At 66.8% G+C, this 56,090-nt stretch carries 51 protein-coding genes and 2 pseudogenes (1 of these 53 running past the window's edge); 33 read left to right on the top strand and 20 right to left on the bottom strand.

Annotation, left to right across the window (positions count from 1 at the left end; translation table 11 throughout):
* On the top strand, positions 1–48 hold the final stretch of the coding sequence (locus CYJ10_RS14545; protein ID WP_101682207.1) for a dipeptidase. Its footprint begins 1,689 nt before the window's first position; only the last 48 of its 1,737 coding nucleotides appear in the window; the start codon falls outside the window, past its left edge; the stop codon is at positions 46–48.
* 76 nt (positions 49–124) lie between these two features.
* Here CYJ10_RS14545 and CYJ10_RS14540 read toward each other — a convergent pair whose 3' ends face one another.
* The 3 genes from CYJ10_RS14540 to CYJ10_RS14530 all read right to left on the bottom strand — a co-directional run bounded on the left by CYJ10_RS14540 (position 125) and on the right by CYJ10_RS14530 (position 2,442).
* Positions 125–604: a nuclear transport factor 2 family protein gene (locus CYJ10_RS14540; RefSeq protein WP_101682206.1), complete on the bottom strand. Its 480-nt coding sequence runs from the start codon at positions 602–604 to the stop codon at positions 125–127.
* Positions 605–768: 164 nt separating this feature from the next.
* The gene (locus CYJ10_RS14535) at positions 769–1,845 is read right to left on the bottom strand and encodes an alpha/beta fold hydrolase (protein ID WP_101682205.1); all 1,077 of its coding nucleotides are present in this window, start codon (positions 1,843–1,845) and stop codon (positions 769–771) included.
* Positions 1,846–2,139: 294 nt separating this feature from the next.
* Positions 2,140–2,442 carry a hypothetical protein gene (locus tag CYJ10_RS14530; protein WP_146002040.1) on the bottom strand — a complete coding sequence of 101 codons (303 nt, stop codon included), beginning with the start codon at positions 2,440–2,442 and terminating at the stop codon, positions 2,140–2,142.
* Positions 2,443–2,882: 440 nt separating this feature from the next.
* Here CYJ10_RS14530 and CYJ10_RS14525 point away from each other — a divergent pair, with 440 nt between their 5' ends.
* Positions 2,883–3,860, top strand: a complete 978-nt coding sequence (locus CYJ10_RS14525; protein ID WP_101682203.1) for a hypothetical protein — start codon at positions 2,883–2,885, stop codon at positions 3,858–3,860.
* A gap of 108 nt (positions 3,861–3,968) precedes the next feature.
* Here CYJ10_RS14525 and CYJ10_RS14520 read toward each other — a convergent pair whose 3' ends face one another.
* Together CYJ10_RS14520 and CYJ10_RS14515 are read right to left on the bottom strand one after the other, a co-directional pair.
* The gene (locus CYJ10_RS14520) at positions 3,969–4,961 is read right to left on the bottom strand and encodes a tripartite tricarboxylate transporter substrate binding protein (RefSeq protein ID WP_101682202.1); all 993 of its coding nucleotides are present in this window, start codon (positions 4,959–4,961) and stop codon (positions 3,969–3,971) included.
* A gap of 175 nt (positions 4,962–5,136) precedes the next feature.
* Positions 5,137–6,891, bottom strand: a complete 1,755-nt coding sequence (locus CYJ10_RS14515; RefSeq protein WP_101682201.1) for an FAD-dependent oxidoreductase — start codon at positions 6,889–6,891, stop codon at positions 5,137–5,139.
* A gap of 427 nt (positions 6,892–7,318) precedes the next feature.
* Here CYJ10_RS14515 and CYJ10_RS14510 point away from each other — a divergent pair, with 427 nt between their 5' ends.
* The gene (locus CYJ10_RS14510) at positions 7,319–8,845 is read left to right on the top strand and encodes an acetyl-CoA hydrolase/transferase family protein (RefSeq protein WP_101682200.1); all 1,527 of its coding nucleotides are present in this window, start codon (positions 7,319–7,321) and stop codon (positions 8,843–8,845) included.
* 6 nt (positions 8,846–8,851) lie between these two features.
* Here the strand turns inward: CYJ10_RS14510 and CYJ10_RS14505 are convergent, their stop codons facing one another.
* Entirely contained in the window at positions 8,852–9,601 is a 750-nt protein-coding gene (locus tag CYJ10_RS14505) for an AAA family ATPase (protein ID WP_101682199.1), read from the bottom strand.
* Between the two features lie 296 nt (positions 9,602–9,897).
* Here CYJ10_RS14505 and CYJ10_RS34740 point away from each other — a divergent pair.
* The 7 genes and pseudogenes from CYJ10_RS34740 (at position 9,898) to CYJ10_RS14470 (ending at position 15,242) form a co-directional block, all read left to right on the top strand.
* Positions 9,898–10,170: pseudogene (locus CYJ10_RS34740) on the top strand (hypothetical protein).
* Between the two features lie 9 nt (positions 10,171–10,179).
* The gene (locus CYJ10_RS14495; protein WP_101682198.1) at positions 10,180–10,704 is read left to right on the top strand and encodes a helix-turn-helix transcriptional regulator; all 525 of its coding nucleotides are present in this window, start codon (positions 10,180–10,182) and stop codon (positions 10,702–10,704) included.
* 112 nt (positions 10,705–10,816) lie between these two features.
* A complete protein-coding gene (locus CYJ10_RS14490) occupies positions 10,817–11,776 on the top strand; it encodes a patatin-like phospholipase family protein (protein WP_101682197.1) in 960 nt (319 codons plus the stop codon).
* On the top strand, positions 11,760–12,599 hold the full coding sequence (locus CYJ10_RS14485; RefSeq protein WP_374703270.1) for an AraC family transcriptional regulator: 840 nt from the start codon (positions 11,760–11,762) through the stop codon (positions 12,597–12,599). The genes CYJ10_RS14490 and CYJ10_RS14485 overlap by 17 nt, the downstream gene beginning before the upstream one ends.
* An 82-nt stretch (positions 12,600–12,681) precedes the next feature.
* A complete protein-coding gene (locus CYJ10_RS14480; protein ID WP_101682195.1) occupies positions 12,682–13,086 on the top strand; it encodes a cupin domain-containing protein in 405 nt (134 codons plus the stop codon).
* 224 nt (positions 13,087–13,310) lie between these two features.
* Positions 13,311–13,682 carry a hypothetical protein gene (locus CYJ10_RS14475; RefSeq protein ID WP_101682194.1) on the top strand — a complete coding sequence of 124 codons (372 nt, stop codon included), beginning with the start codon at positions 13,311–13,313 and terminating at the stop codon, positions 13,680–13,682.
* Positions 13,683–13,904: 222 nt separating this feature from the next.
* Positions 13,905–15,242 (top strand): BON domain-containing protein, encoded by a 1,338-nt coding sequence (locus CYJ10_RS14470; RefSeq protein ID WP_257993337.1) that lies wholly within the window; start codon positions 13,905–13,907, stop codon positions 15,240–15,242.
* A 115-nt stretch (positions 15,243–15,357) separates the two neighbouring features.
* Here the strand turns inward: CYJ10_RS14470 and CYJ10_RS14465 are convergent, their stop codons facing one another.
* Together CYJ10_RS14465 and CYJ10_RS14460 are read right to left on the bottom strand one after the other, a co-directional pair.
* Complete coding sequence (locus CYJ10_RS14465; RefSeq protein ID WP_101682438.1) at positions 15,358–17,268, bottom strand: methyl-accepting chemotaxis protein; 1,911 nt, start codon at positions 17,266–17,268, stop codon at positions 15,358–15,360.
* Between the two features lie 251 nt (positions 17,269–17,519).
* Complete coding sequence (locus tag CYJ10_RS14460) at positions 17,520–18,284, bottom strand: SDR family NAD(P)-dependent oxidoreductase (protein WP_101682193.1); 765 nt, start codon at positions 18,282–18,284, stop codon at positions 17,520–17,522.
* Between the two features lie 185 nt (positions 18,285–18,469).
* On the opposite strand from CYJ10_RS14460, the gene CYJ10_RS14455 reads away from it, so the two are divergent.
* A complete protein-coding gene (locus tag CYJ10_RS14455) occupies positions 18,470–19,096 on the top strand; it encodes a TetR/AcrR family transcriptional regulator (RefSeq protein WP_101682192.1) in 627 nt (208 codons plus the stop codon).
* Between the two features lie 81 nt (positions 19,097–19,177).
* Positions 19,178–20,476: an MFS transporter gene (locus tag CYJ10_RS14450; protein ID WP_101682191.1), complete on the top strand. Its 1,299-nt coding sequence runs from the start codon at positions 19,178–19,180 to the stop codon at positions 20,474–20,476.
* Between the two features lie 19 nt (positions 20,477–20,495).
* Here the strand turns inward: CYJ10_RS14450 and CYJ10_RS14445 are convergent, their stop codons facing one another.
* Complete coding sequence (locus tag CYJ10_RS14445) at positions 20,496–21,362, bottom strand: LysR family transcriptional regulator (RefSeq protein ID WP_101682190.1); 867 nt, start codon at positions 21,360–21,362, stop codon at positions 20,496–20,498.
* Positions 21,363–21,484: 122 nt separating this feature from the next.
* Here CYJ10_RS14445 and CYJ10_RS14440 point away from each other — a divergent pair, with 122 nt between their 5' ends.
* The 4 genes from CYJ10_RS14440 to CYJ10_RS14425 all read left to right on the top strand — a co-directional run bounded on the left by CYJ10_RS14440 (position 21,485) and on the right by CYJ10_RS14425 (position 24,514).
* Positions 21,485–21,907, top strand: coding sequence for a VOC family protein (locus CYJ10_RS14440; RefSeq protein ID WP_101682189.1), 423 nt, complete (start codon positions 21,485–21,487; stop codon positions 21,905–21,907).
* 45 nt (positions 21,908–21,952) lie between these two features.
* Entirely contained in the window at positions 21,953–22,648 is a 696-nt protein-coding gene (locus tag CYJ10_RS14435) for a fumarylacetoacetate hydrolase family protein (protein ID WP_101682188.1), read from the top strand.
* 397 nt (positions 22,649–23,045) lie between these two features.
* Complete coding sequence (locus tag CYJ10_RS14430; RefSeq protein ID WP_101682187.1) at positions 23,046–23,678, top strand: copper resistance protein CopQ; 633 nt, start codon at positions 23,046–23,048, stop codon at positions 23,676–23,678.
* Between the two features lie 230 nt (positions 23,679–23,908).
* Positions 23,909–24,514 (top strand): TetR/AcrR family transcriptional regulator, encoded by a 606-nt coding sequence (locus CYJ10_RS14425; protein ID WP_101682186.1) that lies wholly within the window; start codon positions 23,909–23,911, stop codon positions 24,512–24,514.
* 117 nt (positions 24,515–24,631) lie between these two features.
* Here the strand turns inward: CYJ10_RS14425 and xth are convergent, their stop codons facing one another.
* On the bottom strand, positions 24,632–25,531 hold the full coding sequence (xth, locus tag CYJ10_RS14420; RefSeq protein WP_101682185.1) for an exodeoxyribonuclease III: 900 nt from the start codon (positions 25,529–25,531) through the stop codon (positions 24,632–24,634).
* A gap of 117 nt (positions 25,532–25,648) precedes the next feature.
* Here xth and CYJ10_RS14415 point away from each other — a divergent pair, with 117 nt between their 5' ends.
* From CYJ10_RS14415 to CYJ10_RS14405, 3 genes are all read left to right on the top strand, one after another.
* A complete protein-coding gene (locus tag CYJ10_RS14415; RefSeq protein WP_257993334.1) occupies positions 25,649–27,982 on the top strand; it encodes an ATP-dependent DNA helicase in 2,334 nt (777 codons plus the stop codon).
* Positions 27,983–28,059: 77 nt separating this feature from the next.
* The gene (locus tag CYJ10_RS14410) at positions 28,060–28,386 is read left to right on the top strand and encodes a thioredoxin family protein (protein ID WP_101682183.1); all 327 of its coding nucleotides are present in this window, start codon (positions 28,060–28,062) and stop codon (positions 28,384–28,386) included.
* 176 nt (positions 28,387–28,562) lie between these two features.
* Positions 28,563–29,513, top strand: a complete 951-nt coding sequence (locus CYJ10_RS14405; RefSeq protein ID WP_219621467.1) for an MBL fold metallo-hydrolase — start codon at positions 28,563–28,565, stop codon at positions 29,511–29,513.
* A gap of 63 nt (positions 29,514–29,576) precedes the next feature.
* Here the strand turns inward: CYJ10_RS14405 and CYJ10_RS14400 are convergent, their stop codons facing one another.
* Complete coding sequence (locus CYJ10_RS14400; RefSeq protein ID WP_101682182.1) at positions 29,577–30,050, bottom strand: Lrp/AsnC family transcriptional regulator; 474 nt, start codon at positions 30,048–30,050, stop codon at positions 29,577–29,579.
* A 205-nt stretch (positions 30,051–30,255) separates the two neighbouring features.
* Here CYJ10_RS14400 and hppD point away from each other — a divergent pair, with 205 nt between their 5' ends.
* The 3 genes from hppD (at position 30,256) to CYJ10_RS14385 (ending at position 34,175) form a co-directional block, all read left to right on the top strand.
* Positions 30,256–31,329 (top strand): 4-hydroxyphenylpyruvate dioxygenase, encoded by a 1,074-nt coding sequence (gene hppD / locus CYJ10_RS14395; protein ID WP_101682181.1) that lies wholly within the window; start codon positions 30,256–30,258, stop codon positions 31,327–31,329.
* Positions 31,330–31,523: 194 nt separating this feature from the next.
* Positions 31,524–32,912: an amino acid permease gene (locus tag CYJ10_RS14390; RefSeq protein ID WP_101682180.1), complete on the top strand. Its 1,389-nt coding sequence runs from the start codon at positions 31,524–31,526 to the stop codon at positions 32,910–32,912.
* Positions 32,913–32,978: 66 nt separating this feature from the next.
* Complete coding sequence (locus tag CYJ10_RS14385) at positions 32,979–34,175, top strand: amino acid aminotransferase (RefSeq protein ID WP_101682179.1); 1,197 nt, start codon at positions 32,979–32,981, stop codon at positions 34,173–34,175.
* A gap of 97 nt (positions 34,176–34,272) precedes the next feature.
* Here CYJ10_RS14385 and CYJ10_RS14380 read toward each other — a convergent pair whose 3' ends face one another.
* Positions 34,273–35,028 carry an SDR family NAD(P)-dependent oxidoreductase gene (locus tag CYJ10_RS14380; RefSeq protein WP_101682178.1) on the bottom strand — a complete coding sequence of 252 codons (756 nt, stop codon included), beginning with the start codon at positions 35,026–35,028 and terminating at the stop codon, positions 34,273–34,275.
* 159 nt (positions 35,029–35,187) lie between these two features.
* Between CYJ10_RS14380 and CYJ10_RS14375 the strand changes: the two genes are divergently transcribed.
* Positions 35,188–36,108 (top strand): LysR family transcriptional regulator, encoded by a 921-nt coding sequence (locus tag CYJ10_RS14375; protein ID WP_101682177.1) that lies wholly within the window; start codon positions 35,188–35,190, stop codon positions 36,106–36,108.
* On the opposite strand, the gene CYJ10_RS14370 is transcribed toward CYJ10_RS14375, so the two are convergent.
* Positions 36,105–37,340 carry an MFS transporter gene (locus CYJ10_RS14370; RefSeq protein ID WP_180862936.1) on the bottom strand — a complete coding sequence of 412 codons (1,236 nt, stop codon included), beginning with the start codon at positions 37,338–37,340 and terminating at the stop codon, positions 36,105–36,107. The two genes, CYJ10_RS14375 and CYJ10_RS14370, sit on opposite strands and share 4 nt — an antisense overlap.
* A 237-nt stretch (positions 37,341–37,577) precedes the next feature.
* On the opposite strand from CYJ10_RS14370, the gene CYJ10_RS14365 reads away from it, so the two are divergent.
* Positions 37,578–38,489, top strand: coding sequence for a LysR family transcriptional regulator (locus tag CYJ10_RS14365; RefSeq protein WP_101682175.1), 912 nt, complete (start codon positions 37,578–37,580; stop codon positions 38,487–38,489).
* On the opposite strand, the gene CYJ10_RS34735 is transcribed toward CYJ10_RS14365, so the two are convergent.
* Together CYJ10_RS34735 and CYJ10_RS34730 are read right to left on the bottom strand one after the other, a co-directional pair.
* Positions 38,486–39,013, bottom strand: coding sequence for a hypothetical protein (locus CYJ10_RS34735; RefSeq protein WP_257993360.1), 528 nt, complete (start codon positions 39,011–39,013; stop codon positions 38,486–38,488). The genes CYJ10_RS14365 and CYJ10_RS34735 overlap by 4 nt on opposite strands.
* Before the next feature lie 259 nt (positions 39,014–39,272).
* Positions 39,273–39,608 (bottom strand): annotated as a pseudogene (locus CYJ10_RS34730) (Gfo/Idh/MocA family protein); the annotation flags it as partial.
* A gap of 207 nt (positions 39,609–39,815) precedes the next feature.
* Here CYJ10_RS34730 and CYJ10_RS14355 point away from each other — a divergent pair.
* Both CYJ10_RS14355 and CYJ10_RS14350 read left to right on the top strand, forming a co-directional pair.
* The gene (locus tag CYJ10_RS14355; protein ID WP_101682174.1) at positions 39,816–40,922 is read left to right on the top strand and encodes an alkene reductase; all 1,107 of its coding nucleotides are present in this window, start codon (positions 39,816–39,818) and stop codon (positions 40,920–40,922) included.
* A gap of 107 nt (positions 40,923–41,029) precedes the next feature.
* A complete protein-coding gene (locus CYJ10_RS14350; protein WP_101682436.1) occupies positions 41,030–41,788 on the top strand; it encodes a hypothetical protein in 759 nt (252 codons plus the stop codon).
* A 55-nt stretch (positions 41,789–41,843) separates the two neighbouring features.
* Here CYJ10_RS14350 and nfsB read toward each other — a convergent pair whose 3' ends face one another.
* Positions 41,844–42,497 (bottom strand): oxygen-insensitive NAD(P)H nitroreductase, encoded by a 654-nt coding sequence (nfsB, locus tag CYJ10_RS14345; RefSeq protein WP_101682173.1) that lies wholly within the window; start codon positions 42,495–42,497, stop codon positions 41,844–41,846.
* Between the two features lie 111 nt (positions 42,498–42,608).
* On the opposite strand from nfsB, the gene CYJ10_RS14340 reads away from it, so the two are divergent.
* A complete protein-coding gene (locus CYJ10_RS14340) occupies positions 42,609–43,541 on the top strand; it encodes a LysR family transcriptional regulator (protein ID WP_101682172.1) in 933 nt (310 codons plus the stop codon).
* A 14-nt stretch (positions 43,542–43,555) separates the two neighbouring features.
* Here CYJ10_RS14340 and CYJ10_RS14335 read toward each other — a convergent pair whose 3' ends face one another.
* Positions 43,556–45,004, bottom strand: a complete 1,449-nt coding sequence (locus CYJ10_RS14335) for a heavy metal sensor histidine kinase (RefSeq protein WP_257993333.1) — start codon at positions 45,002–45,004, stop codon at positions 43,556–43,558.
* A complete protein-coding gene (locus CYJ10_RS14330) occupies positions 45,001–45,675 on the bottom strand; it encodes a heavy metal response regulator transcription factor (RefSeq protein WP_101682171.1) in 675 nt (224 codons plus the stop codon). The genes CYJ10_RS14335 and CYJ10_RS14330 overlap by 4 nt, the downstream gene beginning before the upstream one ends.
* Positions 45,676–45,860: 185 nt before the next feature.
* Between CYJ10_RS14330 and CYJ10_RS14325 the strand changes: the two genes are divergently transcribed.
* From CYJ10_RS14325 to CYJ10_RS14315, 3 genes are read left to right on the top strand one after another with little or no spacing between them, the layout of a single operon-like run.
* Positions 45,861–49,103, top strand: a complete 3,243-nt coding sequence (locus tag CYJ10_RS14325; RefSeq protein ID WP_101682170.1) for an efflux RND transporter permease subunit — start codon at positions 45,861–45,863, stop codon at positions 49,101–49,103.
* The gene (locus CYJ10_RS14320; protein WP_101682169.1) at positions 49,100–50,344 is read left to right on the top strand and encodes an efflux RND transporter periplasmic adaptor subunit; all 1,245 of its coding nucleotides are present in this window, start codon (positions 49,100–49,102) and stop codon (positions 50,342–50,344) included. Before CYJ10_RS14325 ends, CYJ10_RS14320 begins: the two co-directional genes overlap by 4 nt.
* Complete coding sequence (locus CYJ10_RS14315; protein ID WP_257993332.1) at positions 50,341–51,876, top strand: efflux transporter outer membrane subunit; 1,536 nt, start codon at positions 50,341–50,343, stop codon at positions 51,874–51,876. Before CYJ10_RS14320 ends, CYJ10_RS14315 begins: the two co-directional genes overlap by 4 nt.
* Before the next feature lie 56 nt (positions 51,877–51,932).
* On the opposite strand, the gene CYJ10_RS14310 is transcribed toward CYJ10_RS14315, so the two are convergent.
* A complete protein-coding gene (locus tag CYJ10_RS14310) occupies positions 51,933–52,586 on the bottom strand; it encodes a response regulator transcription factor (protein ID WP_101682168.1) in 654 nt (217 codons plus the stop codon).
* A complete protein-coding gene (locus tag CYJ10_RS14305; protein ID WP_101682167.1) occupies positions 52,583–52,999 on the bottom strand; it encodes a response regulator transcription factor in 417 nt (138 codons plus the stop codon). Before CYJ10_RS14305 ends, CYJ10_RS14310 begins: the two co-directional genes overlap by 4 nt.
* A 279-nt stretch (positions 53,000–53,278) precedes the next feature.
* Between CYJ10_RS14305 and CYJ10_RS14300 the strand changes: the two genes are divergently transcribed.
* From CYJ10_RS14300 to CYJ10_RS14290, 3 genes are read left to right on the top strand one after another with little or no spacing between them, the layout of a single operon-like run.
* Positions 53,279–54,100, top strand: coding sequence for an alpha/beta fold hydrolase (locus CYJ10_RS14300; RefSeq protein ID WP_101682166.1), 822 nt, complete (start codon positions 53,279–53,281; stop codon positions 54,098–54,100).
* A 29-nt stretch (positions 54,101–54,129) separates the two neighbouring features.
* Positions 54,130–54,339, top strand: a complete 210-nt coding sequence (locus CYJ10_RS14295; RefSeq protein WP_101682165.1) for a hypothetical protein — start codon at positions 54,130–54,132, stop codon at positions 54,337–54,339.
* Positions 54,321–55,832, top strand: a complete 1,512-nt coding sequence (locus CYJ10_RS14290) for an MFS transporter (protein ID WP_101682164.1) — start codon at positions 54,321–54,323, stop codon at positions 55,830–55,832. Before CYJ10_RS14295 ends, CYJ10_RS14290 begins: the two co-directional genes overlap by 19 nt.
* Positions 55,833–56,090: the final 258 nt, after the last annotated feature.

The following is a 56,090-nucleotide window of genomic DNA, read 5'->3' as shown; positions in this document are numbered from 1 at the left end:
TTCACGGAGATGCTGGTGCGCGTGGGCAACCTGCAGAAGATGCAGTGATGCAGGGCGCCTGATATCCCGCCGGCCAACTCCCCTCTCCCGCCTGCGTGAAAGGGGGGCGGCCAGCGGCGATGCCTCAGAACCCCAAATCGCTCAGGCCCGGATGGTCATCGGGCCGGCGACCCAGCGGCCAGTGGTACTTGCGGTCCGCCTCGCGGATCGGCGCGTCGTTGATGCACGCGAAACGGCGGCGCATCAGGCCGTTTTCGTCGAATTCCCAGTTTTCGTTACCGTACGACCGGAACCAGTTGCCCGAGTCGTCGTGCCACTCGTACGCAAACCGCACCGCGATGCGGTTGCCGTCGTGCGCCCACAGCTCCTTGATCAGCCGATAGTCGAGTTCCTTCTGCCATTTGCGCGTCAGGAAGGCCACGATGTCGTCGCGTCCGTTCACGAATTCGGCGCGGTTGCGCCAGGCACTGTCCACCGTATAGGCCAGCGCCACGCGGTGGGGGTCGCGCGTATTCCAGCCGTCTTCGGCGGCGCGCACCTTGGCAGCGGCGGTCTCCAGCGTGAACGGGGGCAGCGGCGGGCGAACTTCGGGTTGGCTCGACATGGGAGGCTCCTTGGGAAGCGGAAAAACCTGGAAATCAATGGGAAATCGGTGACGGCATTCGCCAGATCCACATGTAGACAGATCTGTCTCATAGTGTTGAGTAGACAGATCTGTATGTCAAGCGGAAATTCAGTGCCACAGGCTGATTGCGCCCCCGTGGCGCCCTACACGCGCTGCCGGTCAAACCCCGACTCGCGCGCCAGGACAATCGCCTGCGAGCGATTCTCGACCTCGAGTTTCGAGAAGATGCTGGTGATGTGGTTGCGCACGGTCTTCTCGCACAGGCCCAGGTGGGCGGCGATCTGCGCGTTATCGCGCCCCTGGGCGATCAGCACGACGATGTCGCGTTCGCGCCGCGTCAGGGCGCCAAAGGCGGGGTCGGTGGACGGCGCCGGGGCGGGCAGGAAGGCGCGCACCTCCTCGATCCAGCGGTCCCATGCCGGTTCGGTTTCCAGCAGCAGGTGGTTGCCGCTGTCCAGCGGCACAAAGCGGGCATTGGGAATCATGCTGGCGATCAGCCGCCCTTCGTCGAACGGCACGCGCGCATCGCGCACCGCATGCATCACCAGCGTCGGGCAGGTGACCAGCGGCAGCAGATCCACCACATCAATCTCGTTGAAGATGCGCATGAAGCGCGCCGCATTGACTGGCGACGTGGACACCCGCTCCAGCTCGTTGAACCAGCGGTGCTGCTCCGCCGTACCGCCCGGGATGAACTGCGTGGTGAAGAACTGGCGGAAGGCCGGATTCTCCTGACCCCAGCCGATCTCGGCCAGCCGGATCATCAACTCGGCCTCGTCGCGCATGACGTCGCCCTGGTTGCGCTTGAGCCGCCCCCGCGCGTAGCCGCCGTGCAGCACCAGATGGCTGACGCGCTCGGGATGCGCCACCGCATAGGCCACGGCAATCGATGCCCCCTGCGAGATGCCCAGAAGCGCAAATGGCTCCACGGCCATGGCGTCGACGATGGTTTCCAGGTCGCTCAGCCAGGCATCGAACGAGAGGTCTTCCACGTGGCGGTCGGACAGCCCGCAACCGCGTTCGTCGTAGCGGATCAGCGTGTGCTGCTCGGACAGCGCACACAGCATATGGCTCCAGACCGGGCTGCCGACGTCGAACTCCAGGTGGCTCATCCAGTTGGCGGCCTTCACCAGCGGCGGCCCGCTACCCGTGACGGCATAGGCCAGGCGTACGCGGTCCGGGCTGGTGCATAGGCGAATCTGCTGCTTGAGCATCGGCATGGGTGGGTCGCGCACGGGGCAGGATACGGGCGACGCGGTGTGCCGCCGTGCAACGTCCGGCAATGGCTCACCGCGTCCGGCGGGGCCGGGCGACTCACCTATCTTAGACAACGATCCCCAGCGCGCCGACATCAACACCGACTGCCGGCCCCGCAATGTGCGGAAGGCCAGACGCGGTGCGTAGGGGGTGCGCCGGATGATGTACACCAAGGGCGGTGCCTTGCGACGGAAGTTGAAAAGCCCGGGCGTGCGGCAGGTGGTCTGCCGCGGCCGGGCCAGGTGCGCCAGATGACGTCAGGCCGCGCGCATCGCGCAGTCCCCCTGGGCGCCGACGCTGCGCGCGCCGTCGGTGTACGCGTCGCGCGGACCGATGTGGTTGCCGCCATCGCTAAATGCATCGCGCGGCCCGATGCGGGCGCCGTCCGAATAGGAATCGAAGGTGCCACGCAGGCACGATGACTTGCTCACGTGAAGCGTCGATCCATTCGACGGAACGAATACTTCGCTCCACGCGGCGTGGGCGGTCTGGGCAATGCCGATGGTCAATGCGGAAACGGCTGAAACGGCAAGCAGGGTCTTTGCAACTTTGGTACACATCTCGACGACTCCAACTTTTTGAACTCCAATCAGAAGGCAAACACGGATCAGCCGTTGGCCAGGATGGCATCGGCCGATCCGTGGAGTCATTGTCGGAAATCGTTTGCAACCGCGTACGTGACAGGTGTCCCGGTTTTTGCCCGCATCGCGGGAAAACCCGGTGCCAATGCGTAGGACTTCGGTCCTGTGCAGGCGAAAGGACCGGGCCAGTGGTGTGCAACGCGTGCCCGCAGGCCACGCCCAGCATGGCATTGCAGGTAGTCCTATCGTAATTCCCCGAGTAAACCCGCGCCAAGGACGCACGTCCCGCTTTCCGGTGCCGATTCCGATGAAAACGATTCCAGTCGGGACACCAGCCTCACGCGCGATACCCCCGAAACGTCCGAGTATCCGGCCCACGTCCTCCATGGGACGGATTTCACGTATCAAGGAGTTTCGCAATGCACGCTGTATCCCTTTCCGCCGACACACAACGCTACGCCCGCTGCATCGCCGCTTCACGCCGCATCCGCTGGGACATCGACCAGGACGTGATTCGCGGCCGCACGTTCGACCTTTCGCACAAGTTCATGCCCGACGGCCTGTCGCTCGTCGACGAACTGCCCTTCCTGAGCGCCTCGGAACAGCGCTTCCTGAGCCAGGTGCAAGGCCGTACCTACGCCAACATGTTCGGGCTGGTGGAACGCTTTGTCAGCGCCAAGGTGCTGGAGTTGACCGGGCAACACGCGCTGGGCGACCAGGTCGCGCTGGAGGCCCTGATCCGCTTTTCCGACGAGGAACTGAAGCACCAGGAACTGTTTCGCCGCATCGAACGGCTGGCCGCGCAGGGCATGCCCGATGGCTATCGCTTCGACGCCCAGCCCAACGACGTGGCCGCGTTCGTGCTGGGCAAGCGCACGTGGGCCGTGCTGGGCGTGATCTGCCAGCTGGAACTGTTCACGCAGGCGCACTATCGCGCCAGCATCGGCACCGCACCGGACCTTTCCGAGCTGTTCAAGGACGTGTTCCTGTACCACTGGCGCGAGGAATCGCAGCACGCGATCCTGGACGAGCTGGAGTGGATCCGCGAGAACGCCCGCGCGAGCGACGCCGAGCGCGATGCGGCCATCGACGACATGCTGGCGATCGTGGGTGGCTTTGACGCGATCATCCAGGCGCAGGCCCAGGCCGATACGGCCTACTTCATGCGCGTGATCCGTGGCGCGCAGGACGCCCCGCATGCACCCGAGGTGGAAGCGGTGGTGCGCAAGGCGTACCGCTGGACGTACATCGTGTCCGGCATGTTCGAGCCGCGCTTCTGCAAGCTGCTGGAGGAGATGACCACCGAGGCGCAGCGGGCACGCATCCAAGCCGGAGCGGCCCCGCTGATGTACGCGGTACCCGCCACCGGCGCGCCGGAACCCGCGATGGCAGCCTGAACCAGGCGCCGGGCCGCCAGTCTGGAGATTCGACGATCTGGCGGCCCGGCAATCTGGCAATCTGCCCACCCGACGACCGGACGGACCGGGCGGCTGGCCCGGACTTCGTTACTCGGGGGTGATCCCGGCCTGCTTGATCTGTGCCGCCCAGCGAACCATTTCCTTGCGCAGCATGGCATCGGCCTGGGCCGGGCTCATCGTCAGCGGCTCGAAACCTTCCTTGAGCAGCCGCGCCTTGAGTTCGGGCTGGGCCAGCGCCGCGTTGAGCGTCTGGTTCAGCTTCGCCAGCACGTCCTTGGGCGTACCGGTGGGCGCGCTGACGATGAACCACGTCTCGAACGCGTAGTTCGGCAGGCCGGCTTCGGCCATGGTGGGCACGTCAGGCATCAGCGGCGAACGCTTCGGCCCGGTCACGGCCAGCGCGCGCAGCTTGCCCGCCTGCACGTGAGGCAGCGCCGCGGACAGCACCGGAAAGCTCATCTGCACCTGGCCGGCAATCGTATCGACCAGGGCCGGGCCGCCGCCTTTGTACGGCACATGCAGGATGTCGGCGCCAGACTCGGTCTTGAACAGTTCGGCCGCCATATGGAACGTGCTGCCCGATCCGGCCGAGCCGAAGCTCAGCTTGCCCGGCTGCGCCTTGGCCATGGCCACCAGTTCCTTCACGTTCTTCACCGGCAGCGCGTTGTTGACCACCAGCACGTGCTGCGACGTCCCCATGGTGCCGACCGACGCAAAATCCTTGGCCGTATCGAATGGCAGTTTGGCGAACAGCGACGGATTGACCGCCAGCGCCACGTTGTTGATGGCCAGCGTGTAGCCGTCGGGCCGGGCCTTGGCCAGTTGGTCCATGCCGATATTGCCCGATGCCCCGGCGCGGTTGTCGGCCACGATCGGCTGCCCCAGTTGCTTGCCCCAGGCTTCGGTGATCAGCCGGCCGGCAATGTCGACGCTGCCGCCGGGCGCGAAGGGCACGATCAGGCGGACCGGACGGTTGGGGAAGCTATCTGCGGCAAGGGAAGGTACGGCGGCAAGCGTGGCAGCCATCGCCGCAATGGCAATGCCCGCACGCTTCGCGAGGATGGCGAAGGGGATACCCATGGTTCTGTCTCCTGGTTGGTGCGCCGGGCTTGAGCCCGGTCGAATACCTGAATGGCCCTGTCCGGCACGACTCCGGACAGGGCGCAGGCAGTGTAACCATGAAACAAAGCGCAGGGATATCCTCTTCAGAACGACATTGATGCCCTCAACTCACGAATCAACACCCATCGAAAGGTCAGACCCGGGCATGTTCCAGCGTGGCCAGGTAGTGATGGATCTGCGCCACCACGGCCGCGCCCTCGCCCACTGCGGCAGCCACGCGCTTGGTGGACCCCGAGCGGACATCGCCAATCGCGAACACGCCGGGCACGCTGGTTTCGAGCGTGTAGTCGGCCCGCTCGGTGCAGGAATGATGCGCGTCGTAGCCAGTCAGGATGAAGCCCTTGTTGTCGGTTTCCACGTGGCACGACCGCAGCCATTCGGTATTGGGCGCGGCGCCGATGAACAGGAACACGTGGCGCATCGACACCGCCACGCATTCCGGCCCCTGCGCCCGTTCCTTGTACCGGACGGTGGAAAGCCAGCCATCGCCCTCCATCGCCGTGATCTGCGAATGGGTATGCAGATGCACGTTCGGCAGGCCCTTGAGCCGGTCGATCAGATAGCGCGACATGGTGGCCTCCAGCCCCTCGCCGCGCACCAGCATGTGCACCTCGGCCGCGTGCGACGCCAGGTACACCGCCGCCTGGCCCGCCGAATTGCCGCCACCCACCAGCATCGCGTGTTCGTCCTTGCACAGCTTGGCTTCCACCGGCGACGCCCAGTAGTAGACGCCGCGCCCCTCGTAGCGGTCCAGCGAATCGATCTCGGCACGCCGGTATTGCGCGCCGCTGGCAATCACCACGGTCCGCGTGGGAATGCGGCGACCGTCGGCCAGTTCGAGTTCGATCGGATTTTCGCCACAATGCAACGCCTTGGCTTCTAGCGGAATGGCGACGTGGGCACCGAACTTGAGCGCCTGCACGAACGCGCGGCCGGCCAGCGCCTGGCCGGAAATGCCGGTCGGAAAGCCCAGGTAGTTCTCGATGCGCGCGCTGGCGCCGGCCTGGCCGCCGGGCGACCGGCAATCGAGCACGGCCACCGACAGCCCTTCGGACGCCGCGTACACGGCCGTTGCCAGCCCGGCCGGACCGGCCCCGACCACGATCACGTCATAGACGTGGTCCGGGTCGAATTCAGGCACCAGCCCCAGGCAACTGGCGAGCTGGCCTTCGTCCGGCGCGCGCAGCACGCTGCCGTCGGGGCAGATCACCATCGGAAAATCGCTCTGGGGCGCCTTGCTGATATCGAGCAGGCACGTGGAATCGGTGTCGGTCTCGATGTCGATCACCCGGTGCGGATGCCCGTTGCGGCGCAGGAATGCCTGCAACGCCAGCAGCAGCGGCTCGGTGCCCTTGCCTACCAGCACCGGCCCGCCCCCCTGCTCGATAAGTCCCACCCGGCGCAGGATCAGCGCCCGCATGATCCGCTCGCCCAGGTCGGCCTCGGCCACCAGCAGCGCGCGCAGGCTCGGCGGCGGAATCACCAGGATCGTCACATCCTCAAGGGCCACGGCATCCACCAGCGCGGGCTTGCCGGTCAACTGCCCCACCTCGGCCAGGAATTGGCCCGGCCCTTCCTCGGTGATCGGGGTGCGGTGGCCAAACCCGTCGCGACGATCGATCCGGACGCGCCCGGTCAGCACCACGTGCATGCCGCGCCCCGCATCGCCCACCTGGAAAATCAGCTCGCCGGCCTGCCATGCGCGCACCTGGCCAAAACGCCGGATGCGGTCGACTTCCGCGTGCGTCAACGTGGGGAACATCTGGTGCCGGCGCGTTTCCAGGTTCGAGAACGGCGCCTCCAGCTCGGTCAGCGTCGGCTGCGCCGCCTGTGCGTCATCGGTGTCAGGATTGGCGTCGAGTTCCGACGTCGCCTGGGTCATCTCCATGCTTTCCCCCGTTGCTGTGAAGCGGCCGGCCACGCCGGCGCGTGATGCATCGATCGAAGACTGCGAAGACTGCCTGGCCGGTCATGCCGGCCGCGCTGGAAAGGATAGTAGCCCCGCCAGCGCCGAAACACATCCCGGAGTTTGCAGGCCACCGACAAGCGCCCTGCCTGCACCACCATTGCGCAGGATCATGAAGCGCCGGCGAGCCTGCATGTATGGTTCTCGCCGCAACGCCTTGCCGCACGTTACGACCTTGGCGTGCCATCTTCATGACTATGAAAAATCCGACTGATCTTCAGAGCTTTAAATCATGGTGAGAATATTAAGCGGTCGCTACACTGTGCTACGCGCCTCCAAGACGCACCGTCCGTCACGGACCCACGAGGCCCCTGGCGGCAGATCAGACAGCCCCCAGCAAGGAGACTAGATGTACCGCGATCGCATTCGCCTGGCCGCCCTCCAGGACAGGATCATGTCGGCCGATGAAGCCGCAGGCCTGATCCGCGACGGCATGACTGTCGGCATGAGCGGATTCACGCGTGCCGGCGACTGCAAGGCCGTTCCCGTCGCGCTGGCGCGCCGCGCCGCCACCGATCCGCTCCAGATCACGCTGATCACCGGCGCCTCGCTGGGACACGACACCGACAAGATCCTGGCCGAAAGCAATGTGCTGGCGCGCCGCCTGCCCTTCCAGTCCGACGCCACGCTGCGCCGCAAGATCAACGGCGGCGAGGTCATGTTCATCGACCAGCATCTGGGCGAAACCGCCGAACTGCTGCGCAGCGGCCAGATCGGTCCGGTCGACATCGCGGTCATCGAGGCCACCGCCATTACCGAGACGGGCGGCATCGTCCCCACCACCTCGGTCGGCAACTCCGCCAGCTTCGCCAAGATGGCAAAACAGGTCATCATCGAACTGAACCTGAACATGCCGAGCGGGCTGGAAGGCCTGCACGACATCGCCTTCCCGGTGCAGCGGCCGTATCGCCAGCCGATTCCGCTGATTGCCGTGGAGCAGCGCATCGGCCTGCCCTACATCCCCATCGACCCGTCGCGCATCGCGGCCATCGTCATCACGCAACGCGACGACAGCCCGTCCAACGCGCTGCCGCCCGACGCCGAGACAAACCAGATTGCCGGCCACCTGAACGCCCTGCTGGAACGCGAAGTGCGCGCGGGCCGCCTGTCGCCGACCCTGCAGCCACTGCAGGCCGGCATCGGCACCATCGCCAATGCCGTGCTGCACGGCCTGGCCGATTCGCCATTCCACGATCTGACGATGTATTCCGAGGTGCTGCAGGACAGCACCATCGCACTGATCGACGCCGGCAAGATGCGCTTTGCCTCGGCGGCGTCGATGACGCTGTCCGCGCCCGTGTATCGCCGCGTGCTGGACAACATCGAGCACTACAAGAGCAAGCTCGTATTGCGTCCGCAGGAGATCAGCAACCACCCCGAGGTGCTGCGCCGCCTGGGCCTGATCACCATCAACACCGCGCTGGAATGCGACATCTACGGCAACGTCAACTCCACGCACGTGGGTGGCACGCACATGATGAACGGCATCGGCGGCTCGGGCGACTTCGCGCGCAATGCCTACCTGTCGGTGTTCGTCACGAAGTCGGTGGCAAAGGACGGCAAGATTTCCAGCATCGTGCCGATGGTGACGCACGTCGACAACAGCGAACACGACGTGGACATCCTCGTCACCGAGCACGGCCTGGCCGACCTGCGCGGCCTGGCGCCACGCGAGCGGGCGCTGCAGGTCATCAACAACTGCACCGACCCGGCCTATCGCGACAGCCTGCTCGACTACTACCGCCGGGCCTGCCTGCGCGGTGGGCAGACGCCCCATGTCCTGGAGGAGGCGTTCGCCTGGCACACCCACTATCGCGATCACGGCACCATGCTGACGCCAGCCGGCAAGCCGGCCAACGAACCGCTGGCAGCCTGACCCGCGCTAATCCTCCATCAGGACCCGCAGCATGCGTTGCGGGTCCACCAGGAAATCCCGCGTGATCTGGTAGTGCTCGGTCTCTTCGTAGGCAATGCGCTCCACGCCGTTCGCCGAGCACTGGTAGATCCATGCCTCCGGATAAGCCATCAGGATTGGCGAATGGGTCGCGATCAGGAACTGCGACCCCTCTCGTACCAGGTCATGCAGCCGCGAGATCACGGCGAGTTGCCGGGCCGGCGACAGCGCCGCCTCGGGTTCGTCGAGGATATATAGCCCCTGCCCCTGGAACCGCTCGGTCAGCAGGGTCAGGAACGCCTCGCCGTGCGACTGCTCGTGCAGCGACTTGCCGCCGTAGGATTCGATCACGGGCGGGCCTAGCCCGGGCGCCTCGTCCAGCCGCTCGATTTCCGTAGCCACATTGAAAAAGCTCTCCGCTCGCAGGAAGTAGCCACTGCGCGGCCGGCGCACGCCCTTGGCGATGCGCAGGTATTCGTGGAGTTCGGAATGCGAGGCCCGAGTGGCGAAATTGAAGTTTCGACTACCTCCCTCCGCATTGAAGCCCAGCGCCACGGCGATGGCTTCCAGCAGCGTCGATTTACCCGATCCGTTCTCGCCTACGAAGAAAGTCACCCGGGGGTGCAGATCGATATGGTCGAGCGTGCGCACCGCCGGCAGGCCGAACGGGTAACGGTCGAAATCGGGCACCTTGTCCCGTAGCAAGGTGATACGGCTGGCGAACTGGGAGGAAAGCATGGGTTCGGCTGGTTCGGCTGTCCGGGGGAATGGACTGAATGCTCACATGGACGGCGCGCCCGCGCCAGCGTCGCACACCGGCCGTTGCGGCAATGTGTCCGACGTTCGCCGGTTTGACTTCACCCCCCTCCGACAATCGCTCGCCGACACATGTTCGTGCGCGTTTGTGTCTTTTGTGTCCAAAACGCCATTTTTTCCCGGCGTCCTGATAGCGTCTCTGCTCAATGCTTTTCGTCAACCGCCTCGTGAATTGTCAGTTGACAACTCGCAAGCAGCCGCATATCGTGGGAGGCCTGATGGGTCGGGAAAAACATCCAAAAAAGGAAATCGAAGCCGCAGTCCAGTACGCGGAAGGTGAATTCTGGCGCTGCAAGCTGGGCGGGGCACGTGCCTGGGGCAAGCTGTATTGCCCCTATCACTGCGCCGCCTGCCGCTGCTGAGAATTCTGCATCGTGTCGATCTGGAGCACGCCGCGCAACGCGGAACTGCATGCGCGGTTCCTGCGTCGCGTGGTTGACCACTGCGCCATCCATCAGAGCCGTAAAGCGCCCCCTGGTGTCTCGCACTGACAGGACAACATGGAATACAACTTCACCCTCAAATACCAGCTGTCCGACTCGAACAACGACCACGACGACGTGGTAGAGCGCCTTGGCGCCAGTGGCTGTGACGACGCGCTGGTCGGCATCGGCATCCCGGGGCGCATTGCGCTAATGTTTGCCCGGGAAGCCGACACGGCACATGGCGCCATCGTCAGCGCGCTGGCCGATGTGCGCCGCGCCGTCCCCGACGCGCGGCTGATCGAGGCGACGCCAGACTTCGTCGGCCTGACCGATGTGGCCGAAGCCGTCGGGGTGTCGCGGCAGAACATGCGCAAGCTGATGACCAGCTACCCCGCGTCGTTTCCGCTGCCGGTACACGAAGGGTCAGCGTCTGTCTGGCACCTGGCGGACGTGCTCCGCTGGCTGGCCCAGCGCGGCAGCTATGACCTGGACCCCGCGCTGATCGATGTGGCGGAAGTCACGATGCAGGTGAATCTGACGCGCAGCGCGACGCGGCTGGTGCCGGAAATCCGGCACCAGCTGGAGTTGCTGGTCGCCTGACTGGTCATTTCCACCATCCCGGCCCTTTTTGCCGGACGGGAAGTGGCCTATCCTCTCCACACGACAACCTGTTCAAGACCCGACGGGCGATGCTGCCCCGACCACAACGACCATGGAAAAGACCGCATTCGTGTTCGCCGGCGGCGGCAGCCTGGGCGCCATTGAAGTTGGCATGCTCCGCGAGCTGGTGAACTGGGGCATCACGCCTGATCTGGTAATCGGCGCTTCGGCCGGCGCCATCAACAGCGCCTACTTTGCTACCAATCCGCACGCGGAGGGCACGGCGAAGCTGGAAGGATTGTGGCGCAGCATCACCCGGGCCGAGGTGCTGCCATGGTCTTGGCGCAGCATGCTGGGCATGATCATGGGCAATCGGGGCCATCTGGTGGAGTCGATGGCACTGAAACGGCTGCTGAAACGCCATTTTGGCGAGGCGCGCATAGAGGACGCGGTTCTGCCGCTGCACATCGTCGCCACCGACATGCATAGCGGCGCCGAAGTCCTGCTGTCGTCGGGCAATATGGTCCAGGCCGTGCTGGCCAGCGCGGCCATTCCCGGCGTGTTCCCGCCGGTGGAAATCAACGGCCAGAAGCTGATCGACGGTGGCGTGGCCAACAATACGCCCGTGTCGACAGCCATCCGGCTTGGCGCCACCCGCATCATCGTGCTGCCAGCCGGCTTCGCCTGTGCCGAGCGGCGTCCGCCCAAGGGCGCGATCGAGCACGCGTTCAATGCGCTGTCGCTACTGGTGGCGCGGCAGCTGGTGCACGATCTGGAACGCTGGGGCGACCAAGCCCACATTGCCGTGGTACCCCCGCTCTGCCCGCTCGATGTTTCGCCGTACGACTACAGCCGTTGTGGCGAGCTGATCGATCGCGCCGCGGCGGCGACGCTGGCCTGGCTGCGCGCCGATGGGCTGTCCAGCCGCCGGGTGCCTGGCGCGCTCGAGCCCCACGAGCACGATGCCGAAAACCCAAGTTGCAGCGCCGACATTAGCCTGCCTGCCGCCGGCGCCCCGCATGTCCACCACCACGCACACGACCACTCGACCACGCATGGCGGCGTCCACTGACATGGGCATTGTGCTGCCGGGCAAGCGCGACTGGGTGCAACGCGACGCGTCCGCGCGCCAGATGGAGCGCATCGAGGCGTTTTTCGGGGGCCATGGCTACGACATGCACCGCCATGACACCTATGCCATCGGCCGCACGCTGGCCGGCGTCCAGAGTTTTTCCTATCGACGAGGCGTCGTTCATAGCCAGCCAGGTGGCACCATCGTGCTGCATCCGGACGAGCCGCACGATGGCCATGCCGGCACCGACGCAGGATTCCACTACCGGATGCTCTACATCGAGCCCGCGTTGATCCAGCGCGTGCTGGGCGGCAGGCCGCTGCCATTCGTGGCCGGTGGGCGGTCCGACGATCCGCGGCTGTTCGCGGCGGCCGGCACCTTGCTTCAGGCCATGGACAGTGCCATGGATCCCCTGGAGGAGGATGACGCCATCTTCGACCTCGCGCACGCGCTGGCCGCAGCGGCCGGGGTGGCGCGCGGACGCCAGGCGGTGGACTATCGCGCCGCCGAACTGGCCCGGACCTGCCTGCGGGACAATCTGGATCGTCCGGTGACGCTCGACGAGCTGGAGCAGGCCACTGGCCGCGACCGCTGGAGCCTGTCGCGCGACTTCCGGGTGCTCTATGGCACCAGTCCGCATCGCTATCTGGTGATGCGCCGACTGGACCTGGTCAGGCGCCTGGCGGCGGCGGGGCAGTCGCTGGCCGATGCCGCCGCGTGCGCCGGGTTCACCGACCAGAGCCACATGACCCGCCATTTCACGCGCGCGTTCGGACATTCACCCGGCCGCTGGCTGCGCGCCCTGCGCGGCGCCGCGACCTGAGCCTGCACGATCGTACAAGACCGTACGCCGCCGAGCGGCGCAGACTTGGCCGCCTGTCCATTGCGCCACAAGGAGCCCTGTCATGCAGCCATCGCCAGTCGCCGCACCCACCCACCGCGCCGCCAACGCCAACGCCATCAATTTCGCCCAGAAGCTGAGCCTGTTCACCGATCGCTGGCAGCCGCGCGTCATTGCCGAGATGAACGACTACCAGTTCAAGATCGTCAGGATCGAGGGCGAGTTCATCTGGCACCAGCATGCCGATACCGATGAGACGTTCATCGTGCTCGATGGCCAGTTGCGCATCGAGTTTCGGGACGGGCATGTGATCGTGAACGCCGGCGAAATGTACGTCGTGCCCAAAGGGGTCGAACACCGGCCAGTGGCCGCCGCCGAAGTCCGCATGCTGCTGATCGAGCCACGCGGTGTGGTCAACACTGGCGACCAGGGCGGCGACCGGACGGCGCAGAACGACGTCTGGCTCTAACCAAGGTAGTTGGCATCGAGGTAGTTGGCATTTGCCCAACGCATCCCAACCAAGGTGTTGGGAAGAAATAGCAATTCGTCCAGTTTTATCCTCCAGATGTGACGGGCGCCACGCGCCCGGTTCGCCTATCCCGATGGCATGTTCCCTGCAATCAGACGTATCGAGCGCGGCGCCGCGTCTCGACCCTGATCCGGAGCGATTTGCTCCTTTCCCGGAGAACTGCCATGTTGATTCCGCCACTGTTGCGGCCGGGCGTCGTCGCGCTGCCTCGCCCGAGCCAAGCCCGCGTCATCCGCTACCGGATTCGCGGCTTCATCCTGCTGCTGCGCGTGCTGCTGCTCTGCTTCCATACCGCCGCCCATGCCGACAAGGCGCTGCCCGCGCCGGCCGCACCGCGCCCGGCTCCCAATTTTCTGGAAGCCGTGGCCACCGACTACGCGAACAGCCACGTGTTCTACGCGGTAGAGGGCATCGTGCCGGTCCGGGAGCCCCGTGCCGCACCGGCCGAACCGGCGCCCGCTCCCCAGACACCAGCCTCGGCCGCCGCAATTGTTTCGCCGGCTGCCGCGAACATCCGCCGAGTGAACGCGCGGTGATCCGCTGCGCACCCGGACCCGGCGTGCAGTCTTTACATGCAGCCTCGCAACGCTTGCATGGGAACGGCACCGCCCACAGCGGGTGCTGACGCCCGCCACGCCAGCCTGCACAAGGCTCACGGGCGACGGTACGAAACTTGCCAGACTCCTGGAATGGCCAGCGGCGCGACGCGGCATGCCGCATTGCACGCATGGCGATCCCGCAACTTTCAGGAGCGCAAGATGGGCGACTACTACAGCGAGCGCAATCGCCGGAACACCCCCTGGCGAGCCGACCGCGCCGACGACAACAGACGCGATGACGACCTTGGCGATCCCTGGGACGATGAGCGCGGCTCACGCATGCAAGATCAGGACTGGCAGCCCGAGTCGTTCGGTGACAGTTGGGACGACGCGCGGCGCCGCCAGCGGCTGACGCCGGGTCAGTTGAGCGAGGGCGGGCCCGCGCCATCGGGCTATCGCGGCAGCGACGATCAGGGCAGCGACCTGCAATACGGGCTGAACGGCGGCTATGGCACGTCTCCGGACGACGATCAGGACTGGCGCCAGAGAGAGCAATATCGCAGCCGCCAGTACGCCAGCGAGTATGGCGACTACGGTGACCCGGGCGACGAACGCCGTCGCGCCGACTACGGCGTGCAGCGCCGACAGGGCGAGTTCAGCCGCGACTTCAGCCAGCATCGCTCGGCAACCGGATATGGCGGCCGGGATGAATCGGGCGGCTACGGCCAGCGCGACGACTGGCGGGGTAGCCAGCAAGGCCGCTACGCCGGCACTACCGGCATGGGCGACAGAGGATCAGGCGGATATCGCGACGAGCACGGCTTTGGCAACGCAGACCAGGCCTGGTTGCGCGACGCGGAACGGCGCGCCCCGGCATATCGGGGTCAAGCCAGTCGTCAGGGCGACAATCAGCGCGGCGGTCAAGGCAGCGGCCACACCGCCTACTTCAACGATCTGCGCAGCGATACCCGCTACTGGACGGAACCGCGCGACGAATGGGGCGAAAGCCGTCCGCCCTACCACGCGCAGCGCTACGGGCGCGACTATATGGGCGGCGGCCAGGGCTTCAGCGGCTATGACGAGGAGTTGGGCTATTCGCCATCAGGACGCGAGTCGGGCGGCCGCTGGCGCGACGGGCAGCGCGAAGGGCAGCACGAAGACTGGCGCGAGCACGACGAGAACCGCGAAGACGAACATGGCGCGCTCTACAACCTTGGCCACCGCATCGGCCAGGCGGTCAGCGACTGGTTCGGCCCCGGCGCCATGGAAAAGCGCGCCGGCCCGCGCGGCTACACGCGCACCGACGACCGCATCCGCGACGAGATCTGCGAACGGCTGACCTTCACCACGGGCATCGACGTGCGCGAAGTATCGGTGGACGTCGACAAGGGCAAGGTCACGCTGGGCGGCACCGTGCACACGCGCGGCCAGAAATACGATATCGAGGACCTGGCCGACAACACCTTCGGCGTGATCGAAGTGGAAAATAATATCCGCGTGCAACGGCAGGATGTGGATGCCGCCGTGACCGGCGCCGGAGGCTTCAACGGCTCGTAAGGCCGGCGGCAAGTCCGACCTGATCGTGCAGGAAAGCGCCCGCTGCGAAGCGGGCGCGCTTCTTTACCGCCTGGGTCTTTACCGCCTAAGCCTTCGCCGCCGCAGTCCTTGCAGCCTAGGCCGCCAACCGGAACACGCTCACCGCCTGCTCCATCCGCTCGGCCTGCTCCTGCAGGGCCCGGGCCGCCGCGGCGGCCTCTTCCACCAGCGCAGCGTTCTGCTGGGTGACCTGGTCCATCTGCGTCACCGCCTGATTCACCTGCGCAATGCCGCCGCTTTGCTCGTGCGATGCGCGGCTGATCTCGTCCATCATCGTCGTCACGCGCTGCACCGCCGTCACCACTTCGCTCATGGTGGTGGCGGTGTCGACGGCCAGCGCCGTGCCATCGGCGACCCGGCCTGCCGATTGCGAAATCAGCGTACGGATTTCCTTGGCCGAATTGGCGGCGCGCTGGGCCAGCGTGCGCACTTCGCCCGCCACCACCGCAAAGCCCCGTCCCGCCTCGCCGGCACGCGCGGCCTCCACGGCCGCGTTGAGGGCCAGGATATTGGTCTGGAACGCAATGCTGTCGATCACGGCGATGATGTCGACGATCCGGCGCGAATCGGCCTCGATCTCGCTCATGGTCTGGCGCATGCGGCCCACCGACTCGCCGCCCGCAACGGCAATGCCGGCAGCCTCGGCCGCCAGCGAACTGGCCTGGCTGGCGTTGCCGGCGTTCTGCTGCACGATAGACGTCAGTTCCTCCATGCTGGCCGCGGTCTGCTCCAGCGACGACGCCTGCGCTTCGGTCCGTTGCGACAGGTCGGCATTGCCTTGCGCGATCTGTCCGGCCGCCACCAGCACGTTCTGCGCGCTGTCGCGGGTATCGCCGATGATGCCGCGCCAGGCCTCCACCAGCGTCATCAGGTGGCGCTTGACGTCGCTGAGTTCGTCCCGCCCCCGCGCTTCGATCCGCACGGCCAGGTCGCCGTCGTTGATGCGCGCCACCAGGTCGGCCACATCGCGCACATCGTCGCGCATGCCACGGCTGAAACCGGCGAACAGGTAAAGCGCGCCGCCCACGGTCAGCAGCGCAATGGCTGCCAGCGCGGCCAGCTTGCGCTGCTCGGCGGCCACGCGCTGCGCCAGCATGGCGCCCGCCAGAGCCGTGAATTCGCGGCTGACCGCCGACACGGCCTCGATCGCGGCCGTGCCCTCGGCAAAGTACGACTTGGCATCGATCGTGATGCCGGCCGATCCCAGCATGCTGACCTTGAGCGTGCGATAGAAGTTGTCCACCGCTGCCAGCTGCTTCATCGCCGCGCCCACCCGGTCTTGATACTGCGGCGCGGCGCGCTCCACGCGCGCCATGTCGCGGCGGGCAGCCTCCAACCCGTCCAGGATCTGGTCGGCCAGCGCGGCCTGGTCGGCCTGCTGCGCGGCGTCGGAATAGCCGCCCTGCGCGATGATGCCGGCGCCGCGCCCACGCGCCAGCGCGCTCACTTCGGCCAGCTTGGGCATCGGACCCACGGTCAGGTTGATCAGGTAGTAGGAGCCGGCCTCCGGATCCAGGGCCAGCGACGAATGGTCGGCCACGTCGCCAATGAACAGGCGCGTCTGCTTGACCAACGCCGTATGGCGCTCGAACAGCGGCGCGGCCGGCGTGTCGAGGCCGAGCTTGCGGATCTGCTGCCACGATTCGTCCAGCTTCTGCACATCGGGCACGATGGCGAACGATTCGATGGCGCCGGTTTCGCCCAGCAGGCTGGCCAGATGCTGCGCGGCCTTGCCATCGGCAGCCTCGAAGGTGGGCCGGAAACTGGTGTTGCCAAGCAGCACGCCATTGGCGGCGCCACGGCGCACCTGTGTTTCGCGCATGAAGTCCAGCGCCATACCCACGAGCTTGAGGCCGCGCTGCTCGTCCTGCGTATCGCGGATCGACTGTACAGACTGGTTCAGCACCGCGAACATCGCCCCGCACAGCGGGATCAGGAACAGTACGGACAGCAGCACCAGCTTGCGCGTGATGGTCAGGCGGGACATCAACCGGGTGGCAGGGGTCAGGAATGCGGTCACGATCGTCCTAGTTATCGAGGGTCTCATTGCCCGCTGTAACGGCTTCAATTCGTAGGAATAAAGCCATTTTTCCCGCTATTTCGCTGGCTTTTTGATGTCGCACAAATGCAGTGCGATCGGCGCACAACGCCAGTGCCGCGCGCACAAAAAACGCGCGGCCCGACTGCACTTTTCATGCAGTCGGCCGCGCGCTGGTGCGCTGCCCGGAAGATGCAAATTTACGCCGTGGCGCCGCCGTCCAGGCCGATGGTCTGACCCGAGATATAGCGCCCTGCCGGCGATGCCAGCAGTACCGCCAGACCGGCCACGTCGCTGGCCTCGGCAATGCGGCGCATCGGGATATTGGCCGACAGCGCCTTCTCGCGCTCGGGGTCGCCCCACAGCGCGTCGCGCGAGAAGTCGGTACGTACCGGGCCCGGGTTGATGCTGTTGACGTTGATGTTGTACTGGCCCAGCGTCTGCGCCAGGTTGCGCATGGCCAGGTCGGTGGCGCCCTTCGAGATGCTGTACAGCGCCAGCATGGCGGAGCCGCGCCGCGCGGCAATGCTCGACATGAAGATGATCGAACCGTCCTTGCGCTCGATCATCTGCGGTGCCAGCGCGTTCACCAGCACCAGATTGCCGCGCACGTTGCCGGCCATCACCTCGTCGAACTGCTCCGGCCCCTGCCCCAGCATCGAACCCACTGCCGTGCTGCCTGCCGCGTTCAGCACCAGTGCGTCGACGCGGCCGAACCTGGCCAGCACCTGATCGGCAAAGGCGCGCACGCTGTCGACGCTGACGATGTCGCAGGCAATGCCGGTGGCATCGATGCCCTGCTCGCGCAGGCCGGCTGCGACCTTGTCGGATACGGCGGCATCGCGGCCCGACACCACTACGCGAGCACCGGCCTGGCCCAGGGCGCGCGCCATTTCCAGGCCCATGCCCTTGGTGGAGCCGGTAACGACCGCGACGCGGCCGGACATATCGAACAGCTTGAACATGACGGGTTCTCCTTTTGCGTGAGGAAAGGGTTTCAACTTCTAACGATTCAACGATTTCAACGTCTGCCACGGATGCCGCCAGCATCCTTGCTTGGATGATGAACGACATCTATTGAATAAAGTATGGACATCATCTAAACTCGGGTCAAGCTGGTTTTTCAAGAAATTGCGATAGGGAGATCGATATGGCACGCGCATCACGGGCAGTCGCCGATCAGCATAGGACAGCTATCGAGGCGGCGTCGGCACGCCTGTTCCGCCAGCACGGCCTGCACGGCGTGACCGTGGCGCAGGTCATGGCGGGTGCTGGACTGACCCATGGCGGTTTCTACGGTCATTTTTCGTCGAAGGACGAACTGGCGGCGGTGGGCTGCGCGCGGGCCTTTGCGGATTCGGCGGCGCGCTGGCAGCAGCGGATCACGCAGGCTGGCGGCGATCGCCACGCCGCCCGGCGCTTTCTGGTGGACCAGTACCTGAGCGAAGTGCATCGTGATGCACCCGAGCACGGCTGCCCGGCGTCGGCGCTGGTGGGCGACGTGGCGCGCGAGCCGGCCGGCAAGCCCGTGCGCGGCGCGTTTCTGGATGGCATCGGGCAGTTGCTGGCCGCCTGGAAGTCACTTGCCCCGGACGCGACAGCCAGTGGCACTGCCGCCGACGCCGACCGCGCCCACCGCACCGCCCTGCTGGAAATGGCCACGCTGGTCGGCGCCATCACGCTGGCACGCGCCACGGCAGGCGATGCCTTGTCCGACGAGATCCTGGACGCCGCCCGCGCCTGGCTGCTGGATACCAGCGAGGTAGCCCCGGCCTGATCGCCCGGACATCGCCCCGCAACGCCTCGAATCGCCCCAACACCGCCCCTTCTTACACACCATCGCCCCCAACGGAGCCCCATGTTTGCGCAAGCCCTATCCAGCCGGCTGGACCGGCGCGGCATCCACTACGCGTGGATCGTCGCGGCCATCACGTTCTGCGTGATGCTGACCACTTCCGCCGCGCTCGGCCTGCCCGGCGCCTTCCTGAAACCGCTGACCGCCGAAATGGGCTGGAGTACCGACCAGGTGTCGTCGATCCTGGCGTTCCGCTTTGCGCTGTTCGGGCTGATGGCGCCGTTCTCGGCCATCCTGATGGAGCGCTTCGGCGTACGCAATGTGGTCTGCGCGGCCCTGGCGCTGATTGCCGGCGGCATGGCACTGGCCACGGTATCCACGCAGATCTGGCAGCTGTTCGTGGCCTGGGGGCTGATGCTCGGCGTCGGCTCCGGGCTGACGGCCATGGTGCTGGCCGCGCTGGTGGCCAATCGCTGGTTCACCGCGCGGCGCGGGCTGGTCATTGGCGTGCTGACCGCGAGTTCGGCCACTGGGCAACTGGCCTTCCTGCCCGTTGCGGCCTGGCTGATCGAGCATATGGGGTGGCGCGTGGCGGTGCTGCCGGTGCTGGCTGCATGCGGCGCGCTGGCGGTGGTGGTGCTTGGCTTCATGCGTGCCCGGCCATCCGACGTGGGTCTGGCGCCCTATGGCGAGGTGCCGACGGCGGTTGCCGCAGCGCCCGTGCCGGCAGCCCCGATGTCGTGGGCGGGTCCGTTCGTGGTGCTGCGCGACGCGGCACGCACGCAGACGTTCTGGATCCTGGCCGGCACGTTCTTTATCTGCGGGCTGTCGACCAACGGGCTGATCCAGACGCACTTCATCTCGCTGTGCGCGGACTTCGGCATGTCGGCCGTACCGGCCGCCTCGGCGCTGGCGATGATGGGCGCATTCGACTTCGTCGGCACCATCATGTCCGGCTGGCTGTCGGACCGCTACGACAGCCGCAAGCTCCTGTTCTGGTACTACGCGCTGCGTGGCCTGTCGCTGTTCTGGCTGCCGCACTCGGAGTTCACGCTCTACGGCCTGTCCGTGTTCGCCATGTTCTATGGCCTCGACTGGATCGCCACGGTGCCGCCCACCATCAAGCTGGCCGGCAGCACGTTCGGCCGCGAGCGCGCCCCGATGGTGTTTGGCTGGATCTTCGCTGCGCACCAGATCGGCGCGGCCGCGGCGGCGTTCGGCGCCGGGCTGTCACGCACGCTGTGGCTGACGTACTCGCCGGCGCTCTACGTCGCCGGCAGCGCCTGCCTGGTGGCCGCCCTGCTGGCACTGATGGTGCGCCGCCAGGCCACGCAGGCCGCGCCGCAACCGGCGCAGGCCTGAGACACTTCCTTTTGGTCTCTCAGCGTTCGTGGCTCGCGGCCACGAACGCGTCGATCAGGGCGGCAGCCGACGCGCGCTTGAGCGCCGACTGCCGCACCAGCACCCCGATCTCGCGATACAAGGGCTGGCCCGGCATCGGCACTTCCTTGATGTGCGGGGTCTGCCGCAGCGGCACCAGCGCCGACGGAATGATCGCGCAGCCCAGCCCCTCGCTCACCATCTGCAGGATCACGGCGGGCTCGTCCAGCTCCATCCCTTCGCGCACCCACAGCCGGTGGCGCCGCAGGTAGCGATCCACCAGCTGCCCGCCCGTGGAATGGCGGTTGTAGCGGATGAAGGGCACGGTCTCCAGCAGCGTCTTCAGGGTGTCCGGCGCGTCGGGCGGCGCCACGGCCACAAAGCGTTCGTGGATCAGCGGCACCCATTTCAGTTCCGGCGGAATGCCCAGACGTGGTTTCACCAGCACGGCGATATCAAGCTCCCGGGCATCCACCTGGGTCAGCAACTGGGTCGACATGCCCGGCACGATGTTCACATGGGTGTCCGGATGCGCCACCCGGAAGCGCTGCATCGCCTGCGGCAGCAGGCTCGATTGCACGGTGGAGACAGCGCCCAGGTCCAGCGGCGCCATGTCGCGCTGGGCGCGCGCACCTTTCATCGATTCGTAAAGCCCGACGATCCGCGCGGCATCGCCCAGCATCTGCTGGCCTTCGTCGCTCAATGCCACCGATTTACCCGAGCGATCGAACAGCGTACAGCCCAGATCCTCTTCCAGCCGGCGGATCTGGGTGCTCACGGCCGATTGCGTCAGGCCAAGTCGCGTGCCGGCGGCGGAAAAGGAGCCGGTCTCGGCGGCCACGAGGAAGGTCTTGAAATAGCGTAGCAAGGGGCGATTCAAGCATCGAAATTTTCGATACTTAGGCAAAGAATGATTCGTTTCATATTACGAGTTCTGCTGATTACAATCAACGACACACTCCACAACCGCCCTGCAAAAGAGTCACTGCGATGAGCGCCACGCCCTTGTTCCACCTTGCCTTCCCGGTTCACGACCTTGCCGCCGCACGCCAGTTTTATGGCGACCTGCTGGGCTGCCCCGAAGGGCGCAGTTCTGACGCCTGGATCGATTTCAACTTCTACGGCCACCAGGTCGTGGCGCATCTGTCGCCGGACGAATGCGGCCACCGTGCCACCAGCGCCGTGGACGGCGACGACGTACCGGTACGCCATTTCGGCGCGATCCTGCCGATGGCCGAATGGGAACGCCTGGCCGACAAGCTGCGCGGCGCCGGCACCCGGTTCGTGATCGAGCCGCACGTGCGCTTCAAGGGCCAGGTTGGCGAACAGGCCACGATGTTCTTCCTGGACCCGTCGGGCAACGCGCTCGAATTCAAGGCGTTTGGCGACCTGAGCCAGGTGTTTGCGAAGTAACCCCGGGCAATCCTCCCCCACTGATATAGAGAGACAGAACGAGACATGACCGATTTCGTGATCCAACCCGCGCCGCAGGCCAGTGTGGCCGTTGCCGGCAGCCAGGCCCGTTTTCCGATCCGCCGCGTGTTCTGCGTGGGTCGCAACTACGCCGCGCACGCCCGCGAGATGGGCAAGGACCCCGACCGCGAACCGCCGTTCTTCTTCACCAAGCCGGCTGACGCCGTGGTGGCGGCCGAAGGCGCCGTGCCGTATCCGCCGCTGACCGAAAACCTGCATCACGAGATCGAACTGGTGGTGGCAATCGGCAAGGCCGGCGCCAACGTCAAGCCCGAGCAGGCGCTGGATCTGGTGTGGGGCTACGGCGTGGGCGTCGACCTGACGCGCCGCGACCTGCAGGACGTGGCCAAGAAGATGAGCCGCCCGTGGGACTGGTCGAAGTCGTTCGACGCGTCGGGTCCGTGCGGCCCGCTGCAACCGGCCTCGGCAATCGGCCATCCGGCCAAGGGCGCCATCTGGCTCAAGGTCAACGGAGAAACGCGCCAGGAAGGCGACCTGACCGAACTGATCTGGTCGGTGGCCGATGTCATCGCCTATATCTCCGAGGCCATGACGCTGCAGCCCGGCGACCTGATCTTCACCGGCACCCCGGCCGGCGTGGGCACGCTGAACCCCGGCGATGCGGTAACGGCTGGCGTGGAAGGTGTCGGCGAGATCGCTTTCACGATCGGCAAGCGCTAAGCCTGGGCTTCTGGCTCCTCGAAGCGGTGGCGTCCCGGCGACGGGGCACCATCGTTTTCTCTTTTAAATTCAATAAATTACGATTCCGAAGGGGCGTTCCTAGAGCAAACCCTCCACTTCGTACATCGGAATTTCTTCAAATTCCCCTTGCTTATCTATCTAGTAGTAGATAATATTCGAGCCATGGACGACGCAACGCAGCAAACAAACTAGGCAGCGCGGCAGAATCCAAGCATCACAAGGTTGTTTGTCAGTACCGGAAGCGGTCTTTTTTTTAGCACCAAGTCTCTATCTAGCAGTAGATAGCAGCAACGGAAAAGACCCTGATTCGCAGCACAGACATCGGCCAGCGATCCACACACGAACCGAGATCGCCGGCCTTGCAAAGGAGAGCATCATGAACGCCAAGACCATCGTTACCGCCGCCGCCCTCGCCGCCGCCTTTGTTACCGGCGCAGTCCAGGCAGCTCCCGCCACGCAAAAGGCTGGCGAAGTCTACGGTTACAGCTATCGCGTACAAGACCAGCGCAGCGCCTTCACCGATGGCGCCCGCCAAGGCAAGTTCGATTCCTTCAGCGAAGGTGCCCGCATCGGTAACCGCGACGCCTTCACCGACGGCGCCCGTGTGACGAACCGTGATGGCCTGGTGGCCAGCGTCAGCGGCAGCCGCGATGTCTACACCGACGGTGCCCGCGTGACGAACCGCGACGGCCTGGTGCCCAGCATCGGCAACCGCGACGCCTACACCGATGGTGCCCGCGTCGGCAAGGCCGACCCGTTCACCGACGGCGCCAAGATCGGCAAGTTCGACCCGTACACCGATGGTGCCCGCACCGTCGCCGGTCTGGACCTGAAGGGTGTGTCGGCTGCGCCGGCCCGTACGGTAGACCCGTACACCGACGGCGCCAAGGCTGCCCCGTTCGACCCGTACAGCGGCGGCGCCCACACCGTGGCCGGCCTGGACCGCACGGGTGTCTCGTCCGAACCGTCGCGCAGCTTCGACGTGTACACCGACGGCGCACTCGCCTGAGCCCCTCGCAACGGCCGCGGTCCGGTAAATGCCGGGCAGCGGCCGGAACAGATACTGGAGTTTCATCATGACCTTGCGTGACACAGCCCTGATCCTGGGCGGCTGGGTGGTGCTCTGCGTCACCAGCGGCGCAGTCCTCTCGCTGGTTGCGCAGTCGCTGTCCATCTGACTGAAGACGGACGGGCGAACAACCGGAGGGTCCGCCACCAAAAAGGGCGCGGACAATTGACATGAAAACGCATTCCGTACGCGATCAATTGCTCGAGCACGCCTCCGTGCTGATCCGGCAACGGGGCTACAACGGTTTCAGCTACCGCGACCTCGCGGAGCTGGTTGGCGTGAAGACATCGAGCATCCACTACTACTTCCCGGCCAAGGACGATCTGGTGCTGGAAGTGGTGCGCCTGTACCGTGAACGCTCGCAGGCCCGGCTGGCGGGTATCGACACCTCGCTGCCGCTGATCGAGCAGGCCGAGCGATATGTGGGCCCGCTGCGCAATGACATCGAGCTGAACCAGATCTGCCTGGCCGGCATGCTGTCCGCCGAGGTGCTGGCGTTGCCCGATGCGATCCGCAGCTACCTGCAGGCGCATTTCCAGGCGAACGAAACCTGGATCACGAACCTGCTGCGCCGCGCCGAAGCCGAACGCGGCCAGCCGTACCCGGTGCCGCCGCAGTTGCTGGCCAAGGTGCTGTATGGCGCGATCCAGAACGGCATCATCACCGCGCGGATGTCGGGTTCGAGCGACCGGCTGGATGCCGCGGCCGATATGCTGCTGGGTGCCGTGCGCGGTTCGATGTGCGCGGTGACCGAGCACGAACCGGCGATGGCCTGATGGCCTGAACAGTTTTCTGGGCGCCCCGGTTCAGGCGCCCGACGCCCGCCGTCCGCTCTCACGACGGGCGTCACCCGTTTCTCCGACGCCGGGGTGGTCCCCCGGCGATTTTTTTGTTTACGGGGCGGCCTTCTTTGTGGCCGCCTTCTTTGTGGCCGCCTTCTTTGCGGCCACCTTCCTTGTGGCCACCTTCTTTGCGGCGACCTTCCTTGTCGTCACCTTCCCTTCCGGCTCCCCGCCGTCACGCTCGATCACCACCCACGTCGGGGCATGATCGCTGGCCTTCTCCTCGCCGCGCACCCATTTGTCGACGCCGGCATCGCGCATCCGCAAGCCGGGGCTCAGCAGCAGATGGTCGATCCGCAGCCCTGAATTGGTCTGCCAGTGCTGGCGAAAATAGTCCCAGAACGTGTAGATTTTCTCGTCGGGATAGCGCGCCCGCAGCGCATCGGTCCAGCCCTGCGCCAGCAGGCGCCGGTAGCACGCGCGGCTTTCCGGCTGCAGCAGCGCATCCTTGAGCCATGAACGCGTGTTGTAGATGTCGTCGTCGGTGGGCACCACGTTGTAGTCGCCGGCGATGACCACCGGGTGGCCGGCATCCAGCAGCGTCTGCGCGTGGCGGATCAGCCGTTCAAACCAGGCCAGCTTGTAGTCGAACTTCGGGCCGGGCTGCGGATTGCCGTTGGGCAGGTACAGGCACGCGACCAGCACGCCCTCGACGGCAGCCTCCAGATAGCGGCTCTGCGTGTCTTCGTCGCCGCCCGGCAGGCCGCGCCGCACCTCCACGGGATCGGCGCCCCTGGCCAGGATGGCCACGCCATTCCACGACTTCTGCCCGTGCCAGATCGCGCCGTATCCGGCCGCGCGGATCTCGTCGATCGGAAACCCCTCGTCCACCGTTTTCAGTTCCTGCAGGCAGGCCACGTCGGGCGCCTCGCGTTCCAGCCAGGTCAGCAGCGCCTGCAGGCGCGTGCGCACGCCGTTGATATTGAAGGTGGCGATCTTGAGCGGATGCATCGGAAAGTCCTCCGGTTCAGGCCGGTTTTCATCTTAGATTCCCGCGCCGGGATTTCCTGTCGGTGTCCGATCACTGTATATTCATACAGTCCTGCAACCCCCAGCCCTTTTTGCGTCTTGTCCGCCACATCCACAGACCCGCCCCGCTATACCGTCGCCGTGCGCACCTTGTGCGAGTTCACGGCCAAGGCGGGCGATCTCGACCTGCGCTTCACGCCGTCGCCCACCGGGCAGGAAGGCGTGGCCGGGCATGGCGTGGTGACAAGCCGGCGCGGGCCCGGCTATGAAGCCGAGGTGGCCCTGTCGGGCGATTTTGAAGGCCTGCGCGTGCGCGGGCGGGCCGATGGCTACAACCCCGTGACCAACCGGGTGGAGGAAATCAAGACAGTGCGCGGCCAGAAGGTGGAGATTCCGCTGAACCACCAGGCGCTGCACTGGGCCCAGGCCAAGATCTATGGATGGCTGCTGTGCGCGTCGCGCGAACTGAAGCAGATCGACGTGGCGCTGGTGTATTTCGACATCGTCAGCCAGCAGGAACGCGTACTCAAGGAGCGCTTCGACGCGCAGGCGCTGCGCGCGTTCTTCGAGGATAGCTGCCGACGCTTCATGCACTGGGCCGAGCGCGAAGCCGCGCATCGCACGGGCCGCGACACCGGCCTGGCTACGCTGGCCTTTCCGCACGGCACGTTCCGCGACGGCCAGCGGCTGCTGGCCGAATCGGTCTACAAGGCCAACGCGTCCGCGCGCACGCTGCTGGCGCAGGCGCCCACCGGCATCGGCAAGTCCATCGGGACGGTGTTTCCGGCGCTCAAGGCCATGCCGACCCAGCGCATCGACAAGGTGTTCTTCCTGTCGGCGCGATCCACGGGCCGCGCCGTGGCGCTGCATGCCACACGGCAGCTCAGGCAGAACGCCGACGAGACGCCGCTGCGCGTACTGGAACTGACCGCGCGCGACAAGGCCTGCGAACATCCCGACCTGGCCTGCCACGGTGAATCGTGCCCGCTGGCGCAGGGCTTCTACGACCGCCTGCCCGCCGCCCGCGATGCGGCCAGCCGCGCGCCGCTGCTGGACCGCGCCACCACGCGCGACATCGCCCGCGCGCACCAGGTCTGTCCGTATTACCTGGCCCAGGAGATGATCCGCTGGAGCGATCTGGTGGTGGGCGACTACAACTACTACTTCGACCGCAGCGCGCTGCTGTATATGCTGACCGCCATGAACGAATGGCGCGTCAGCGTGCTGGTGGACGAAGCGCACAACCTGGTGGACCGGGGCCGCGCGATGTACACGTCCACGCTCGACCATGCGGCGTTCCGTGGCGTGCGCCTGGCCGCGCCCGCCGCGTTGAAGCGGCCGATGGACCGCGTCTACCGGCAGTGGAATACGCTGGCCAAGTCCGGCGATGCCACGTACGAAACACGCGACGACGAACCCGCCGCGTTTGTCGAGGCGCTGGTGCAGCTTTGCACGGCCATCATCGACGACATGAGCGCGCATCCGCAGCGGCACGACACTGCGCTGGAGCGCTTCTATTTCGATGCCATGCATTTCCTGCGACTGGCCGAGCAGATGACCGAGTACGGCGGCAAGCATTCGCTGTTCGACATCACGCGCACGCCGCGCAAGCGGACTGGCGTCGACGCAGACCTGTGCGTGCGCAACCTGTTGCCCGCCCCCTACCTGGCTCCGCGCTTCGCGGGCGCGCATTCGACCACGCTGTTCTCGGCCACGCTGCAGCCCGCCGACTACTACCGCAACCTACTGGGGCTGCCTGCCAGCGCGGTGTGGGTGGAAGTGCCCTCCCCGTTCCAGGCCGATCAGCTCGACGTCCACGTCGCGCGCCATATCTCCACGCGCTACACCCAGCGGCAGCGCTCGCTGCCCGCCATCGTGCAACTGATGGCCGACCAGTTTGCGCGGCGTCCGGGCAACTATCTGGCGTTCTTCAGCAGCCACGACTATCTGCAGCAGGCGGCTGCGCTGCTGGCCGGACAGCACCCCGACATCCCCACGTGGTCGCAGGCGCGCGGCATGACCGAGGCGGGCCAGGTGGCCTTTCTGGACGCCTTCGCGCCTGGCGGCCAGGGCATCGGCTTCGCGGTGCTCGGCGGGGTGTTTTCCGAAGGCGTGGATTTGCCCGGCGATCGCCTGATCGGTGCCTTCGTGGCCACGCTGGGCCTGCCGCAGATCAATCCGGTCAACGAGCAATTGCGCGAGCGCATGGAGACGGTATTCGGACAGGGCTACGACTACGCCTACCTGTACCCCGGCCTGCGCAAGGTGGTGCAGGCCGCGGGCCGCGTGATCCGCACCCAGCAGGACCGCGGCGTGGTCTGGCTGATCGACGACCGCTACACGCGCGCCGAAGTGCAGGCGCTTTTGCCGGCATGGTGGGAAATTCTTACCGGGCCGCCAGTGCACGCGCGCCCGCTGTCACTGGCAGAATGACGGCTACGCCGCTGGCGCGAAAATCGCGTGTCAGGGCATCAAACCATCACCCCCATGTATCGACGGAGCCCCAACCGATGAGCATGACCCACACGTTTGCCACGACAGAGCCGTCGCGCGACGAGATCAATGCGCTGCGTGGCGCCACCATCCTGGAGTTCGGCACCCCCTGGTGCGGCTTCTGCCAGCGCGCACAGCCGCTGATCGAGTCGGCCTTCGGCCAGCACCCGGCCATCGGCCATATCAAGGTGGAGGACGGCAGCGGCCGCCCGCTGGGCCGATCGTTCCGCGTCAAGCTCTGGCCAACGCTGGTGTTCCTGCGCGACGGCCAGGAAGTGGCGCGCCTGGTGCGCCCGAGCGACACCCGGGATATTACGGAGGCCATGCGCAAGATCGACCAGTGATGGCCCTGAGCACCCATCCCGGGTTCGCTTTGTCCCACTGAACGTTCCATTCGTGCCTTGATGATGGACGAAGGGCGGCGCTAAGGTTGTGCCTGCCCTTTTTGGCCGTTTTCCGATTGCAGTGTTTGCCGATTGCAATCGTGTGACGGCCCATCACAACATCAAGGAGACAACACGTGTTCCAGCCCCAACGCCGCAAGGTGCTTGGCCTGGGCGTGGCCGCCACCGGCGCCGCCCTGCTGCCCCAGATTTCGTTCGCACAACCGGCCGCCCGGCCCGGCGGCACCCGCCTGATCCTGCTGGGGACGAAAGGCGGGCCACGCGTAGGCGGGTCGCGCTCCAACCCGGCCAACCTGCTGCTGATCAACGGCGTGCCCTATGTGATCGACTGCGGCACGGGCGTGTCGCGCCAGATGGTCAACGCCGGCGTGCCGCTATCGGCGCTGCGCTACGTGTTCATCAGCCACCACCATTCGGACCACGATCTCGAATACGGCAACCTGATCTATAACGCCTGGGCCACCGGCCTGAACCAGACCGTGCATGCCTACGGGCCCAGCGGCACCGCCGAGATGACGCGCACCTACTGGGCGCTGAACCGCTTCGACATCGACACGCGCATCGCCGACGAGGGCCGCCCCGACATCCGCAAGCTCGTGGAAGCCACCGATATCACCGACAACGGCGTGGTCCTGCAGAACGCGGACGTCAAGGTGACGGCCTTCCGCACGCCCCACCCGCCCATCGTCAACAACTTCGCCTACAGGTTCGAGACGGCCGATCGCACCATCGTGTTTTCCAGCGACACCGCCTACAACCCGAAACTGGCCGAATTCGCCAAGGGCGCCGACGTGCTGGTGCACGAGGCCATGTACGGTCCGGGCATCGACGCCCTGGTGGCGCGCGTGGCCAACGGCGCCACCATCAAGAAGCACTTCCTGGAAAGCCACACCCTGACCGAAGACGTCGGCCGCATCGCCGCGGCGGCGGGCGTGAAAACGCTGGTACTCAGCCACTTCGTGCCAGGCGACGACGACCGCATCACCGACGAGATGTGGGCCGCCGATGTCCGCAAGCACTACAGCGGCCGGATCGTGGTGGGGAAGGATTTGATGGAGGTGCGGTAGGGCCAGCATGATTGGCTCCCCTTTCCCATGCAATGGGACAGGGGAGCAAACAAATGCAGACGCCTACAAATCCAGCGGCATCGCGCTCGTGCACTTGATCTCGTCCAGGCACACGCTCGACTTCACGCCGCTCACGCCGGGGATGCGCATCAGGGTGTCGAGCAGGAAGTCCGACAGCGACTTCAGGTCCTTGGCCACCACCTTCAGTACGTAGTCGATGTCGCCGGTCACCGAGAAGCACTCCTGGATCTGTGCCAGTTCGGCCACCAGTCCCTTGAATTTGGACAAATCGCGAATATGGCCGCGTTCCATCGTCACGTGGATGAAGGCCGTCACGCCAAACCCCAGCGCCGTGCTGTCCAGCCGCGCCTCGTAGCGCTTGATGATGCCGCCTTCCTCCAGGCGGCGGTGGCGCCGCAATGTCTGGGCCGGTGACAGGTTGATCGCCTCGGACAGTTCCAGGTTCGACGCGCGCCCATGTTCCTGCAGTTCCGCCAGCAAGCGGCGATCAATGCGGTCGAGGTCGGTTTTTTGCATGCTGATTTCCTCGCATGGCAGTTTGACGAAATTTTATCTCATCTCTCAGGGTTTCCCTGCGTGCCTTACGAAATCCTATTTAGCGAGGCGGGTTCTACAATTTCCTCACGTTGTGCAGCGCGCCAAGCGTTCCCCAAGCCACTCGCGCTGCTGCCTCACCGAAATATTATTTCCATCCCCTCTCTCGCCCCCGAGCGCTCCGATCATGGCCGACCTGTTTGAAAACCCGATGCAACTGATGGGCTTCGAGTTCGTTGAATTCGCCTCGCCCACGCCCAACGTGCTGGAACCGCTGTTCGAGAAAATGGGCTTCACGCTGGTGGCCCGTCACCGCTCCAAGGACGTGGTGCTGTATCGCCAGGGCGACATCAATTTCATCATCAACAACGAGCCGCATAGCGAAGCCGCCTATTTCGCCGCCGAGCACGGCCCCAGCGCCTGCGGCATGGCCTTCCGTGTCAAGGATTCGCACAAGGCCTACAACCGCGCGCTGATGCTGGGCGCCCAGCCGATCGAGATCGCCACGGGCCCGATGGAACTGCGCCTGCCGGCCATCAAGGGCATTGGCGGTGCGCCGCTGTACCTGATCGACCGTTTCGAGGACGGCAAGTCGATCTATGACATCGACTTTGAATACATCGAGGGCGTGGACCGCCACCCGAAGGGCCACGGCCTGAAGCTGATCGACCACCTGACGCACAACGTCTACCGTGGCCGCATGGCTTATTGGGCTAACTTCTACGAACGCCTGTTCAACTTCCGTGAAATCCGCTATTTCGACATCCAGGGCGAGTACACCGGCCTGACCTCGAAGGCCATGACCGCGCCGGATGGCAAGATCCGCATTCCGCTGAACGAGGAATCGTCGAAGGGCGCCGGCCAGATCGAGGAATTCCTGATGGCGTTCAACGGCGAAGGCATCCAGCACATCGCCTTTTCCGTAGACAACCTGCTCGACGTCATCGATAGCCTGCAACTGGCCGGCGTCGACCTGATGACCGCGCCGAACGACTATTACTACCAGGCCCTGGACACCCGCCTGCCCGGCCACGGCCAGCCGGTGGACCAGCTCAAGGCCCGCGGCATCCTGCTGGACGGCACCACCGAAGACGGCCGCCCGCGCCTGCTGCTGCAGATCTTCTCGAAGACCGTGCTCGGCCCGGTGTTCTTTGAATACATCCAGCGCTCCGGCGACGACGGCTTTGGCGAAGGCAACTTCAAGGCGCTGTTCGAGTCACTCGAGCGCGACCAGATCGAACGCGGCACGCTGAAGGTGTGACGCATCCGGCCCGGCACTGATCCGGGCTGGCCCATTTCCCCTGCTTTTCCAAGCGTGTGCCGGTAAACTCTCGGGTTTTCGCCGGCGCGCACCCCTGCGTCCGGCGTTACCCGCGCCGGCGCTTTTTTCAAAGCGCCCATCCCAAAGAGGCGCGCCGCCATTCCACAAGAATGGGTAGAGGATAGACAACCCCAATGCATGCTTCAGATAGCCAAGGCACGCTCCAGCGTGGCCTGAAGAATCGCCATATCCAGCTGATTGCGCTGGGCGGCGCCATCGGCACCGGCCTGTTCCTGGGCATCGCCCAGACCATCAAGCTGGCTGGCCCGTCCGTGCTGCTGGGCTACGCCCTGGCCGGCGTCGTCGCGTTCTTCATCATGCGCCAGCTGGGCGAGATGGTCGTCGACGAACCCGTGGCCGGCTCGTTCAGCTACTTCGCCAACAAGTATTGCGGCCACTTTGCCGGCTTCATGTCCGGCTGGAACTACTGGGTGCTGTACATCCTGGTCAGCATGGCCGAGCTGTCGGCCGTGGGCATCTATGTCCAGTACTGGTGGCCGGGCATTCCCACGTGGATGTCCGCGCTCGCGTTCTTCCTGGTCATCAACGCCATCAACCTGGCCAGCGTGAAGTCGTTCGGCGAGATGGAATTCTGGTTCTCGATCATCAAGGTCGCAGCCATCGTCGGCATGATCGGCTTTGGCGGCTACATGCTGGGCACCGGCACCGCCGGCCCCGAGGCCAGCGTGGCCAACCTGTGGCAACACGGCGGCTTCTTCCCGAACGGGCTGGGCGGACTGGTGATGGCGATGGCCGTGATCATGTTCTCGTTCGGCGGCCTGGAACTGGTGGGCATCACCGCGGCCGAAGCCGACAACCCGGGCAAGAGCATCCCCAAGGCCACCAACCAGGTGATCTACCGCATCCTGATCTTCTACGTTGGCGCGCTGGCCGTGCTGCTGTCGCTGTACCCGTGGCAGAAGGTGGTGACCGGCGGCAGCCCGTTCGTGCTGATCTTCCATGCGATGAACAGCGATATCGTGGCCACCGTGCTGAACGTGGTGGTGCTGACGGCGGCGCTGTCGGTCTACAACAGCGGCGTCTATTGCAACAGCCGCATGCTGCTGGGCCTGGCGCAACAGGGCAACGCGCCCCGCGCGCTGATGAAGGTGAACCGCCGCGGCATTCCGCTGGCCGCGCTGGGCGTATCGGCCCTGGCCACCGGCATCTGCGTGCTGGTCAACTACTTCATGCCCGGCGAAGCGTTCGAGCTGCTGATGGGTCTGGTGGTGTCGGCCCTGATCATCAACTGGGCCATGATCAGCATCATTCACCTGATGTTCCGCCGCGCCAAGCGCGCCGAAGGCAAGTCCACGGCGTTCCAGAGCCTGGGCTATCCGCTGACCAACTACGTGACGCTGATCTTCCTGGCCGGCATCCTGGTGGTCATGTTCCTGACGCCTGGCCTGCGCATCTCGGTCTACCTGATTCCGGTCTGGCTGGTCATTCTTGGCGTAAGCTATCGCCTCCGGCAGAAGAACGCCGGTTCGGCCCTGCCCGCCGCGAGCGCCCAGATCCAGTAACCTGCCTGTGCGGCCCGCGCGTATCCCGGGCCGCCACCCCCTGAACCCGCAAGCCAGACGCCTCCCATGTTTGAACACATCGAAGCCTTTCCCGGTGACCCGATCCTCTCGCTCAACGAGGATTTTCAGCAGGACCCGCGTACCAACAAGGTCAACCTGAGCATCGGCATCTACTTTGACGACGAAGGCCGCCTGCCGGTCATGCAGGCCGTGGCCGAAGCCGAAGCCGCGCTGCTGTCGGACATGGGCCCGCGCCCCTACCTGCCGATGGCCGGCATTGCCGCCTACCGCCAGGCCGTGCAGGCGCTGGTGTTCGGCGAGGACTGCGCCGCACGCGCCGAAGGCCGCATCGCCACGCTGCAGACGCTGGGTGGTTCGGGCGCGCTGCGCGTGGGTGCCGACTTCCTGAAGCGCTATTTCCCGACCACGGAGATGTGGATCAGCGACCCGAGCTGGGAAAACCACCGCGTGGTGTTCGAGCGCGCCGGGTTCAAGGTCAATACCTATCCGTACTACGACGCCGAAACCGGCGGCCTCAAGTTCGACGCCATGCTGGCGGCCATCGACGCCATTCCGCAGGGCGGCATCGTGCTGCTGCACGCCTGCTGCCACAACCCGACCGGCGTGGACCTGAACGAAGACCAGTGGCGCCAGGTGATTGGCGTGCTGAAGGCCCGCAAGCTGCTGCCGTTCGTCGACATGGCCTACCAGGGCTTTGGCGCGGGCCTGGATGACGACGCCTTTGCCGTGCGCGAACTGGCCCGCCAGAACGTGCCCGCGCTGGTGGCCAACTCGTTCTCGAAGAATTTCTCGCTGTATGGCGAACGATGCGGCGGCCTGAGCGTGATCTGCCAGAGCACGGACGAAGCCAGCCGCGTGCTGGGCCAGCTGACCGGCGCCGTGCGCGCCAACTACAGCAACCCGCCCACCCACGGCGCCCGCGTGGTGGCCCGCGTGCTGACCACGCCGGCCCTGCGCCAGAGCTGGGAGACGGAACTGGCGGCCATGTGCCAGCGCATCACGCGCATGCGCCAGGCCATCCACGACCAGTTGCGCGCGCACGTCAGCGGCGAGAAGCTGTCGCGCTACGTCAAGCAGCGCGGCATGTTCACCTACACCGGCCTGTCGGCCGACCAGGTGGACCGCCTGAAGAACGAGCACGGCGTGTATGTGCTGCGCTCGGGCCGCATGTGCGTGGCCGGCCTGAACGAGCGCAACGTCGGCGTGGTGGCGAATGCCATCGGCCAGGTGCTGAAGGGCTGAGCGCTGGGGGCTGAACCGCCCCCTTCGCGCGACAAAGCGTTTTAAGCAAACAGCCACCCTCGGGTGGCTGTTTTTTTGCCCGGACGCGTGTCGCCGGTCAGACCTGCGCCTGCCCGCCATCGGCGGTAATTTCGGCGCCGTTGATAAAGCTCGAATCGTTGGACGCCAGGAATGTCACCACGCGGGCGATTTCCTCGGGGGCGCCCAGCCGGCCCATCGGCACCAGCGACGCCAGGTAGCCCAGCAGCCCGTCCTGCCCGGCCTTGGTGTCGCCGCCCAGTTCAGCCAGGCCCACCGTGTGCGTGGAACCGGGGCTCACCACATTCACCCGGATGCCGCGATCCTTGAGGTCCAGCACCCAGCTGCGGGCCAGGGCGCGCACCGCTGCCTTCGACGCGCTGTAGATGCTGAACGCCGGCGTACCCGTCGATCCGGCGATCGAGCCGGTCAGGATGATGGAACCGCCAGCGCCCATCAGCGGCAGCGCCTTCTGCACCGTGAACACCACGGCGCGGACATTGCGATTGAACGTATCGTCGAAATGCTGCGCGGTGATCTCGCCCAGCGGCGCCATGGTGCCGCCGCCGGCGTTGGCGAACAGCACGTCCAGGCGTCCATCGGCCTCGCGGATCGTCTTGACCAGCACATCCAGGTCGGCTTCGCGGGTCACGTCGCCCTGCACGCCCACCGCGCCATGACCGATGGCTGCCACGGCCTTGTCGAGTTCCGCGGCGCGGCGGCCGGTCACGTACACCTTTGCGCCTTCGCGGGCCAGGTCTTGCGCCGCAGCCAGTCCGATGCCGCTCGTGCCGCCAGTTACCAGGGCGATCTTGCCTTCCAGTCGCTTGCTCATGATGTTTTCCTTTCGTGTTGAAGAGTGGATGACGTCACTGTATGCGTTAATGTTTTCCGAATAAATGGCGACTAAACTAAATCATTATTCATCACCATGAATAATCAGGCATACTGCGTGCGGCGCCATCGCCCTACCCCTTTTTCGCCTTCCCTGCCCATGGATCAACTGCAAGCCCTGCGCGTGTTCGTGCGCATCGCCGAGTCCGGCGGTTTCAGCAAGGCCGCCGACACGCTCAACATTCCGCGCCCCACCGTCACCAAGCTGATCCAGGATCTGGAATCGCACCTGCGCATCAAGCTGTTCCAGCGGTCGACCCGCAAGGTGGTGGTCACCGACGAGGGGCAGGCGTACTACCGCCGCGCGGTCAAGGTGCTGGCCGATGTGGACGAGATGGATACGCTGTTTGCCGACGCCCGGGGCGCGCCGCGCGGGCGGCTGCGCGTGGACGTCGGGTCGTCGCTGGCCAACCTGATACTGCTGCCGAACCTGCCGTCCTTCCGCGCGAAGTACCCTGAGATCCAGCTCGAAGTGGGCGTTGGCGACCGCCATGTCGACCTGATCGGCGACGCCGTCGATTGCGTGATCCGGGGTGGCGACCTGACCGATACGTCCCTGATCGCCCGGCATATCGCCAGCCTGGACTGGGGCACCTACGCCGCCGCGCAGTACGTTGCCGCGCGTGGCAGGCCAGCGCACCCGTCCGCGCTGCAGACCGATCACGACGTGGCGGGCTATTTCTCGTCGCTCACGGGCCGCGTGATGCCCCTGCTGTTCGAGCGTGAAGGCGAGCGTATCGACGTGGACGTGCGCAGCCGGCACGGCGTGTTCGTCAACGAGAGCACCGCGCACCTGACGGCGCTGGTCAGCGGCCTGGGCGTGGGGCAGACCTTTGGCTTCATGGCCCGACCCCATCTGGAAACTGGCGCGCTGGTCCAACTGCTGCCCGAATGGCATCGCCCGCTGCACCGGTTGCACATCGTGTTCCACCCGTCCAGGAACCAGAGCGCAAGGCTGCGGGCGTTCGTGGACTGGGTGGTCGAGCTGTTCGCGCAGTACGACTGCTCACCCCGTCTCTAGACTTGCGGCGTGGGGACATCGGAGCGACCCGCAAGGCGCCACAGCAGCAGCAGCGCCGCCAGCACCAGCCCGCTGGCCACCCGCAGCGTATGCGCGATGCCCGCGCTGTCCACCAGCCAGCCCCCGGCCCACGCGCCCAGCGCGATCGACAGCTGGAAGTTCATCACGAACAGCGCCATGCCGGCTTCCCCGGCGCCCTCGGACACCTTGTCGATCCACACCTGCAACGCCACCGGCATCGCCCCATATCCCAGCCCCCACACGGCCAGCAGCAACAGCACGGGCACGAGATGGGCAACCCCGGCCTGCAGGCCCCCCAGCGGCAAGGCGATCATCGCGATGGCCACCATCAACGTGGCCCTGGCCGCGCGGCCGGCGAAGGCGCCCGCCACGAAATTGCCAGCCGCACCCACCAGCGTGTAGCCGAACAGCACCAGCGGGATCAGCGTGCCGGCCAGCTTGACCTCATGGGCCAGGAACGGCGTGATGTAGGTGTACGCGGCGAACTGCCCGATCAGCGCGATCATCATCACCAGCAACCCCAGGCGCCCGGCCGGGGTGGCCACGATGCGCCACAGCGACGCCACCTTGACGCGTTGCGTGACGCGCAGCGGCGGCAGGCACGCCAGCGTGGCCAGCAACGCGGCCACGGACAGCGCCGTGGTCAGGCCGAACGCGGCGCGCCAGCCCCAGTGCTCGCCAATCCAGGCCCCCGCCGCACCGCCCACCAGCATGCCCACCGACACGCCAGCGAAAATCACCGACGTGGCCTTGGGCGCGGCGGCCGGCTCGACGAGCCGCGAACCGATGCCCGCCCCGATGGCCCAGAATCCGCCCAGTCCGACGCCGAACAGCACGCGGCCCAGCACCAGCACGGCGAACGACGGCGCCAGCGCCGCCGTCAGGTTGGCCAGCACCAGCAATACGCCAAGCGCCCACAGCACGATGCGGCGATCGAGCCGTCCCGCCAGCACGGTCACCAGCGGCGCGGCCAGTGCCGCCAGCAAACCCGGCGCGGAGACCATCCAGCCCGCCGCGCCTTCGCTGACCGACAGGCCCTGTGCGATATAGCGCAGCAAGCCCACCGGCATGAACTCGGTGGTGCAGAACACCGCGGCGCTGAATGCGACCGCCAGCACGGCGGCCCAGTGTTGCCGGCGCGGCGCCGGTACGTCGCTGGCGCCTGCCAGCGTTCCTTGTGTGTCGAGAGCGAGCCCTGCGGGCGTCGACATGGTTGACTCTGATGACATCTTGAATCCTTCTTTGCTGCGTCATGCGGCGGCACCGTGCCGCCGTCCACGTGGGCAATGTAGGGAGCCGCCGCGCCCCCATCAACGGGCCGGCGGGCGCAACACTGCGGACCAAATTTCCGCAATGAAGACGCCCTCGGCAGCGGCCACGGCCGTCGGGGGTGCGTGCTATAGTCGCCGCCATCCCCCAGCGCCCCGCGCCTCTTTCCCCATGCCGCCATGGACAAGCTCGGTTCCGTCGATGCATTCGTCAAAGCCGCTGAAGTCCGCAATTTCAGCGAGGCGGGCCGGCAACTCGGGATTTCCGCGTCGGCCGTAGGCAAGGCAATTTCACGGCTCGAAGAGCGGCTTGGCGTGCGACTGTTTCACCGCAGCACGCGCAGCGTCACGCTGACACCGGAAGGACAACTGTTCCTGAGCCGCTGCCAGCGCATCGTCGAAGAGCTTGAAGCCGCCGAGGCCGAACTGTCGGCCGCCTCGTCGCCCAAGGGCCAGTTGCGCGTGAGCCTGCCGCTGGTGGCCACGCTGGTGCTGCCGGTCTTGAGCGCGTTCGCCCGCGAGTACCCCGACATCCGGCTCGAACTCGATTTCTCCGACCGCATCGTCAACATCATCGATGAAGGCTTCGACGTGGTGCTGCGCACCGGCGAAGCGGTGGATTCGCGCCTGGTGGCGCGTGCGCTGGGCCACTACACGCCGCAGATCGTGGCGGCGCCCGTCTATCTGGCCCGCAACGGCGTGCCGGCCTCGCCCGACGACCTGCTGCGCCACGCGTGCCTGCTGCATCGGTTTCCGTCCACCGGCAAGGTAGACCGCTGGCTGCTGCGCGAGGGCGACGACGTACGCGAGATGGACCTGCCCGCGCGGCTTACGGCCAATACCGTGGAGCCGCTGATCGCCATGGCCGAGCAGGGGCACGGCCTGGCCTATATCCCGAACTTCCTGGTGCGGCAGCAACTGGCGGACGGTCGGCTGGTGGCCGTGCTGCCCCACTACGCCACCGACCGCAAGGTCTTTCGCGCGGTGTGGCCGTCGGGCCGGCACATGTCGCCCAAGATCCGGGTGTTCGTCGATTTCATGGCCCGGCACCTGTTTCCCGACAGCGCGGACCGCACGCCGGAAGCCGGCTAGCGCAGCGCCACCTCTCGCCCTTGGCGCGTCGATTCGGCGGCCGCATCGAGCAATTCGTGCAGCCGCACGGCATCGGCGAAGGTGGGCGCCTCGTGCCTGCCTTCGCGCAAGTCCCGCGCGGCGGCCACGTAGAGTTCGGCCAGTTCCAGCACGGCCGATGGCAGGTCAGACGGCGGCAGCCGGTCATAGGCCACCGGCACCGCCATCGGCTGCAGCGGCACGTCCTGGCCGCGCGCGCCTTCGATCACGTAGTCGTCCCCCACGCCACCGAACGCGGATCGATTGGTGATACGCAGATCGCCCTCATCGCCGGTGATGTCGATGGTCACGCCGCGACCGCTGCGCTTGCCGGCTTCCACATGCACCGACACCACCGCATCGCCGGCCAGGCGCCCCCGCATCATGAGCTGGTCTGGCGCCTTGGACGGCAGCACCTCGCCGGTCTCGCGTATCGTCACCGCGCGAATCTGGTTGAGTAGCAGCGCGGAGATCCGCTCTGGCCAGCCGGTGGCCGTGAACAGCATGTCCAGGAAGTGCCCGGCATAGATGGCGATGGCGCTGGAGAAAATTCTCCTCGGGCACCGTCCAGCGCAGCGCGTCCGATCGTTCGGCGCCGAACGCATTCATGCTGACGTGGATGCGTACGGAGCGCACGCGGCCCACGTGGCCGTCGTGCAGCAGGTCGCGCAGGTAACGGTTGTGCGGCGCCAGCCGGCGCTGCAGCCCCACCAGATGCCGCACACCGGCCTGTTCGGCCAGCCGCACGAGTTCGCGCGACTGCGCCGTGGACACCGTCAGCGGCCATTCGCAATACACGTGCTTGCCCGCTGCAATCACGCGGCGCACGGTTTCCGCATGTTGTGGCGCGGTGTTCAGCACCACCACCAGATCCACCTCGGGGTGATGGATCAGGTCGTCGAGCGTCGGCACCACTTCCTGGATGCCATGGGCCAGGGCTGCAGCCTGGGCGGCATCCGCACGGGTGCTCCATAGCGCGCGCAGCGTGTACTGGGGCAACAGGTTCAGCACCCGCACGTGACCGTGGAGCGCCCAGTTGCCGATGCCGACCAGCCCGACGCGGATCGGTGCGCCATCGCGCGTGTGATTGAGAGAAGACATGAGAGTGACGGCTTTCGAGAATCGATGACCGATCGAATATAGGCGCGATCCACCCGCCGATTGCGGACGTTCCTGTCCGAAGTGAGCCAACGCCGGACCCGTTTTTCCGGATGTCCGGGCCGACTAGAGTTCTGTCACAGCCAGCGCGGCAGCCATCGCCCGCCAACGGCATCCCGCCGCGGCAGCAACGAACCCTACGGAGTCAACATGTCCAAGCTCTTCACCCCCATCCAGATCGGCCCCCACGCCATTGCCCACCGCGTGGTGCTCGCACCGCTGACACGTATGCGCGCCGAGGCTGGCGCCATCCCCGGCAAGCTGATGGCCGAGTACTATGCCCAGCGCACCTCGCCCGGTGCCTTGCTGATTGGCGAAGCCACCATCGCGGCGGCCAACGGCAACGGCTACCTGGGCGCGCCGGGCCTGTACGACGACAGCCAGATTGCCGGCTGGCGCCTGGTGACCGATGCCGTGCACGCCAAGGGCGGCAAGATTTTCCTGCAGCTCTACCATGCGGGTCGCCAGTCGAACGCCGAAGTGCAGCCGGCCGGCAGCCAGCCGGTGGGTCCGTCGGCCATTCCACACGGCGGCGTCGCCTATACCGAGTCGGGATGGGTGCCCAATACGCCCAACCGCGCGCTGGAAATCGACGAGATCCAAGCGCTGGTGGAAAGCTTCCGCCAAGCCGCCCTGCGCGGGGTGCAGGCCGGCTTTGACGGCGTGGAACTGCATGCCGCCAACGGCTACCTGTTCGACCAGTTCCTGCAGGACGGCAGCAACAAGCGCACCGACCTGTACGGCGGCCCGTTCGAGAATCGCGCCCGGTTCCTGCTCGACGCCACGCGCGCCGTGATCTCGGTCTGGGGCAGCCACAAGGTGGCCGTGCGCCTGGGGCCGAGCGGTTCATGGGGCGACATGTCCGACAGCGACCCGGAGGGCTTGTTCACCTATGTCGCAGCCGAACTCGACAAGCTCGACCTGGCCTACCTGCACCTGATCGAGCCGCGCATCGCGGGCAATATCGAAGATGACGCGCGCAACCAGCAGCCGGTGGCCGCAAAACTGCTGCGCCAGGTCTTCAAGGGCCCGATCATCGCGGCGGGCGGCTTCCACGGCGACAGCGCCGAAGCCATCATCGCCGACGGCGACGCCGACCTGGTGGCCTTCGGCCGCCACTTCATCGCCAACCCGGACCTGCCCGAGCGGCTGCGCCAGGGGCTGCCGCTGAACCCCTACGACCGCGACACGTTCTTCGGCGGCACGGCAGCCGGCTACACGGACTATCCGTTCCACGGACAATTGCTGGCGGCGTGACGCACCGCGTGGCCGCCCTGGCATGACCTGCCAGGGGCGGCCGGCCAGGGGTTGGTCTGGCAGGGGGTTGGGCTGGCACGGGGGTGGCCTGGATTACACTGCCGGCCATGCCCGACGACCGCCAGCCCGCTTCCCAGCCACTGACCTCCTGCTTCTGGAGCGGCGATGCCATGCGCAGCCGGCGCGTGGGCGAAGTGGTCGTATCGGATGGGGTGGACATTCCCGCCCCACCGGCGCGGCTGCAGGCGGACTGGGCGCGCGAGATTGCGTCACAGATGACGCTGGAGCCCGGCGATGTCGAAGTCATGCCGCTGGCGCGTGCGCGAATGCGCTGGCCCGACTACGCGCGCTGTGTGCAGGCCGTGGTCGACTGGACGGCATCGCTGGGCCTGCCCGGCCTGCTGGCCGACAGCGACGTCGCGCTGATGGCCTGCCGTGGCGCCCGCTATCACCATGACGGCGACCAGTATGGCGGCGCGGCCTTCTGCAATCTGTTCCTGAGCGACGACAACGGGCAGGATGTGTATTTTCCGGCGCTGGACCTGCGCATTCCCCTGCGTCGCGGCACGGTGCTGCTGTTCGACACCTGCCAGCCGCACGGCGTGGTGCCGCGCGGCGCAACCCGCTTCGATCCGGCCGATTTCCCGACCGACCGGGATGCGGATGCACTCGACAACACGCAGCTGTTCCTGACCTGGGAACTGCCCATCGAAGATGCCCGGGTGGCCAGCGCGCTACGCGTTGCGTTCGACCCTGACCGGGCAGCCGCCGCAAAGGTCCAGGACGAACAGGTGCGGCGCGACGGGCAAAGAGTCTGGGTATGCCCGGTCACGGGTCAATGGCTGCTGGCCGACCCGCAGACCTGATGTCACCGCAGGAAAAAGCCGGACGCGGCCAAGGCCCCGTCCGGCCTGGCCGGTTTCAGATATGCGTGAACACGGCTTCCTTCGGCAGGCGGGACTTCGGCAGGCCGGCATTGAAGTCCTTTTCACTGCGGCGACCCAGCGACACCAGCACGACGCTGGTCAGACCGCGCTCGCGCAGGTTCAGCGCCGCGTCCAGCGCGACGGCGTCGAAACCCTCCATCGGCGTCGCGTCGATGCCCAGCATGGCGGCGCCCAGCAGCAGGCCGCCCAGCGCCAGGTAGACCTGTTTTTCCATCCATTGCGGCACGTCGCGCAGCGCGTAGCGGTGCAGGTCCACGTACGACCGGCGGCTCTTGTCCTGGCCTTCGCGGGCACCGTCCGCCTTGAACCGGCCGTCGCTTTCCTCCTGCGCCAGAATGGCGCGCAGGTGGGCTTCGTCCAGATCGGCACGCATGCACAGTGCGATCACGTGCGACGCATCGACGATCTTGGGATGGTTGTACGCAAACGTGCCGGTGGCCGCCTTGGCAACCGTCTCGCGCCCTTCGGACGTCGACGCCACCACGAAATGCCACGGCTGCGAGTTGACCGACGACGGGCTGTTGTGCAGCCACGACAGCAGCATGTCGATCTGCTCCTGCGGCAGGGTCTGGCCGCCTGCGTAGGCCTTGACGGTATGGCGGGACAGGACGGCGTCGGTGAAATTCATGGTGGGCTCCAGATCATCGTTTAGTAAATCGGCTATGCGTCGCATTATCGTCGCTGCGTTATTTTCAAAAAACTGGGAAAATCCGGCAGGACTTTCACTATCAGAGTGAAAATGATCAGACTCGACGACCTCCATCTTTTCGTACGCACCGCCGCCCTGGGCAGCTTCTCGAATGCCGCCCGCGAGGCCGACCTGCTGCCCGGGCAGGTTAGCGCCGCCATCCAGCGTCTGGAGAAAGCGCTCGATATCCGCCTGTTTGCGCGGTCGACGCGCAGCCTGCGACTCACCGCCGAAGGCGAGCAGTACCTGCCCTGCGCGACCGATGTGCTGGCCATGCTGGCCGAGGGCCAGGAACGCCTGCACGGCGAGCAGCGCGCGCTGCAGGGCACGCTGAAGATCGCCGCCCCTTCGGATCTGGGTCGCAATGTCCTGCTGCCGCTGCTGACCGCGTTCCGGGAATCCCATCCGAAGCTCGTGCTGAAGCTGTCGCTGTCCGATCAGGTGACCGATGTGTTTCGAGACCCCGTGGACATCGCCATCCGCTATGGCGTCAACGAAGGCGCGCCCTACGTGGCCCTGCCGCTCGCGCCTGACAATCGCCGCGTACTGGTGGCATCGCCGGATTACCTCGCCCGTCACGGCCGGCCCGCCACGCTCGACGACCTGCCCGCGCACCAGTGCCTGCCCTATGTGCTGGGCGGGCGCGTCCACGACCGCTGGAGCTTTCCGGCCGCCGGCACCCGGCGGCAGATCACCGTCAAGGGGTCGCTGCTGTGCGATGACGCCGAGATCGCGCGGCGCTGGGCGCTGGATGGGCGCGGCATCGCCTACAAGTCATGGCTCGATGTCTGCGACGACGTCGCGCAAGGCCGGCTGGAGCTGCTGCTGCCAGACGACCCCGGCGAGCCGGTGCCGCTGAACCTGGTGTGTCCGCATCGCCGGCAGTTTTCGCCCGCGGTCAGGTATCTGCACGCCGCGCTGCGCGAACACCTGTCGGCCATGAGTGCGCGGATGCCGGCCCACCTGCGCCAGCCGGGCGTATAGCGGGGTCGCCCCCCTCAGCGACCAGGAAACACCAGCCGGAACGTGGTCACGCCATCGGGCACGGATTCCACCTGCACCGCGCCCTGGTGCAGCTCCATGATGGTCTTCACGATGGCCAGGCCGATGCCGGACGATTCGCCGGAATTGGCGCGGGCCGGATCGCCACGGAAAAACCGGTCGAACAGCCGAGGCAGGTGCTCGGGCGCGATGCCGGGCCCGGGATTGGCCACCTCGATCACCACCGTGCCGGCTTCGTCCCGGCTCCTGAGCGCAATCACCGCCGATTCGGGCGAATGGTGCACGGCGTTCGACAGCAGGTTGCCCAGCGCGCGCCGGAACAGCGTGGCATCGGCGTAAAGGGTGCCCTGCGCCTGCACCTGGATGACGATGCCGCGCGCGTCGGCCAGCAACTCGAAATAGTCGGCCTGACGGGCCAGTTCGGTCCGCAGATCGAGTTCCGCCCGGTGCATGGCCACCTGCGCATTGTCGGCGCGCGCCAGGAACAGCATGTTCTCGATCATGCGCGACAGCCGCTCGTATTCCTCGACGTTGGACGCCAGCAGCGCCTGGTATTCCTCCAGCGACCGCTCGCTCGACAGCGCCACCTGGGTCTGGCCCAGCAGGTTGCCGATCGGGGTGCGGAAATCATGGGCCAGGTCGGCCGAGAACTGCGACAGGCGCTCGTAGCGCTCGCGCAGCCGGTCGATCATCCGTTGCAGCGCACTGGCCAGTTCGTCCAGTTCCGCCGGTAGCCGCGACGGATCGACGGGCAGCACGCCGCTGGCGAACGTCACCGAGGCCGTGCCGGCCGCAATGCGCCGCAGCGGCGCCATGCCCGCGTGCAACGCCGCATAGCCAAGCAAACCCGCGCCCAGCGCCCCAAGGCATACGGCGATGGACAGCTTCAGCCGATAGTCGCGCAACAGCACGACGCGCGACGCCGCCACCTGATGGATTTCGGCCCGCACGGTTTGCGCGCCAGCACCGGTGCCCACGCGCGACTGCATGGCCAGGCCGTGAACCGGTATCGCGCGGGGCGTCTCCCATGTCTGGATGGCCGCTGGCGATGGCGGCGTGTCGGCGCCAATCGCGGCCACGGCCGGCATCGCGCCGGGCTGCGCGCCCGCCTGGGTCAGCAGCGTGCCATCCGACGCCAGCAGCCGCAGGCCGAACTCTTCGTTGCCCGCGACAATGCCGCGTATCTCCTGCCAGCGCCCGGCCTGCGCGTCGGCAGCCGGCAATTCGGCCAACTCGGCGCGCGCCCGCACGGCCTTGCGCAGCAGTTCCGAATCGTCGCGTTCGATGATCTGGGTGGCCAACGCCCGATACAGGTACAGGCCCACGCCGGCAAAGGCGCAGCCGGCGATCAGCGCGAACGCCAACGCCAGCCGCGCGGTCAGCGAGCGGGGCAGCAGACGGACAAGCGGGCGGACAAGCGAGCGGACAACCGGGCGCGCCGTCACGACGCGCGCAGTTCCAGCACGTAGCCGATACCGCGCACGCTGTGAATCAGCTTTGGCGCGAATGGGTCGTCCATCTTGGCGCGCAGGCGCCGGATGGCCACGTCCACCACGTTGGTGTCGCTGTCGAAATTCATGTCCCAGACGTGCGATGCAATCTGCGTGCGGCTCAGCACCTCGCCGCTGCGGCGCGCCAGGAAATGCAGCAGCGCAAATTCGCGCGGCGTCAGGTCGATGCGCTGGCCCGCCCGCATCACGCGATGCCGGATCAGGTCGATCTCCAGGTCGGCCACCTCGATGCGGTCGGCCTCGCGCACCGGCCCGCGCCGCAGCAGCGTACGCACGCGCGCCAGCAGCTCCACGAACGCGAACGGCTTGGCCAGGTAATCGTCGCCGCCCAGTTCCAGGCCGCGCACGCGGTCTTCCACCTCGTCGCGCGCCGTCAGGAACAGCACCGGCGTGTCCTTGTGTTCCCGCAGCCGGCGCAGTACGTCCCAGCCGTTCATGCCCGGCAGCATCACGTCGAGGATGATCAGATCGTAGTCGTCTTCCATTGCGTGGTGCAGGCCATCGGCGCCAGTGCGCGCGAGGTCCACCACAAAGGACGACTCGGCCAGCCCCTTGCGCAGGTATTCCCCCGTTTTCGGTTCGTCTTCGACCACCAGGATCTTCATCGGTCCAGTCCTCAACCATCGGCGACGCCAATCCGCCGCACTGCCAGCAGGATGGTAGCGAGTGGCGCGGCCGGTTTGGATGACAAGACTGTAATCGTTTTGACCGGAATTCACAGGGCGGCCGGTTTCTAGAATCGGCTCCATTCCTTACGATTGCCGCGCCATCGGGCGCCGGGAGAGAAAGCATGTGGATTGTCAGGCTCGCCCTGCGCCGCCCCTATACCTTCATCGTGCTCGCCATCCTGCTGTTGCTGGGCGGCGTGGTGGCCATCCTGCGCATGCCGACCGACATCTTTCCGTCGATCGACATCCCGGTGGTCAGCGTGGTGTGGAGCTACAACGGCCTGTCCGCGCAGGACATGTCGCAGCGCATTGTTACCGGCTACGAGCGGTCGCTGACGACCGACGTCGACAATATCGAGCATATCGAGTCGCAGTCGCTGCCTGGCGTGGCCGTCATCAAGGTCTTCTTCCACCCCGGCGCCGACATCAACCGTGCGATTTCGCAAGCCACGGCGGGCGCGCAATCGATTCTCAAGCAGATGCCGCCTGGCGCCACACCGCCGCTGGTGCTGAGCTACAACGCGTCGACGGTGCCGATCCTGCGCCTGGCGCTGGGCAGCGACACGCTGCCCGAGCAGGAACTGTACGACCTGGGCAACAGCTTTATCCGCACCCAGCTGGCCACGGTGCAGGGGGCGTCGGTGCCGCTGCCCTATGGCGGCAAGGTGCGCCAGGTGATGGTGGACCTGAACGTGCCCGCGCTGCAGGCGCGCGGGCTGTCGCCGCTTGACGTGGTCAACGCCATCAACGCCCAGAACCTGGTACTGCCCGGCGGCACGGCCAAGATCGGCGCGCTCGAATACCGCGTGGACCTCAACGGCAGCACGCAGACGGTGGCCGCGCTGAACGACCTGCCGGTGCGCAGCGGACCGGACGGCACGGTCTATGTGCGCGATGTGGCGCAGGTGCACGACGGCTACGCGCCCCAGACCAACGTGGTGCGGCACGACGGCAAGCGCGCCGCGCTGCTGGAAATCGAGAAGACCGGCAGCGCGTCCACGCTGACCGTGGTGGCGCAGATCCGCGCCCTGCTGCCGCACATCCTGTCCGGCCTGCCCAAGTCGCTGCAGGTGCAGCCGCTGTCCGACCAGTCCGTATTCGTCACTTCGGCCATCGACGGCGTGCTGCACGAGGCGCTGGTGGCCGCGTGCCTGACAGCCATGATGATCCTGCTGTTCCTGGGCAGCTGGCGCGCCACGCTGATCATCGCCATCACCATCCCGCTGTCGGTCCTGGCCGCGCTGATCGGGCTGGCGGCACTGGGACAGACGCTGAACATCATGACGCTGGGCGGACTGGCGCTGGCCGTGGGCGTGCTGGTGGACGACGCCACCGTGGCCATCGAAAACATTGCCCACCACCGCGAAACGGGCAAGCCGCTGGAGCAGGCTATTCTCGACGGGTCGGGCGAGATCGCGCTGCCCACACTGGTGTCCACGATGTGCATCTGCATCGTGTTCCTGCCGATGTTCCTGCTTAGCGGCGTGGCGCGCTACCTGTTCGTGCCGCTGGCCGAAGCTGTGGTGTTCGCGATGATGGCTTCGTACTTCCTGTCCCGCACCCTGATTCCCACGCTGGCGCACTACCTGCTGCGCGGCGAGTCGGTCGGTCAAACGGGCCACCGCCCCGCCACCGGACGCCTGGCCGGCCTGACCCGCTGGTTCGGCGCGGCACACCGCCGCTTCGAGGCCGGCTTCGAGCGGGTGCGCGCTGTGTACGCAGGCATGCTTGCCGCCGCGCTGGCCAGGCCGCGCCGCACCATGACGATCTTCGCGCTGGTCTGTGCGGGGTCGATGACGCTGGTGCCGTTCCTGGGCCAGGATTTCTTCCCGGCCGTGGATAGCGGCGAGATCCGCCTGCACATGCGTGTGCGCACCGGCACGCGCATCGAGGAAACCGCACGCATCACCGATCAGGTCGAGGCCGATATCCGGCGCGTGGTGGGCCCGCAGCACGTGGCGGGTATCGTCGACAACATCGGCCTGCCGGTCAGCGGCATCAACCTGACCTACGATTCGTCGCTGCCGATCGGCACGGGCGACGCCGAGATCCTGGTGTCGCTGAAGCCCGATGCGGCGCGTTCGGGCGTGCTGGTCGACCAGCTCGATGCCGCGCTGCAGAAGGATTTTCCGGGCGTCAGCTTCTCGTTCCTGCCGGCCGACATGGTGAGCCAGATCCTCAACTTCGGCCTGCCCGCGCCCATCGACATCCAGATCGTCGGCAAGGACCTGGCCGGCAACCGCAAGGTGGCAGACCAGCTGCTGCGCAAGCTGGCCGGCGTGCCCGGCCTGACGGACCTGCACCTGCAGCAGCCGGCGGACCAGCCCGCGCTGACCGTCGACGTGGACCGCACGCGGGCACTGCAGGCCGGGCTGTCGCAGCGCGAAGTGGCGCAGAACCTGCTGATCGCGCTGTCCGGCAGCGGCCAGACCGCGCCCAACTTCTGGCTCAATCCGAAGAACGGCGTCAGCTATCCGCTGGCCGTGTCGGTGCCCCAGTACGCCATGGACTCGCTGCAGCGGCTGTCGAACATCCCGCTGGGCCTGGGCGCCGATACCGTGCAACAGGGCGGCGCCGGGCAACTGGGCCAGTTCGGCACCATCGCACGCACCAGCCAGCAAGGCGTGGTGTCGCACTACAACGTGCAACCCGTGCTGGACCTGTTCGGCGCGGTGCGTGGCCGCGACCTGGGCGCCGTGGCCGGCGACGTGCAGCGCATTGTCGACCAGGCCCGCGCGCAACTGCCGGCCGGCTCGGACATCGTCGTGCGCGGCCAGGTGCAGACCATGCATGCGTCGTTCACGGGCCTGCTCACGGGCCTGGCCGCCGCCATCGTGCTGGTCTACCTGCTGATGGTGGTGAACTTCCAGTCCTGGCTCGATCCGCTGGCCATCGTCGGCGCGCTGCCCATGGCGCTGGCGGGCATGGCGTGGATGCTGTTTGCCACCGACACGACGATCAGCGTGCCGGCGCTGACCGGCGCCATCATCTGCGTGGGCATCGCCACCGCCAACAGCATCCTGGTGATCAGCCATGCGCGCGACAGCCTGGCGGCCGGCAAGAACCCCATCGACGCCGCCTGGGACGCCGGCTTCAGCCGCTTCCGGCCGGTGGCCATGACCGCGCTGGCGATGCTGTTCGGCATGGTGCCGATGGCGCTGGGCTCGGGCGGTGCCGGCGCACAGAACGCGCCGCTGGGCCGCACCGTGATCGGCGGCCTGGCCTTCGGCACCGTGGCCACGCTGGTGCTGGTGCCGGTCTTTTTCGCCGTGCTGCATGGCTGGATGGCCCGGCGCACGCGATCCGATAACAACGCCGACAACAACTCCGATAACAACTCCCCCCTTCAAGAGGGCCTGGCATGACCCGAACCGACCTCGATACCCAGGCCGCCGCGCCGCAGCCGCCTTCGCACCCGCCTTCGCAGCCGTCCCTGCAGCAATCGGCACACCCATCCCGGCGCCAGGCGCCGCGCCTGGCCCTGCTGGCCCTGGCCGGCGCCGCCGTGGCGTTGGCCCTGACGGCTGGCATCGTGCCGCGCTGGCAGGGCCACGCCGTATTGCAGCAGCGCGCGCAGGCAGCGCAGACGCCCATCGTCAGCGTGGTGCAGCCGCGCGCCGCGGCAGCCGCGCACGACATCGCCCTGCCGGCCGACGTCCGCGCCTACGAGGACGCCGCCATCCACGCGCGCGTCAGCGGCTATCTGCGCCGCTGGTACGTCGACATCGGCACCCCGGTCAAAGCGGGCCAGTTGCTGGCGGAGATCGACGCCCCCGAAGTGGCCGACCAGCTGCGCCAGGCTCGCGCCGACGAAGCCACCGCCGTGGCCAACTACCAGCTGGCCAGCAGCACGGCCAAGCGCTGGCAGGACCTGCAGGCAACCAACTCCGTCGCCCAGCAGGAAACCGACCAGAAAGTGGCCGACATGAATGCCAAGTCGGCCCTGCTGGCGGCAGCGCGCTCGAATACGTCGCGGCTGGCCCAGCTGGCCAGCTACGTGCAGATCCGCGCGCCGTTCGATGGCGTGATTACCGCGCGCAACGTCGATACGGGGGCGCTGATCGATGCCGGCAGCGCGCCGGGCCAGGGCCGCGAGCTGTTTCATATTTCGGCGGGCACCCGGCTGCGCGTCTATGCGCAGGTGCCGCAGGACGTCAGCGCGGCAATGGGGCCCGGCACGCAGGCGTGGCTGACGCTGCCGCAAGCGCCGGGCCAGCGCTACCCCGCCACCGTGGCCCGCACGGCCGGGGCCATCGACCCCGTTACGCGCAGCCTGCGTGTGGAACTGGACGTCGACAGCCAGGACGGGCACATCCTGCCCGGCGCCTACGCCCAGGTGCACCTGGAAGTCGGCAGCGCGCATGCCGGCCTGGACCTTCCGGCCAATACGCTGATGTTTCCCGCCGGCGGCCCGACCGTGGCTGTGGTCGGCCAGGACAACAAGCTGACGATCCGCCACGTGGCGCTGGGGCGCGACTTCGGCGCCCATGTGGAAGTGCTGGGCGGCCTGCAGGATAGCGATCGCGTCGTGGTCAACCCCGGCGACGGCATCGTGGCCGGCATGACGGTGCGCGTGGCCGCGCCGGCGAAGGGAGATCGGGCATGACGCTCACCATGAAACCGGTCATCAAGCGCACCTTCAAGCGCACCTTCAAGCGCTCGGCGGTCCTGCTGGCCTGCGCATGGCTGGCCGGTTGCGCCAGCGTGCCCTATCACGTCCCGGCGCTGCCGCTGCCGGCCGCTTATCACGAAGCCCAGGACGGCGGCGCCCAAGGCGCACAGCCGGACGCCATCGCGCCGGACTGGTGGCACGCATACGACGACGCCACCCTTGACGCCCTGCTGGATCGCGTCAACGTATCGAACCAGAGCCTGCTGAAGTCGCTGGCCCTGCTGCGCGACGCCCGCGCCCAGGTGGATGCCGCCCGCGCCGATTACTTCCCGACCGTTGGCGCCACGGCCAGCGTCACGAGCACGCACCTGTCAGCCAACGTACTGGGTCACTCGCTGGCGGGCAAGACCACACCCGACCACCTGCTCGGCCTGGGCGCAAGCTGGGAGCCCGACCTGTTCGGGCGCATCGGCAACAACGTCGACGCCGCACAGGCGCGCGTACAGGCCAGCGCCGACGACGTGGCCGCTGTCCGGCTCAGCCTGCAGGCCGAGGCCGCCATCGACTACTTCGGCATCCGCTCGCTGGACCGCGAGGCTGCATTGCTGCAGCAGACCGTGGACGCCTACGCGTCGGTGCTGCAACTGGTGACCAACCGCTACAAGGGCGGCATTGCCGCCGAAGGCGATGTCGCGCAGGCGCAGGCACAGGTGGAAAGCACACGGGCGCAGCTGGCCGACCTGCAACTGGCCCGCACCCAACTGCTGCATGCGCTGGCTACGCTGGTGGGCGAACCCGCCAGCACGTTCGCCCTGCCGGCGCTGCCAGCCAACACCGGCGATACCGCCAACATCGCCGGCACCGCAAGGGCCAGCACCGCCGGTACCTCCCTGCCCGCCACCCCGGCTGCCGTGCCCGCCACGCTGCTGCAGCGCCGTCCCGACATTGCGGCGGCCGAGCGCCGGGTGGCCGCCGCCAACGCGCAGATCGGCGTGGCACGCGCGGCCTTCTTCCCGACACTGATGCTGAACCTGAACGGCGGACTGGAAAGCTCGGGCCTGGCCGGCTGGCTGACCGCGCCAAGCCGCTTCTGGGCCGTGGGCCCGGCCCTGGCCGCGACGATATTCGACGGCGGCAAACGCCAGGCCGGCGTGGACAGCGCCCGCGCCCAGTTCGACGCCAGCGCAGCCGACTACCGCGAAACGGTGCTCAAGGCCGTACAGGACGTGGAAGACAACTACGCCGCGCTACGGCTGCTGGACCATGAAGCCGCCAGCCAGCAAGCCGCCGTGACCGCATCCAGCCGCGCCCTGCAACAGGCCACCGAGCGCTACCGCAAGGGCGCCGCCGCCTACCTCGACGTCAACGTCGTGCAAGCCGCCGCCCTGACCGATGCCCGCGCACTGGAAGCCGTACACCGTAGGCAGTTGACGGCGAGCGTGTCGCTGTTCCGGGCGCTGGGTGGGGGGTGGGAGGGGAAGGTAGGAAAAGATGGAAAGGAGGGAAAAGAGGGAAAGGCAGGGTGACGCAGGCACCGGCACGCGGCGGCGGACCCGGGTGGCCCGCCGTGCCAGCGTGGCGCCTACGCCCCGTTCCGCGCCGAATCGATGATGCCCAGCGCCTCGGCCTTGAGCACGAAATCGGCCAGGGACCGGGCGCCCATTTTCTTCATGGCCTGGGCGCGGTGGATCTTGATGGTGATTTCGCTCAGCGTCAGTTCGGCGGCGATCTGCTTGTTCAGCAGGCCGCGCACCACGTAGGCCATGACTTCCTTCTCGCGCGGGGTCAGTTCTTCGTAGCGCTGGCGCAGGTCCGCGTCGCGCGTGTCGGTCTGGCGTCGGGAGGCGTCGCGGGTCAGGGCGCTTTCGACGGCGTCGAGCATGTCCTGGTCGCGGAACGGCTTGGCCAGAAAATCCATCGCGCCGGCCTTCATGGCCTTGACCGACATGGCGATGTCGCCGTGGGCGGTCATGAAGATGATCGGGATCGGCATCCGGCTGGCGGCAAACTGCTCCTGCACGGCCAGGCCGCTCTGGCCTTTCAGGCGCACATCCAGGATCAGGCAGCTGGGGATCTCGGGCCTGGGCGCTGCCAGGAAGTCGGTGGCCGAGGCAAAGGTCTCGACCTGGTAGCCAACCGAGCGCAGCAGCATCGACACCGCGCGGCGCATGGACTCGTCGTCGTCCACCACGTAGACCATCGACAACCCTTCTCCGGACGGTATCGCTGTATTCATGGATTCACTTTCGTTCCGGGTGCGGTCTCGGGGCGTGGGGCAAGCGCCCCCGACGCCACGTCTTCCAGAAATCGCTGGACGGCCGCACCATCGACAGGTTTGCACAGACACGCCTGCGCGCCGGCACGCAAGGCTTCGCGGCGAATGGCATCGGTGCAGAAGGCGGTGATGAATATTACCGGAACCTGGCTGCCCTGCGCGTTCAGGGTCCGCAGCATCTCCAGCCCGCTGATCTTGGGCATCTGGACGTCGGACAGGATGCAATGCGCCTCCGCCGCCCCGCCAGCCTCCAGAAAGACTTGAGCCGATGCGTAAGTGCGCGCCTCCCAACCCAGCGATCGGACCAGCCGGGAAGTCGCCGCGCGGATGGAATCGTCGTCGTCGATGATGGCGACAACCAGTTTCTTGGCCAAGGCCCGTACCTCACAACAATCTTATGGCGCAATGGTAGCGGCCCGCATGGGTGGCCAACACTATGCCTTCGTATAGGCGTGCACCGGCCGCGACACGGCGCCGGCCGTCCCCAGCCCCCCCGCCGGCCCGGCCCCGAAAGTCCGTTGAAAGCGGTTTGAAAGCCGGCATCGGGGCCGGCCTGCCCGGACGTGCTTATGCGAAAGCCGCGCCGGTCCGCCGGAATGGCCGGCGGTGCGCCAACGGTAGTCTCAAGTCTCATTCTCCTCAGGAAGACCGACATGAGCTACATCACCACCCAGGACGGCACCCGCATCTTCTACAAGGACTGGGGCACCGGCCGCCCCGTGGTCTTCTCGCACGGCTGGCCGCTGCATGCCGACGCCTGGGACGCCCAGATGCTGTTCCTGGCGCAGCACGGCTTTCGCGTGATTGCCCACGACCGTCGCGGCCACGGCCGCTCGGACCAGCCCGCGCACGGCAACGACATGGACACCTATGCCGATGACCTGGCCGCCGTGCTCGACGCGCTCGACATCCAGGGCGCCACGCTGGTGGGCCATTCCACCGGCGGCGGCGAAGTGGCGCACTACATCGGCCGGCACGGCTCGAAACGCGTGGCCGGCGCCGTGCTGATTGGCGCCGTGCCGCCGATCATGCTCAAGACCGAGGCCAATCCCGGCGGCCTGCCGATGGCGGTCTTCGACGGCATCCGCCAGGGCGTGGCCGACAACCGCTCGCAGTTCTACAAGGACCTGGCACTGCCGTTCTTCGGCTTCAACCGGCCGGACGCCAAGGTGGCGCAGGGCACCATCGACAATTTCTGGCTGCAGGGCATGGCGGGCAGCGTGCTGGGCCACTACCTGTGCGTGAAGGAGTTCTCGGAGGTCGACTACACCGAAGACCTCAAGAAGATCGACGTGCCGACGCTGATCCTGCATGGCGACGACGACCAGATCGTGCCGATCGACGACGCCGGCCGCCTGTCGGCGAAGATCGTCAAGGGCGCCACGCTCAAGGTCTACGCCGGCGCGCCGCACGGCATGTGCATCACGCGTGCCGACGAGGTCAACGCCGACCTGCTGGCCTTCCTGAACCGCTGATCCATCGCCACCCCAACCGGAGAACCGACATGCGTCCGATTCTGGTTCGATCCCTCCTGGCCGCCACCTGCCTGCTAGGTGCCGTGACCGCCCACGCCACCGACCCGGCCACCAGCCCGTTCGCCGCCGACCGCTACGACTACAGCGTGCTGCCAGCCGCCAAGGCCGTGGCCAAGGCGCCGGCACCTGCCCCGGCCAGGTGCCACGATGGCAAGGCGGCATGCCATCCGTCGCGCTAGGCGCGCTGCCGCGCGTCACGCGTGGCGGTGTGCTGCTGATGGGGCTGGCACTGGGGTGTGCCACGGGGGTCGACTTCGTGGCCACCTCGATGCTGGCCACCGGCGCGGTGCAGATCCGCGCCGGTATCTACGCCACGCCCGACGACTTCCTCTGGTGCTTCACCGCCTATGCCGCCGCAGCCATCGTCGCCAACCTGATGTTGCGGCGCATTGCGGACCTGATCAGCTACCGCGGCTTCACGATGCTGGGCCTGGTGGTGGCCATCGCCGGCGCCCTCTTGTGCGCGGTGTCGAACAACATCGTCCAACTCTCGCTGGCGCTGGCCGTACAAGGGCTGGGCGCAGGCGGCCTGTTCGCCGCCGCGCGCACGCTGATCCAGATGATCGCCGCGCCGCAGGAACGGCCGCGCCTGCTGTGGCCGTTCGTGCTGGGCGCCATCGGCATGCTGGCGGCGGCGCCGTGGCTCACCGCCACGCTGATTCTCGATGCCAGCTGGCGCCTGATCTTTGGGGTGCAGGCCATCAGCGCCGCCGCCACGCTGTTGCTGGTATCGGTCACCTATCCGCACCGGGTCACCCCGCCCCGCCCGCCTGACATCGACGCCATCGCCGCGATGGACTGGTACACCGTGCTGCTGCTCGGGCTGGGGTCGCTGGTACTGGTGCATGGCCTGGCCGACCTGCGGCTCTATACGGCGGCCAGCACGCCCATCGTGATCGCCCGCCCGCTGGCGGGTGCCGTGCTGATGGCGCTGGCCTTCTGGCGACTGCACCGGCGTCCCGATCCGTGGCTCAACACGCATCGGCTGGGCGGCAAGCGCTACCTGACCGGCCTGGGTTTCTATGCCACGTACTCGTTCGTGGCGGGACTCTGGAACTACCTGATCCCGATCGTGCTGCAGCTTGGCCTGGGCTTCTCGTTCGAGACCACCGGCATGGTGTCCACGCTGACCGGCGCGGCGGGCGTCGTGGCGAGCATCCTGTTCGTGCTGTATGGCGCCCGCCTGCCCGGCTCGCGCCGCTGGCTGGCGCTGGGCTACGTCATGCTGGCTGGCGCCGCGTGGATGCTGGCCACGCGCCTGATGACGGACCTGTCGCTGGGGCGCGTGGTGCCGGCGTTGCTGCTGCAGAGCGCGGCGCTGCCGTTCAGCCTGATCGTCGTGGCCAAGCTGACGTTCCTGGACACGCCGCTCGACGACTTCTCGCACACCTACCAGTTCAAGAACATCGTGCGCCAGGTGGCATCGGCCGCCGGCACGGGCACCGCCGCCCAATGCCTGCAATACGGCGAGGCGCTGGCGCGTACCCACCTGGTGGCCCGGGTGGACCCCTTCGGCATCGCCCCGCTACCGCACGGCGCCGCACTGATCGGCCTGTCGCAACAGATCGACCAGCAGGCGGTACTGCTGGCCGGTGCCAACCTGCTGGCCATCGTGGCGCCGGGCTGCCTGCTGGTGGCCGGATTCGCGCTGTGGCAGCGGTGGCTGCGGTGAATGCCGAATGATGATTTGTTGCCGCCCCTCGCCCGTCTTGCGGGAGGGGGCGGCGGAGACGGCACGGCGGTTCAAAAGCTGACCGTCGCGTCCTGAAAGGCCCGCCCTCTCCCCCAGCCCCTCTCCCGCTTGCGGGAGAGGGGAGTGTAGTGGTCCAATTTCCTCAGACAGGTCGATAGGTGGAAAATCACGATCGACGAGGAAAGACGACATGACAAAGCAACGCCGCAAGTTTGACGCTGCCTTCAAGCTGGAGGT

The sequence above is a fragment of the Cupriavidus pauculus genome, assembly GCF_002858765.1.
Lineage (GTDB): Bacteria > Pseudomonadota > Gammaproteobacteria > Burkholderiales > Burkholderiaceae > Cupriavidus > Cupriavidus pauculus_B.
Note: the sequence above shows the minus strand (reverse complement) of the source record. Positions and strands in the feature narration are given on the sequence as shown.

Bases quoted from the DNA above. Each gene is read 5' to 3' on its own strand.
- CYJ10_RS14540 (WP_101682206.1), bottom strand. From the start codon at position 604: ATGTCGAGCCAACCCGAAGTTCGCCCGCCGCTGCCCCCGTTCACGCTG.
- CYJ10_RS14535 (WP_101682205.1), bottom strand. From the start codon at position 1,845: ATGCCGATGCTCAAGCAGCAGATTCGCCTATGCACCAGCCCGGACCGC.
- CYJ10_RS14530 (WP_146002040.1), bottom strand. From the start codon at position 2,442: ATGTGTACCAAAGTTGCAAAGACCCTGCTTGCCGTTTCAGCCGTTTCC.
- CYJ10_RS14525 (WP_101682203.1), top strand. From the start codon at position 2,883: ATGCACGCTGTATCCCTTTCCGCCGACACACAACGCTACGCCCGCTGC.
- CYJ10_RS14520 (WP_101682202.1), bottom strand. From the start codon at position 4,961: ATGGGTATCCCCTTCGCCATCCTCGCGAAGCGTGCGGGCATTGCCATT.
- CYJ10_RS14515 (WP_101682201.1), bottom strand. From the start codon at position 6,891: ATGGAGATGACCCAGGCGACGTCGGAACTCGACGCCAATCCTGACACC.
- CYJ10_RS14510 (WP_101682200.1), top strand. From the start codon at position 7,319: ATGTACCGCGATCGCATTCGCCTGGCCGCCCTCCAGGACAGGATCATG.
- CYJ10_RS14505 (WP_101682199.1), bottom strand. From the start codon at position 9,601: ATGCTTTCCTCCCAGTTCGCCAGCCGTATCACCTTGCTACGGGACAAG.
- CYJ10_RS14495 (WP_101682198.1), top strand. From the start codon at position 10,180: ATGGAATACAACTTCACCCTCAAATACCAGCTGTCCGACTCGAACAAC.
- CYJ10_RS14490 (WP_101682197.1), top strand. From the start codon at position 10,817: ATGGAAAAGACCGCATTCGTGTTCGCCGGCGGCGGCAGCCTGGGCGCC.
- CYJ10_RS14485 (WP_374703270.1), top strand. From the start codon at position 11,760: ATGGCGGCGTCCACTGACATGGGCATTGTGCTGCCGGGCAAGCGCGAC.
- CYJ10_RS14480 (WP_101682195.1), top strand. From the start codon at position 12,682: ATGCAGCCATCGCCAGTCGCCGCACCCACCCACCGCGCCGCCAACGCC.
- CYJ10_RS14475 (WP_101682194.1), top strand. From the start codon at position 13,311: ATGTTGATTCCGCCACTGTTGCGGCCGGGCGTCGTCGCGCTGCCTCGC.
- CYJ10_RS14470 (WP_257993337.1), top strand. From the start codon at position 13,905: ATGGGCGACTACTACAGCGAGCGCAATCGCCGGAACACCCCCTGGCGA.
- CYJ10_RS14465 (WP_101682438.1), bottom strand. From the start codon at position 17,268: ATGTCCCGCCTGACCATCACGCGCAAGCTGGTGCTGCTGTCCGTACTG.
- CYJ10_RS14460 (WP_101682193.1), bottom strand. From the start codon at position 18,284: ATGTTCAAGCTGTTCGATATGTCCGGCCGCGTCGCGGTCGTTACCGGC.
- CYJ10_RS14455 (WP_101682192.1), top strand. From the start codon at position 18,470: ATGGCACGCGCATCACGGGCAGTCGCCGATCAGCATAGGACAGCTATC.
- CYJ10_RS14450 (WP_101682191.1), top strand. From the start codon at position 19,178: ATGTTTGCGCAAGCCCTATCCAGCCGGCTGGACCGGCGCGGCATCCAC.
- CYJ10_RS14440 (WP_101682189.1), top strand. From the start codon at position 21,485: ATGAGCGCCACGCCCTTGTTCCACCTTGCCTTCCCGGTTCACGACCTT.
- CYJ10_RS14435 (WP_101682188.1), top strand. From the start codon at position 21,953: ATGACCGATTTCGTGATCCAACCCGCGCCGCAGGCCAGTGTGGCCGTT.
- CYJ10_RS14430 (WP_101682187.1), top strand. From the start codon at position 23,046: ATGAACGCCAAGACCATCGTTACCGCCGCCGCCCTCGCCGCCGCCTTT.
- CYJ10_RS14425 (WP_101682186.1), top strand. From the start codon at position 23,909: ATGAAAACGCATTCCGTACGCGATCAATTGCTCGAGCACGCCTCCGTG.
- xth (WP_101682185.1), bottom strand. From the start codon at position 25,531: ATGCATCCGCTCAAGATCGCCACCTTCAATATCAACGGCGTGCGCACG.
- CYJ10_RS14410 (WP_101682183.1), top strand. From the start codon at position 28,060: ATGAGCATGACCCACACGTTTGCCACGACAGAGCCGTCGCGCGACGAG.
- CYJ10_RS14400 (WP_101682182.1), bottom strand. From the start codon at position 30,050: ATGCAAAAAACCGACCTCGACCGCATTGATCGCCGCTTGCTGGCGGAA.
- hppD (WP_101682181.1), top strand. From the start codon at position 30,256: ATGGCCGACCTGTTTGAAAACCCGATGCAACTGATGGGCTTCGAGTTC.
- CYJ10_RS14390 (WP_101682180.1), top strand. From the start codon at position 31,524: ATGCATGCTTCAGATAGCCAAGGCACGCTCCAGCGTGGCCTGAAGAAT.
- CYJ10_RS14385 (WP_101682179.1), top strand. From the start codon at position 32,979: ATGTTTGAACACATCGAAGCCTTTCCCGGTGACCCGATCCTCTCGCTC.
- CYJ10_RS14380 (WP_101682178.1), bottom strand. From the start codon at position 35,028: ATGAGCAAGCGACTGGAAGGCAAGATCGCCCTGGTAACTGGCGGCACG.
- CYJ10_RS14375 (WP_101682177.1), top strand. From the start codon at position 35,188: ATGGATCAACTGCAAGCCCTGCGCGTGTTCGTGCGCATCGCCGAGTCC.
- CYJ10_RS14370 (WP_180862936.1), bottom strand. From the start codon at position 37,340: ATGTCGACGCCCGCAGGGCTCGCTCTCGACACACAAGGAACGCTGGCA.
- CYJ10_RS14365 (WP_101682175.1), top strand. From the start codon at position 37,578: ATGGACAAGCTCGGTTCCGTCGATGCATTCGTCAAAGCCGCTGAAGTC.
- CYJ10_RS34735 (WP_257993360.1), bottom strand. From the start codon at position 39,013: ATGCTGTTCACGGCCACCGGCTGGCCAGAGCGGATCTCCGCGCTGCTA.
- CYJ10_RS14355 (WP_101682174.1), top strand. From the start codon at position 39,816: ATGTCCAAGCTCTTCACCCCCATCCAGATCGGCCCCCACGCCATTGCC.
- CYJ10_RS14350 (WP_101682436.1), top strand. From the start codon at position 41,030: ATGCCCGACGACCGCCAGCCCGCTTCCCAGCCACTGACCTCCTGCTTC.
- nfsB (WP_101682173.1), bottom strand. From the start codon at position 42,497: ATGAATTTCACCGACGCCGTCCTGTCCCGCCATACCGTCAAGGCCTAC.
- CYJ10_RS14340 (WP_101682172.1), top strand. From the start codon at position 42,609: ATGATCAGACTCGACGACCTCCATCTTTTCGTACGCACCGCCGCCCTG.
- CYJ10_RS14330 (WP_101682171.1), bottom strand. From the start codon at position 45,675: ATGAAGATCCTGGTGGTCGAAGACGAACCGAAAACGGGGGAATACCTG.
- CYJ10_RS14325 (WP_101682170.1), top strand. From the start codon at position 45,861: ATGTGGATTGTCAGGCTCGCCCTGCGCCGCCCCTATACCTTCATCGTG.
- CYJ10_RS14320 (WP_101682169.1), top strand. From the start codon at position 49,100: ATGACCCGAACCGACCTCGATACCCAGGCCGCCGCGCCGCAGCCGCCT.
- CYJ10_RS14315 (WP_257993332.1), top strand. From the start codon at position 50,341: ATGACGCTCACCATGAAACCGGTCATCAAGCGCACCTTCAAGCGCACC.
- CYJ10_RS14310 (WP_101682168.1), bottom strand. From the start codon at position 52,586: ATGAATACAGCGATACCGTCCGGAGAAGGGTTGTCGATGGTCTACGTG.
- CYJ10_RS14300 (WP_101682166.1), top strand. From the start codon at position 53,279: ATGAGCTACATCACCACCCAGGACGGCACCCGCATCTTCTACAAGGAC.
- CYJ10_RS14295 (WP_101682165.1), top strand. From the start codon at position 54,130: ATGCGTCCGATTCTGGTTCGATCCCTCCTGGCCGCCACCTGCCTGCTA.
- CYJ10_RS14290 (WP_101682164.1), top strand. From the start codon at position 54,321: ATGCCATCCGTCGCGCTAGGCGCGCTGCCGCGCGTCACGCGTGGCGGT.